The sequence below is a fragment of the Geopseudomonas aromaticivorans genome (assembly GCF_019097855.1).
In the GTDB taxonomy this organism is placed as follows: Bacteria; Pseudomonadota; Gammaproteobacteria; order Pseudomonadales; family Pseudomonadaceae; genus Geopseudomonas; species Geopseudomonas aromaticivorans.
The window spans coordinates 1-55,889 of the sequence record NZ_JAHRGL010000010.1 but is presented as its reverse complement, the minus strand read 5'-3'; the positions used below and the strand labels follow the sequence as shown (position 1 = coordinate 55,889).

Sequence of the window (55,889 nt, the reverse complement as noted above, 5' to 3'; positions counted from 1 at the left end):
GGTGTGCCGGCGCTGGGCTACGTGGTGGAGAACGCCTGGCTCGGCCACTGCCTGTGGCAGGCGCTGCACGCCGACGGCCTCGACTGGCGCTGCCCGGCGCGGGTCACCGCGGCGCAGGCCCGCGCCGGCGGCTATCGGCTGACCCTCGACGACGGCAGCCCGCTCGACTGCGAGCTGCTGGTGCTGGCCGACGGCGGGCGTTCCGACCTGCGCCAGCAGCTGGGCATCCATGTGCGCCGCACGCCCTATGAGCAGACCGCGCTGATCGCCAACGTCACCCCGGCCGAGCCGCATGGCGGCGAGGCCTTCGAGCGCTTCACCGCCGACGGGCCGATGGCCCTGCTGCCGCTGCCCGACAACCGCTGCGCACTGGTGTGGACCCGTCCCGATGCCGAGGCCACGCGCCTGCTGGCGCTGGACGAGCGCGCCTTTCTCGCCGAGCTGCAGCAGGCGTTCGGCTACCGTTTGGGCCGCTTCGTCAAGGTCGGCGCGCGGCACAGCTACCCGCTGGCGCTGCTCGAGGCCGAGGAGCAGGTGCGCAGCCACCTGGTGGTGCTCGGCAACGCTGCCCACGGCCTGCACCCGATCGCCGGCCAGGGCTACAACCTTTCCTTGCGCGACGTCATGGCGCTGAGCGAGAGCCTGCTGCAGGATGGCGCCCGGCTCGGCGACCTGGCCCAGCTGCAGGGCTACCTGGCGGGCCAGCGGCTCGATCAGGTGCTGACCGTGGGCTTTTCCGACAAGGTCACCCGGCTGTTCTCCACCGGCCAGCTGCCGCTGGCGCAGGTGCGCAACCTCGGCCTGCTGGCGCTCGAGCTGTGGCCCGCCGGCAAGCGCTGGTTCGCCCGCCAGGCCATGGGCCTCGGCACCCGGCCCTGAGCCGGTTTTCCTTTTCGATTGATCAGCCCTGCGGCAGGGCGCGAGGAGCAGCGAAGATGCAAGCAGACCTGATCATCGTCGGCGCCGGCATGGTCGGCAGCACGCTGGCGCTGGCCCTCAAGGACAGCGGCCTTCGCATCCTGCTGCTGGACGGCGGGCCGCTGGCGGTGACGCCGTTCGACCCGGCGGCGCCGTTCGAGCCGCGGGTCAGCGCGCTGTCCGAGGCCAGCCGGCGCATCCTCCAGCGCCTCGGCGCCTGGGACGGCATCGTCGCCCGCCGCGCCGCGCCCTACCGGGCGATGCAGGTGTGGGACGGCTCCGGCACCGGGCAGATCCACTTCTCCGCCGCCAGCGTGCACGCCGAGGTGCTCGGCCACATCGTCGAGAACCGCGTGGTGCAGGACGCCCTGCTCGACCGCCTGCAGGACAGCGGCATCGAGCTGCTGGCAGGCGCGCGCCTAGAACAACTGCGCCGCTCTGGCGCCGGCTGGCTGCTGCAGCTGGCCGACGGCCGCGAGCTGCGCGCGCCGCTAGTGGTCGCCGCCGACGGCGCCAACTCGGCGGTGCGCCGCCTGGCGGGCTGCGCCACCCGCGAGTGGGACTACCTGCACCACGCCATCGTCACCAGCGTGCGATGCGCGCAGGAGCACCAGGCCACCGCCTGGCAGCGCTTCACCGACGACGGCCCGCTGGCCTTCCTGCCGCTCGAGCGCGCGGGCGACCGCCACTGGTGCTCGATCGTCTGGTCGTGCACGCCGCGCGAGGCCGAACGGCTGATGGCGCTGGACGCTGCCGCCTTCGCCGCCGAGCTGGGCCGCGCCTTCGAGCAGCGCCTCGGGACGGTGCTGGAGGTCGATCCGCGCCTGTGCATCCCGCTGCGCCAGCGCCACGCCAAACGCTACGTCGAGGCGGGGCTGGCACTGATTGGCGATGCCGCCCACGTGATCCATCCGCTGGCCGGGCAGGGGGTCAACCTCGGTTTCCTCGATGCCGCCACCCTGGCCGAGGTGCTGCTGCACGCCCGCGCGCGCGGCGAGAATCCGGCCGACCTGCGCGTGCTGGGCCGCTTCGAGCGCCGGCGCATGCCGCCCAACCTGGCGATGATGGCGGCGATGGAAAGCTTCGAGCGGCTGTTCCAGGCCGACCCGCTGCCCCTGCGCTGGCTGCGCAACGCCGGCCTGCGCCTGATGGACGGCCATCACGAGGCCAAGGGCCTGTTCGTGCGCCAGGCGCTGGGGCTGTCCGGCGATCTGCCGGAGCTGGCCCGGGCGTGCGTCACTGATGTGGATCAAAAAAGACGCGCCTGAGCCTTGTTGGTGGTTGAGAAGCTAAATGGGATTAACTATCATTTGCCAACTCAACCCTTCCTACGAGGCGTGTTCCATGCAGGCAAACAAGAAGATCCTGGCGGCCCTGGCGCTGACCACCCTGGCCGGTACCGTGCAGGCCGCCGACGAGGTTGTGGTCTATTCGGCGCGCATCGACGAGCTGATCAAGCCGGTATTCGACCAGTACACCGCCAAGACCGGGGTCAAGGTCAAGTTCATCACCGACAAGGAAGCGCCGCTGCTGGCGCGCCTGAAGGCCGAAGGCGAGAACACCCCGGCCGACCTGCTGATCACCGTGGATGCCGGCAACCTCTGGCAGGCCGAGCAGCAGGGCGTACTCAAGCCGCTGAAGTCGCCGGTCATCGAGGCCAACATCCCCAGCCAGTACCGCTCCAGCACCGGCGCCTGGACTGGCCTGTCGCTGCGTGCGCGGACCATCGTCTACTCCACCGAGCGGGTCAAGCCGCAGGAGTTGAGCACCTACGAGGCGCTGGCCGACAAGAGCTGGGAAGGCCGCCTGTGCCTGCGCACCAGCAAGAAGGTCTACAACCAGTCGTTGACCGCCACCCTGATCGAGACCCACGGCGCGGCGAAGACCGAGCAGATCATCAAGGGCTGGGTGAACAACCTGGCCACCGACGTGTTCGCCGACGACACCGCGCTGCTGCAGGCCATCGATGCCGGCCAGTGCGATGTCGGCATGGTCAACACCTACTACTTCGGCCGCCTGCACAAGGAAAAGCCGGATCTGAAGGTCAAGCTGTTCTGGCCGAACCAGGCCGACCGCGGCGTGCACGTCAACCTCTCCGGCGCCGGCGTGACCCAGCATGCGCCGCACGCCGCCGCCGCCCAGCAGCTGCTGGAGTGGATGACCACCCCGGAAGCCCAGGGCGTGTTTGCTGGCGTCAACCAGGAGTTCCCGGCCAATCCGCAGGTCGCGCCGTCCAAGGAAGTGGCCGCCTGGGGCAGCTTCAAGGCCGACAGCATTCCGGTGGAAGTGGCCGGCAAGCGCCAGGCCGAGGCGATCAAGCTGATGGATCGTGCCGGCTGGAACTGATTACCGTCCGCCGTTGGTTATACTCGACGCCCCGGCCAAAACCGGGGCGTTTTCGTTTGGCCGCCGTTGTCTGAACATGCCGTTTGCAGCGCAGTTGGCCTCTCCCGTGTCCCGCCTGCCAAGGAGTCCGCGTGGCCCATTCCGCCCAACGCCGCTGGTATCCGCCCGCCGCGGCCATTGCCGCTCTGGTCCTGCTGCCGCTCAGCGTCCTGCTGCTGAGCTGGGGCGAGGTGGACGGCGAGATCTGGCGCCACCTGTGGGATACGCAGATGCCGCGCCTGCTCGGCAACACCCTGAGCCTGGTGCTGGGCGTCGGCGTCGGCGTGACCCTGCTCGGCGTCAGCCTGGCGTGGCTGACCGCACTGTGCGAATTCCCCGGCCGCAAGTGGCTGGACTGGGCGCTGATGCTGCCCTTCGCCATCCCCGCCTACGTGCTGGCGTTCGTCTTCGTCGGCCTGCTGGATTTCTCCGGGCCGGTGCAGAGCCTGCTGCGCGAGTGGTTCGGCAGCGGCCTGCGCCTGCCGCGGGTGCGCTCCACCGAGGGGGTGACCCTGGTGCTGGTGCTGGTGTTCTATCCCTACGTCTACCTGCTGGCGCGCAGCGCCTTCCTCGCCCAGGGCAAGGGCCTGATGGAGGCGGCGCGGGTGCTCGGCCTGTCGCCCTGGCAGGCGTTCTGGCGGGTGGCCCTGCCGGTGGCGCGTCCGGCCATCGGCGCCGGCCTGGCGCTGGCGCTGATGGAGACCCTGGCCGACTTCGGCGCGGTGTCGGTGTTCAACTTCGATACCTTCACCACCGCCATCTACAAGACCTGGTATGGCTTCTACAGCCTGTCCAGCGCCACCCAGCTGGCCAGCCTACTGCTGCTGGCGGTGATGCTGCTGCTCTACGCCGAGCGCCGCGCCCGCGGCGCCAGCCGTACCGGCAACGAGCGGGCGCGCAGCGCACCGCTGTACTCCCTGCGTGGCGGCAAGGCACTGGCGGCAAGTGCTTGGTGCACGCTGGTATTTCTCTGCGCCTTCGTCATTCCCGTGCTGCAGCTGCTGGTGTGGTTCTGGCAGCGCGGGCGCTTCGACCTCGACGAGCGCTACGTCGGCCTGATCCTGCACACCCTCTATCTGGGCGGTCTGGCGGCGCTGCTCACCGTGGCGCTGGCCATGCTGCTGGCCTTCGCCCGCCGTCTGGCGGCGACCCGGCGCATGCAGGCGCTGGTCGGCCTGGCCAACCTCGGCTATGCGCTGCCCGGCTCGGTGCTGGCGGTGTCGATCATGCTGGCCTTCAGCTGGCTGGACAGTCATCTGGTCATCCCGCTGTCCGCCGCCCTGGGGGGCGAAGGCAAGCCCTGGCTGCTGGGCAGCCTCAGCGCGCTGCTGCTGGCCTACCTGATCCGCTTCATGGCGGTAGCTTTCGGGCCGCTGGAAGGCAGCCTGGCGCGTATCCGCCCGTCGCTGCCGGAAGCCGCCCGCAGCCTTGGTGTCGGCGGGCCGCAACTGTTCCTGCGCGTCTACCTGCCGCTGCTGCTGCCGGGCACCCTGAGCGCTGCGCTGCTGGTGTTCGTCGACGTGCTCAAGGAGATGCCGGCGACCCTGCTGATGCGCCCGTTCGGCTGGGATACCCTGGCGGTGCGGGTGTTCGAGATGACCAGCGAGGGCGAGTGGGCACGCGCGGCGCTGCCAGCGCTGACCCTGGTGCTGGTCGGCCTGCTGCCGGTGATCGGCCTGATCCGCCGCTCGGCACGGCGCTATGGCTGAAGGTCGGGGGGCCATGTCCGGCTGGTCATTTGCAGCTACAATGCCCGCCATTCGAGGCCCGGAAGGAGTTCCCATGGGACAGCGTACGCCCCTCTATGATCTGCACGTGGCGCTGGGCGCCAAGATGGTCGATTTCGGCGGCTGGGACATGCCGCTGCACTACGGTTCGCAAGTCGAGGAGCATCACCAGGTGCGCCAGGACTGCGGGGTCTTCGATGTCTCGCACATGACCGTGGTCGATGTCACCGGCGTGCAGGCCGGGGAGTATCTGCGCCGGCTGCTGGCCAGCGACGTGGCGCGCCTGGATCAGCTCGGCAAGGCGTTGTACGGCGTCATGCTCAACGCCGAGGGGGGCGTGATCGACGACCTGATCGTCTATCGCACCGCCGACGGCTACCGCCTGGTGGTCAACGCCGCCACCCGGGCCAAGGATCTGGCCTGGCTGCAGGCGCAGGCCGAGGGCTTCGCCGTGGCCCTGGCCGAGCGCAGCGACCTGGCCATGCTCGCCGTGCAGGGGCCGAATGCCCGCGACAAGTGCGCCGAACTGGTGACCCCGCCGCGCGCCGCGCTGATCCGCGAGCTGCAACCGTTCCACGGCCTGGCCGAGGGCGACTGGTTCATCGCCCGCACCGGCTACACTGGCGAGGACGGCCTGGAGATCATGCTGCCGGCCGCCGAGGCGCCGGGCTTCCTCAACGATCTGGTCGGCGCGGGCATCGCTCCGGCGGGCCTCGGCGCGCGTGACACCCTGCGCCTGGAAGCCGGGCTCAACCTTTACGGCCAGGACATGAACGAGACGGTGACGCCGATGGCGGCCAACCTCGCCTGGACCATCGCCTGGCAGCCGAGCGAGCGCGAGTTCATCGGTCGCGGCGCGCTCGAGGCCCAGCGTGCCGGCGGCGGCGCGGAGACCAAGCTGGTCGGTCTGGTGCTCGAGGAACGCGGCGTGCTGCGCGCCCACCAGGTGGTGCGCATCGCCGGCCTCGGCGAGGGCGAGATCACCAGTGGCAGCTTCTCGCCGACCCTGGGCAAGTCCATCGCCCTGGCCCGCGTGCCGGCGGGCACTGGCGAGCGCGCCGAGGTGGAGATCCGCGGCAAGTGGTACCCGGTGCGGGTGGTCAAGCCGAGTTTCGTGCGTCACGGCAAGGCCCTGATCTGAGGCGGCGGGGCGTAGCCGGCGCGGCTGCGTCCATGTACTGTTGACCGCACTTTTCCGCTGGCGTCGTTGCGGGCGCCGAACCGAACAAGGAATCCAACAATGAGCAAGACCCCTGCCGAACTGCGTTACGCCGCCAGCCACGAATGGGCCCGTCTGGAAGAGGACGGCAGCGTCACCGTGGGCATCACCGACCACGCCCAGGAAGCCCTGGGCGACGTGGTCTATGTCGAACTGCCGGAAGTCGGCAAGCAGCTGGCGGCCGGCGAGCAGGCCGGCGTGGTCGAGTCGGTGAAGGCCGCTTCGGACATCTACGCGCCGGTCGCCGGCGAGGTGCTGGCGATCAACGAGGCGCTGGCCGACGCGCCGGAAGGCGTCAACGACGACCCCTACGGCGCCTGGTTCTTCAAGCTCAAGCCGGCCGCCGTGGCCGAGCTGCAGCAACTGCTCGACGCCGCCGCCTATCAGGCCAGCTGCGACGCCTGATCCTTCTGCCGCTGGTGGCTCGTGCCGCTGCCAGCGGACGGGCTGCCGGCAGCGCGTTCACGCCCTGTCCGGCTGCTGCCGCGGCCGGATATCCGTTCCGGAGTCCGTGCCATGTCCGCCCGCCCCAGTGACCTGCTGCAGCCCGAAGCCTTCCGCCATCGCCACCTCGGCCCCGATGCTGCCGAGCAGCGCGCCATGCTCGCTGCCCTCGGCGTCGCCAGCCGCGCCGAACTGATCACGCAGACCGTGCCGCCGGCCATTCGCCTTGACGGCCCGCTGGCCTTGCCGCCGGCGCTGGACGAGCAGGCCGCGCTGGCGCGCTTGCGTGGCTACGCGGAACAGAACGAATGCTGGACCAGCCTGATCGGCATGGGCTACTACGCCACCCACACGCCGCCGGTGATCCTGCGCAACGTGCTGGAGAACCCCGGCTGGTACACCGCCTACACGCCCTACCAGCCGGAAATCGCCCAGGGCCGCCTGGAGGCGCTGCTCAACTTCCAGCAGCTGACCTGCGACCTCACCGGCCTCGACCTGGCCGGCGCCTCGCTGCTCGACGAGGCCACCGCCGCCGCCGAGGCGATGGCCATGGCCCGTCGGGTGGCGAAGAGCGCCAGCAACCGCTTCTTCGTCGACGCCAACTGCCATCCGCAGACCCTCTCCGTGCTGCAGACCCGCGCGAGCGGCTTCGGCTTCGAGCTGGTGATCGACAGCCCCGAAAACCTCGGCCAGCACCAGGTGTTCGGCGCCCTGCTGCAGTACCCCGACACTCACGGCGAGATCCGCGACCTGCGCCCGCTGATCGCCCAGCTGCACGCCCAGCAGGCGCTGGCCTGCGTCGCCTGCGACCTGCTGGCGCTGGTGCTGCTGACCCCGCCCGGCGAGCTGGGTGCCGACATCGCCCTCGGCAGCGCCCAGCGCTTCGGCGTGCCGCTGGGCTACGGCGGCCCGCATGCGGCTTTCTTCGCCACCTGCGACGAGTTCAAGCGCGCCATGCCCGGGCGCATCATCGGCGTGTCCAGGGACGCGCGCGGCAACGTCGCCCTGCGCATGGCGCTGCAGACCCGCGAGCAGCACATCCGCCGCGAGAAGGCCAACTCCAACATCTGCACGTCGCAGGCGCTGCTGGCCAACATGGCCGGCTTCTACGCGGTCTATCATGGTCCGGCGGGCCTGCGGCGCATTGCCGGGCGGGTGCAGCGGCTGACCGCGATCCTCGCCCAGGTCCTCGAGCGGGGCGGCATCCGTCGGCTCAACCGGCAGTTCTTCGACACCCTGACCCTCGACGTCGGCGGTGCGCAGCAGGCGATTCTCGACAGCGCCCGGGCGGCGCGGATCAACCTGCGCATCCTCGGCCATGGCCGGGTCGGCCTCAGCCTCGACGAGACCTGCAGCCTGGATACCGTGGCGCAGCTGGTGCAGATCCTGCTCGGTGCCGACCACGGCTTCGACCTCGCCGAACTGGCCGACGACCATGCCCTGGCCGGCGGCATTCCCGCCGAGCTGGCACGCACCTCGGCGTTCCTCTCCCATCCGGTGTTCAACAGCCACCACAGCGAGACCGAGATGCTGCGCTACCTGCGCCAGCTGGAGGGGCGCGACTTGGCGCTCAACCAGGCGATGATCCCGCTCGGCTCCTGCACCATGAAGCTCAACGCCACCAGCGAGATGCAGCCGGTCAGCTGGCCGCAGTTCGCCAGCCTGCATCCCTTCGTGCCGCGCGAGCAGGCGCGCGGCTACGGCCTGATGATCGCCGAGCTGGAGGCCTGGCTGTGCGCCATCACCGGCTTCGCCGCCATCAGCCTGCAGCCCAACTCGGGCGCCCAGGGCGAGTACGCCGGACTGCTGGCGATCCACCACTATCACCAGAGCCGCGGCGAGACGCAGCGCGACATCTGCCTGATTCCGGCCTCGGCGCACGGCACCAACCCGGCCTCGGCGCAGATGGCCGGCCTGCGCGTGGTGGTGGTGGCCTGCGACAGCCAGGGCAACGTCGATCTCGCCGACCTCGAGGCCAAGGCTGCGGCGGCCGGCGCGCGGCTGGCCTGCCTGATGATCACCTATCCGTCGACCCATGGCGTGTACGAGGAGGGTATCCGCAAGATCTGCGCGGCGGTGCATGCCCACGGCGGCCAGGTGTACATGGACGGCGCGAACATGAACGCGCAGGTCGGCCTGACGCGCCCGGCCGACATCGGCGCCGACGTGGCGCACCTCAACCTGCACAAGACCTTCTGCATTCCTCACGGCGGCGGTGGGCCGGGCATGGGGCCGATCGGGGTGAAGGCGCATCTGGCGCCGTTCCTCGCCAACCACCCGGTGGTCGAGCTGGACGGGCCGCTGGCGCAGAACACCGCGGTCAGCGCTGCACCCTGGGGCAGCGCGAGCATCCTGCCGATCAGCTGGATGTACATCGCCCTGATGGGGCCGCAGCTGGCCGAGGCCAGCGAGGTGGCGATCCTCAACGCCAACTACCTGGCCGCGCGCCTGGGCGAGGCCTATCCGGTGCTCTACAGCGGGCGCAACGGCCGGGTGGCCCACGAGTGCATCCTCGACCTGCGTCCGCTCAAGGCCGCCAGCGGGATCAGTGAGGAGGACGTCGCCAAGCGCCTGATGGACTACGGTTTCCACGCGCCGACAATGTCCTTCCCGGTACCCGGCACGCTGATGATCGAGCCGACCGAGAGCGAGTCGAAGGCCGAGCTGGACCGCTTCGTCGAGGCCATGCTGGGCATCCGCGCCGAGATCGCCAAGGTCGAGTCCGGCGAGTGGCCGGCGGACGACAATCCGCTGAAGAACGCGCCGCACACCCTGGCGGACATCACCGGCGCGTGGGACCGCCCCTACTCCATTGCCGAGGCGGTGACGCCCAGCGCGCATACCCGGGCGTTCAAGTACTGGCCGGCGGTCAACCGGGTGGACAACGTCTATGGCGACCGCCACCTGTTCTGTGCCTGCGTGCCGGTGGCGGCGTATCGCGAGTGAGCTGCGGGGCATCAACGACAAAGCCGTCGCTTGCGACGGCTTTTGGGTGGGCGGCGACAGTCCGCAACTCAGCGTGGCGCGCCGTCCTGGGCGTTGGCGAGCATGGCGCTGGCCAGTTCCTCGTCGCTGGCCTTGAGGCCGGGATGATCGCGGCGGATCTGCTGCAGCGCGGCCTCCAGGTAGGCGCCGCGGATGGCACCGCCGCTGGCGACGAAGCTGGAGGCGTCGTCCTCGGCGGCGAGCACCAACTTCTCGTCCTTGAAGGTGGAATACAGCGAGGCGGAAACCCCTGCGGAGGTGGCAACCTCTCCCCAGCCGATATCCGCGTCGTGCCCGCGAGGGTCGGCCAGGGCGCTGGCGGCGGGCAGGAGGGCAAGGGATGTGACAAGCAGGGTACGGCGCATGATGGACTCCTCTGAAACACCGGGACGGCGTGACTCGTCAGAGGAAAAGGGCGGCGCCGAGTTCCCGGCAGCAGGTACCGCTCATCGGCTGTGGCACGGGCGCGGCAGGGGCGCGGAAAGCGCCGCCCCAGAAACGCCAAAGGGTTAGGCAGAAATTGCCTAACCCTTTGATTTGTATGGTGGGCCCAGCAGGACTTGAACCTGCGACCAAGCGATTATGAGTCGCCTGCTCTGACCAACTGAGCTATAGGCCCGCTATCGAACCCCAGGCTGTATGCCGGCGGGGTGGTTCCATTCGGCGAGGCCGGCGGGCGTCCTCTCCAGGCTTGCCGCGCACCATAGGGGGCGGCAAGGCGCGGCGATTATAGCGGCGCCTGCGCGTTGGAGCCAAGGGTTTGCCGGGATACGAGAAAGCGCGCCGCGAAGTCCTCGGCCGACAGCGGCCGGCTCAGCACGTAGCCCTGGATCTGCTGGCAGCCTTCGAAGGCGAGAAAGCGCTCCTGCGACTTGGTCTCCACCCCCTCGGCGATCACCGTCAGCTGCATGCTGTGGCCGAGGGCGATGATGGCGCGGGTGATGGCTGCATCGTTGGGATCGTCCGGCAGGCCGGCAACGAACGACTGGTCGATCTTCAGGGTGTCGATGGGCAGGCGCTTGAGGTAGCTCAGCGACGAGTAGCCGGTGCCGAAGTCGTCGATCGCCAGCTGCAGGCCGAGTTCCTTGAGCGCCTGGAGGATCGGCAGGGCCTCCTCCTTCTGGCTCATGACGAAGGTTTCGGTGATTTCCAGTTGCAGGCTGGCGGGCTCCAGGCCGGCAGCGGCCAGCAGTTCGCTGATCCGCTCGACCAGCCGCGGCTGGCGCAGTTGCGGGCCGGCCAGGTTGACCGCCAGCGGGCCGAATGCCGGGTATTGCGCCTGCCACTCGCTCATCTGCCGGCAGGCTTCCTGCAACACCCAGTCGCCCAGCTCGATGATGCTGCCGTTTTCCTCGGCGAGGGCAATGAAGCGCTCCGGCGGCACGTCGCCGTGCAGCGGATGCTGCCAGCGCAGCAACGCCTCGGCACCGACCAGCCGGCCGCTGTGCAGGCACTGCTTGGGCTGGTAGTGCAGGTGCAGTTCGCCGCGCTCGGCCGCGCGGCGCAGGTCGTTTTCCAGGGTCATGCGCTCGGTGGCCAGGAAACTCAGGTCGGCGGTATAGAACTCGATGCGGTTGCGTCCGCGGGCCTTGGCCAGGTACATCGCGCTGTCGGCGTTCTTCACCAGGGTGGCGACATCCTCGCCATGTTCGGGAAACAGGCTGATGCCCATGCTCGAGCTCATGAAGAACTCGTGACCGTCGGCGTTGAACGGGGTGCTGAAGGCGCCCATCAGCTTGCTGGCGACCCGCTCGACGTCGCTGGTCTGCGAGACGCTGGGCATCAGCACGATGAACTCGTCGCCGCCGAGACGGGCCACGGTGTCGACTTCGCGCAGCTGTTCGCGCAGACGCTTGGCAATACCCTGCAGCAGCAGGTCGCCGACCGGATGGCCGAGGCTGTCGTTGATGTGCTTGAAGCGGTCGAGGTCGAGGAACAGCACGGCCCCGCGGCGTTGTTCGGTCTTCGCCTCGTCGAGGGCCAGCTGCAGGCGGTTCTCGAACAGCAGGCGGTTGGGCAGACCGGTCAGCGGGTCGTGGTGGGCCTGGTAGTCGAGGCGCGCCTGGGCGTGCTTGAGGCTGGTGATGTCGGCGAACACCGCGACATGGTGCGAAATCCGGTTGCCGCCGTTGCGCACGGCGCTGATGGTCATCCAGGCCGGATAGGACTCGCCGTTCTTGCGCCGGCTCCAGATCTCGCCCTGCCAGTGGCCGTCGCGCTCGAGGCTGCTGCCGATCTCCTCCTGGAACTCCTGGCCGTGCTGTCCGGAGGCCAGCAGCTGCGGGGTCTGGCCGAGGGCCTCGCTTTCGCTGTAGCCGGTGATGGCGCTGAAGGCGCGGTTGATGGCGACGATGCGCTGGTCGAGGTCGGTGATCATCACCCCTTCGGCGGTGCTTTCGAACACCGTGGCGGCCTGTTGCAGGCGCTCCTGCATCTGCGCGCGCTCGCTGATGTCGCGGGCGATGATCAGTGCGCAGTCCTCGCCGTCGATCTGCAGGGGCTGGGCGTTGAACTCGCACAGGCGCTCCTGGCCGTCGCGGGTGCGTACCCGGGCGGACAGGTGCTGCGCGCTGCCGTCCTGCTCGAGCTGGCGCATCAGGCGCTGGCGATCGGCCGGGTCGACCCACAGGCCCAGTTCGAGGGTGCTGTGGTTGATGGCCTCGCTCGGGCTGTAGCCGGTGATCTGGGTGAAGCCGGGGTTGGCCTCGAGCAGCCGGCCATCGCGCAGGCGGGTGATGCTCAGCGCATCCGGCGAGGCGTAGAACGCCTTGGCGAACTTCTCCTCGCTGGCGTGCAGCAGCTGGCGGGTGTGGTGCAGGGCGGAAAGGTCGCGCAGCACCACGATGGCGGCCGGCTGGCCATCCAGCTCGACGCGCCTGGCCGAGAGCAGGCCGGTGAAGTCCTCGTTGCCGCGGCGGATCAGGGTGACCTCGACATTCTGCAGGTCGTGGCTCTGTAGCTGGCTGAGCACCAGGCGGCCCTGGTCGTGGTGGCGCCAGAGGCCCAGTTCGCTGGAGGTGTGTCCGCAAGCGCTGTCCGCCGGCAGGCCGGTGGCTTCCTCGAAGGCCCGGTTGGCGGCGAGGATGCGTCCGCTGTGGCGTTCGATCAGCAGCATGATCTCGGGGCAGTCGTGAAACGCCGAGCGGTATTGCTGCTCGGACTGGCGCAGCGCCTGTTCGCTCAGCGGATTCTCGCCGATGTCGATGAACAGCCCCTGCAGCGTGGCGTCGTCACCCGCGCCGAGACGCTGGACGATAGCCAGCAGGCGGATCAGGCGACCGTCGGCGGCGATCCACCGGCATTCGTGCCGCGCTAGCGAGGGTTCGCCTGCGCCGCGCAGAAAGGCGAGGGCGGCCGGGGCGTCCGGCGGATACAGGGTGCGGCTGCAGAAGTCCGCCGCCAGCCAGGCATTGACGGGGTAGCCGAGCAGCGCCCCGTCCGGCGCCGAGACGTGGGTGAAGCGCAGGTCGTGCCGGCGCATTTCCCACATCACCAGCGGGGCGCGGTCCAGCAGTCCACGCTCGTGCTCGGCGCGTGCCTGCAGGGCCTGCTGCAGACGCACGAGCTGCCGTCGCTGGCGGCGCAGTCGGGCACCCAGCAGCAGGCCAAGGACCAGCAGGGTCGGCAGCAGGGCCGCCGCATAGGGAGCAAGGAACAGCCACGGATCCCGGGTCCATCCCGGCAGGGCGGCGTGGCTGTAGGCGGGGAGCAATGCCAGACAGAGTACTGGCAGAGCCGGCAGGCGCGGCATGGCGATCCCTCGTGTGCGCGTTCATCGTCAAAGTGTAGAGACTGTGCCGCGCCTGCGCGCAATAAAAAACCCCGGAGCCTTGCGGTGCCGGGGTTTTTCGTCTGGCGGTGAGCTTACTCGTCGAGGAACGAGCGCAGGTGTTCGCTGCGGGTCGGGTGGCGCAGCTTGCGCAGGGCCTTGGCCTCGATCTGGCGGATGCGCTCGCGGGTGACATCGAACTGCTTGCCGACTTCCTCGAGGGTGTGGTCGGTGTTCATGTCGATGCCGAAGCGCATACGCAGCACCTTGGCTTCGCGGGCGGTGAGGCCGGCGAGGACCTCGCGGGTGGCTTCCTTGAGGCTTTCCACGGTCGCCACGTCGATCGGCGACTGCATGCTGGAGTCCTCGATGAAGTCGCCCAGGTGCGAGTCTTCGTCGTCACCGATCGGCGTTTCCATGGAGATCGGTTCCTTGGCGATCTTCAATACCTTGCGGATCTTGTCCTCGGGCATCTCCATGCGCTCGCCCAGCTCTTCCGGAGTCGGCTCGCGGCCCATCTCCTGCAGCATCTGCCGGGAGATGCGGTTGAGCTTGTTGATCGTCTCGATCATGTGCACCGGGATGCGGATGGTGCGCGCCTGGTCGGCGATCGAGCGGGTGATCGCCTGGCGGATCCACCAGGTGGCGTAGGTCGAGAACTTGTAGCCGCGGCGGTATTCGAACTTGTCCACCGCCTTCATCAGGCCGATGTTGCCTTCCTGGATCAGGTCGAGGAACTGCAGGCCGCGGTTGGTGTACTTCTTGGCGATGGAGATGACCAGGCGCAGGTTGGCCTCGACCATTTCCTTCTTCGCCCGCCGCGCCTTGGCCTCGCCGACCGACATGCAGCGGTTGATGTCCTTGATCTCGGCGATGGTCAGGCCGACCTCGTTTTCGAGGTCGACGAGGATCTGCTGGTTGCGCTGGATGTCGGCCTGCACCCGACCGATGGCCTCGGCGTACTTGGCCTTGCCACCGCTCAGACCTTCGCTCCAGCTCAGGTTGATCTCGTTGCTGGGGAACAGCTTGAGGAAGTCGGCACGCGGCATGCGGGCGTCGCGCACGCACAGCTGCATGATGGCGCGTTCCTGCTGACGCACGCGGTCGAGGGCGTCGCGGACCATGGCGACGAGGACGTCGAACTGCTTGGGCACCAGCTTGATCGGCATGAACAGCTCGGCCAGCGCGGTCAGCTCGGCGGTAGCCTGGGCGCTGCCGCGGCCAAACTTCTTCAGCGCCTTGCGGGCCTTCTCCAGCTGCTCGGCCACGGCGCCGAAGCGGCGGGCGGCTTCTTCCGGATCCGGGCCGCCATCGCCTTCTTCTTCGCTGGTGTCGGCCTTGGCTTCCTCGTCGTCCTCTTCCGTCTCTGCAGCCGGCGCGACTTCCTTGGCGACCGGAGTTGGCACGGCCTCGCTTTCCGCCGGCAGGGTGCCGTCGTCGGGGTCGATGTAGCCGCTGAGGATGTCGGACAGGCGGCCACCTTCGCTGGTGACCCGCTGGTATTCGGCGAGGATGCCTTCCACCGAGCCGGGGAACTGGGCGATGGCGCTCATCACCTCACGGATCCCTTCCTCGATGCGCTTGGCGATCTCGATCTCGCCTTCGCGGGTCAGCAGCTCCACGGTGCCCATTTCGCGCATGTACATGCGCACCGGGTCGGTGGTGCGGCCGATGTCGCTGTCTACCGCGGCGAGGGCGGCGGCGGCTTCCTCGGCGGCAGCCTCGTCGGTATCTCCCCCTTCGGCGAGCAGCAGGGCATCCGCATCCGGAGCTGTCTCGAATACGTTGATCCCCATGTCGTTGATCATGCGGATGATGTCTTCCACCTGCTCCGGATCGGAAATATCTTCCGGCAGGTGGTCGTTGACCTCGGCGTAAGTCAGGTAACCCTGCTCGCGGCCACGGGCGATCAACTCTTTGAGACGGGACTGCTGTTGCGCTTTAACGGACATGTTCACCCTATCCACTGAAGGTCTTGGCGGGCTGAAAAGAAGCCGAGCATTATACTCGATCCGGGGGCTTACGCACCAGATGGGCCCGGGGATGCGGGGGCTTCGCTACGGCTCAGAAGCTCGCGCAGGCGGAGTTTTTCCTCCGCGCTGAGTTCGCTGTGCCGCGCTTTGCGCAACAGGCCTTCGAGGCTGCGCTCGCGCTGACGGGTTGCCAAGGTAGTTATAGTGTCGAAAAACTGTTGTTCAAGGTTGTCCTGCTGAATCAGCCATTCCTTTTCCGCTAGACCACGCAACAGGCGTCCTTGTTCCGTGCCGTGCCAGCGGGCGATCAGCTGCAGCGAGTTCTGCTGCGGGTGTTTCTGCAGCGATTCGAGCAGGGCCACCAGCAGCTGGGTGTAGGTGTCGTCTTCGGCGGCGAAGTGTCCGGCATCCTCGACCTTCTGCGCCAGTTGCGGGTGGTGCAGCAGGGTGCGCAGGGCGCTCAGGGTCGGCGGTTCGACGCCGGCACCACCGCGCGGCGGCATCACCGCCGGCGGCTCGCGCTTCGTTTCGCCCTTGCGGCCTTTCCAGTCGCCCTTCTGCCAGGGCTTGCGCTCCTGGCTGGCGGGGCGCTCGGCGTAGCCTGCCGGTGGGGCGTAGTCGAGGCTGTCCGGGTAAGACGGCGCGAAGTCCGCTGGCGGCACGTCATTGGTCGGTGAGCTGGCCAGTGCGCCGAGGCTCTCGCCGCTGAGCCCGGTGATTTCGCCGAGGCGCTGGCGCATCAGGGCGCGCAGGTTGGCGCCGGGCAGCTTGTCGAGCAGCGGTGCGGCGAGGGTGGCGAGGTGCGCCTTGCCCTCGAGGATGCCCGGGTCGGCCTCTTCCATCAGGTGGCGGAAGAAGTACTCGGCCAGCGGCTGGGCCTGCTGGTGGATGCGCGCACGGAAGGCCTCGGCGCCTTCCTGGCGCACCAGGCTGTCCGGGTCCTCGCCCTCGGGGAGGAACAGGAAGCGCACCCGGCGGCCGTCCTGCAGGCTCGGCAGGCAGGCCTCCAGCGCCCGCCAGGCGGCGTTGCGTCCGGCCTGGTCGCCGTCGAAGCAGAACAGGATGTTCGGCACCAGACGGAACAGGCGCTTGATGTGCTCCTCGCTGGTGGCGGTGCCGAGGGTGGCGACGGCGTTGCGCAGGCCCTGCTGTGCGAGGGCGATGACGTCCATGTAGCCCTCGACCACCATGACCTCGTCGAGATCGCGGTTGTTCTTGCGCGCCTCGTACAGGCCGTAGAGCTCCTGGCCCTTGTGGAACACCGGGGTTTCCGGCGAGTTCAGGTACTTGGGCTTGTCGTCGCCGAGCACCCGGCCGCCGAAGGCGATCACCCGGCCGCGGCTGTCGCGGATGGGGAACATCACCCGGTCGCGAAAGCGGTCGTAGCGCTTGCCGCTCTCCGGGTTGTCGATCAGCAGGCCGGCGTCGATCATGGCCTTCTGTTGCAGGCTGTCGCCACCCAGATGCTTCATCAGGTTGTCCCAGCCGGGCGGGGCGAAGCCGAGGCCGAAGTCGCGGGCGATCACTCCGGACAGGCCGCGGCCCTTGAGGTAGTTCACCGCCGCCTGGCGTGCCGGATGGCCCTTCAGGGCCTGGCGGTAGAACTCGGCAGCGGCGTCGAGCAGCGGGTAGAGGGGCGAGTCGAGCGCTTGGCGCGGCTTCTGTCCGGGGCGACCGTCCTCGTGCGGCACCTCGAGGCCGGCGCGCTTGGCCAGCTCCTCGACCGCCTCGGGAAACTCCAGGTGGTCGTGGTCCATGATGAAGCCGAGGGCGTTGCCGCCGGCGCCACAGCCGAAGCAGTAGTAGAACTGCTTGTCCGGGCTGACGCTGAACGAGGGGGTCTTTTCGTTGTGGAACGGGCAGCGGGCGCTGTAGTTCTTGCCGGTCTTCTTCAGCTGGATGCGCGAACCCACCACCTCGACGATGTCGGTGCGGTTGAGCAGGTCGTCGATGAAGCGTTGCGGGATCAGGCCGGCCATGGGCTGCTCGTGTGCATGCTGTTCAGCATGGCTGCCCGCTGCGGCAAAGGCCAGGCAGGGGCGAATGCAAAAAACTCCGCTCCTTGCGGGGCAAGGCGGAGTGAAAAGATGACGCTAACGCAAACACCCGGCCGGAGCCGGGTGTTGGGCGAAACGCAACTGTCCGAGGGTTAACTCAGTACAGGCGCTCGCGACGACGCTGCTCGCGCTGCACTTTCTTGGCGTGGCGCTTTACGGCAGCCGCGGCCTTGCGCTTGCGCTCGGCGGTGGGCTTCTCGTAGAACTCGCGGCTACGCACATCAGCCAGAACACCGGCTTTTTCGCAGGAGCGCTTGAAACGACGCAGGGCTACGTCGAAGGGTTCGTTCTCTTTAACTTTGACGGCGGGCATCCAGGTCGTACCTTCACTTAATACCGAGTATGAATGGTGCAATCCTGCAAAAGGCTGGGGAGGCACCGGTTTTCAAGGGCTGCGGATATTAACCCTTTGCCGGGGGAAATGCCAAGCCCCTGGCGGCAAAACCCGCCTGCCGGTAGTCCGCTGGCGGTGCCAAGGCTTGGTGTCAGGCCCCCAGGCCGCTTATCATGCGCGGTTTCCCGAACGATCACGGCAATACGAGGCGATTTGCCAATGCGAGTGCTGGGCCTGGAAACTTCCTGCGACGAAACCGGTGTGGCGCTGTTCGACAGCGAGCACGGTCTGCTGGCCGATGCGCTGTTCAGCCAGATCGACCTGCATCGCGCCTACGGCGGCGTGGTGCCCGAACTGGCCTCGCGCGACCACGTCAAGCGCATGCTGCCGCTGATCCGCGAGGTGCTGGCCGAGTCCGGCTGCAGTTTCGCCGATATCGATGCGATCGCCTATACCGCCGGGCCGGGCCTGGTCGGTGCGCTGCTGGTCGGGGCCTCCTGCGCCCAGGCGCTGGCCTTGGCCTGGGGTGTGCCGGCGGTCGGCGTGCACCATATGGAGGGTCATCTGCTGGCGCCGATGCTGGAGGAGGCGCCGCCGCAGTTCCCGTTCGTCGCCCTGCTGGTTTCCGGCGGCCACACCCAACTGGTGCGGGTCGACGGCATTGGCCAGTACCAGCTGCTGGGCGAGTCGCTGGACGATGCCGCCGGCGAAGCCTTCGACAAGACCGCCAAGCTGATCGGTCTCGCTTATCCGGGCGGTCCGGAAATTGCGCGTCTGGCCGAGCGCGGCACGCCGGGGCGCTTCGTCTTCCCGCGGCCGATGACCGACCGGCCGGGACTGGACTTCAGTTTCAGCGGCCTGAAGACCTTCGCCCTCAATACCTGGCGGCAGTGCGAGGCGGAGGGCGGCGACCTCGAGCAGGCGCGCTGCGACGTCGCCCTGGCCTTCCAGCAGGCGGTGGTGGAGACGCTGACCATCAAGTGCCGGCGGGCGCTCAAGCAGACCGGCTTGCAGCGCCTGGTGATCGCCGGCGGGGTGAGCGCCAACCAGGCTTTGCGTGCGGCGCTGCAGACGATGCTCGGCGAGCTCAAGGGCCAAGTGTTCTACGCCCGGCCGCGCTTCTGCACCGACAATGGTGCGATGATCGCCTACGCGGGCTGTCAGCGCCTGCTGGCCGGCCAGCACGACGGGCCGGCGATCGGCGTGCAGCCGCGCTGGTCGATGGAAACGCTGCCGGCGCTGCAGGCGGCGCAGGGGTAAGGCAGGATTAGAAATGCCGTTCGCGGCCGCCGCAGAGGTCGCGCAGGTTGCTGCGGTGGCGCCAGACGATCAGCGCGGCGAGCAGGGTGACCGGCAGCAGCGCGGTCGGCTGTTGCCAGGCCAGCAGCGGCAGGGTCAGCGGAGTGGCGACTAGCGCGGCGAGCGAGCTGATGCGGGTCAGGGCGAAGGTCAGCAGCCAGGCGGCGGCAGCCAGCAGCGCGGCCGGCCAGTACAGCGCCAGCAGCATGCCGGCGGCGGTGGCCACGCCCTTGCCACCGCGAAAGCGGAAGTACAGCGGGTAGAGGTGGCCGAGCACGGCCGCCAGGCCGATCCAGGCCTGTTGCTGCAGCGGCAGCTCCGCCAGGCGGGCCAGCAGCACTGGCAGCAGGCCCTTGAGCAGGTCGCCGAGCAGGGTCAGGGTCGCGGCCTTGCGTCCGGCCAGGCGCAGCATGTTGGTGGCACCGGGATTGCCCGAGCCGGCCAGACGCGGGTCGCCGGTGCCGAGCCAGCGGCTGAGCAGGACGGCGAACGACAGCGAGCCGAGCAGATAGGCAACCAGCGCCAGCAGCCAGGGCATGATCGATTCCGGGGCCAGAAAGCCCCGATTCTAACGAGGCGCCACGACCTTGTCGTGACGCGAAAGAGGATAGCGTGGACATAGTCTTCATCGACGGGCTGGAAGTCGACACCGTGATTGGCGTGTACGACTGGGAGCGTGGCATCCGCCAGTGCCTGACCCTGGATTTGCAGCTGGGCTGGGACATCCGCCCGGCGGCGGCCGGCGACGATCTGGCCGCGGCGCTCGACTACGCCGCGGTCAGCGAGCGGGTACAGGCCTTTGCCGCCGCCAGCCAGTTCCAGCTGGTGGAAACCTTCGCCGAGCGTCTGGCGCAGCTGCTGATGGCCGAGTTCGGCATTCGCTGGTTGCGCCTGCGTCTGACCAAGCCCGGCGCGGTGCCGGCGGCGCGGGGTGGTGTTGGTGTGGAGATCGAGCGCGGATGCCGCTGAGTACGGTATTTCTCGGCCTGGGCAGCAACACCCAGCGCCACGAGCATCTGCGCGCCGGGCTGGACGCGTTGGCGGAATTCCTGGTCGATCTGCGCTGTTCGCCGGTGTTCGAGAGCGAGCCGGTGGGGATCCGCAGCGGGCCGTTCTACAACCTGGCGGTGATGGCGCAGACCGACCTGCCGCTGGCCGAGCTGGATCGCCGGCTCAAGGCCATCGAGGCCGCCAATGGTCGCTATGCCCCGGGGCGCAAGGGCCTGCCGCTGGATATCGACGTGCTGCTCTACGACGACCTGATCGGCGACTTCGACGGCCTGCAGCTGCCGCGTGCAGAGATCCTGCGCAACGCCTTCGTGCTGTGGCCGCTGGCGCTGCTGGCGCCGCAGGTTCGCCACCCCGGCGAGGGCCGCAGCTTCGCCGCCCTCTGGCAGGCGGCCTGCATCGGGCAGCGGCTGTGGCCGGTGTCGTTCGCCTGGCGCGGCGAGGAACTGACGCCGGTGGGGCTGCGCGCGGCGTTTCCTCCGCCGGCACCGTAGGGTGCGCCCTGCGCAGCGCAGATCATCTCCCTCGAACGGCGGTACGCGCGGCGTACCCTACGGCGCGTCGGCGCGCTGCTCCTCGCGGAACGCCTTCAGCGCCCGCAGTCGCTCGCGCTTGAGTCCCTCGCCCAGTTCCGCGCCCTTGAAGCCCTGTTCCAGCAGCGGCTGCACGGCCACGCCACGCGCCACGGCGGCGGCCGCGCGCAGGTAGTCGGCCTGAGGGTAGGGCTGCTGCTCCAGGCCGAGGCGGCCGCGGGCATCCATCTCGCTGGCGGCGACGAACAGCTCGAAGCGCTCCGGCCGGCGGTAGAGGTCGAAGTGCTGGAACAGCTCCAGGAGGGTCTGTGCGCGCAACTCGCGGGCGCGGTGCGCGTGGGTGTGGTATTCGCCGACCAGCAGGGCCAGTTCGGCGCAGTCGCGCGGCGCCTTGCAGCGGGCGTTGACCGCCTCGATCAGGCGCAGGCCACGCTGCTCGTGGGCGATGTGCCGCGGCCAATGCTCTGGGTCGGTCAGGCCCTTGCCGAGGTCGTGCAGCAGGCAGGCCCAGCGCACCGCCAGTGGCTGGTCATGCTCTGCGCACTGGCGCAGGACCATCAGTACATGCTCGCCGGTGTCGATCTCCGGGTGGTGCAGCGCCGGCTGCGGCACGCCGAACAGCGCCTGCACCTCGGGCAGCAGCTGCTGCAGGGCACCGCAGTCGCGCAGCACCTGGAGGAACACCTCCGGGCGCGGCTCCATCAGGGCGCGGGCGATTTCCTTCCATACCCGCTCGGCAGTCAGGTCGGCCAGCTCGCCGGAGGCGGCGATCTCACCCATCAGCGCCTGGGTTTCCTCGGCCACGCGAAAGCCCAGCGGCGCATAACGCGCGGCGAAGCGGGCGACGCGCAGCACGCGCAGCGGGTCTTCGGCGAAGGCCGGCGAGACGTGGCGCAGCAGGTGCAGGGCGAGGTCGTGTTGGCCACCGTAGGGGTCGATGACCCGGCCGTCGTCGTCCTCGGCCATGGCATTGATGGTCAGGTCGCGGCGGATCAGGTCTTCCTCGAGGGTGACCTCGGGGTTGGCGTAGAAGGTGAAGCCGCCGTAGCCCCGTCCGCTCTTGCGCTCGGTGCGCGCCAGGGCGTATTCCTCGCCGCTCTGCGGGTGGAGGAACACCGGGAAGTCGGCGCCGACCGGGCGAAAGTCCTGGGTGAGTAGCTCCTCGGCGTGGGCGCCGACCACCACCCAGTCGGTTTCCGTGACGGGGCGGCCGAGCAGACGGTCGCGTACGGCGCCGCCCACCTTGTAGATCTGCATGGGATGTCCTGTGGGCAACTGAAGTTGCGCAGAGGATAGCGCGCCACCGCCCGCGGGGCGATGGCGGCGCGGAGGTCAGATCGGGCGGGCGATCAGGTCGAAGTGGCTGCCTTCCGCCTCGCGGTCGCGGCGCGGCGGCATGTGCTGCACGGCCGTGCGCTGATCGCCCTGCATGCTTTCCAGGTGCACATCGAAGCCCCACAGGCGATGCAGGTGCCTGAGTACATCCTCGGTGGAGCTGCCCAGCGGCTTGCGCTCGTGCTGGAAGTGGCGCAGGGTCAGCGAGCGGTCGCCGCGGCGGTCGACGTTCCAGATCTGGATGTTCGGCTCGCGGTTGCCGAGGTTGTACTGTGCGGCCAGATTTTCGCGAATGGTGCGGTAGCCGCTATCGTCATGGATGGCATCCACCAGCAGCTCCTCCTGCTGGTCGTCGTCGAGGATGCTGAACAGGCGGAATTCGCGCATCAGCTTGGGCGAGAGGAACTGCTGGATGAAGCTCTCGTCCTTGAAGTTCTGCATGGCGAACTTCAGCGTCGCCAGCCAGTCGCTGCCGGCAATGTCGGGGAACCAGCGGCGATCCTCCTCGGTCGGCTCCTCGCAGATGCGCCGGATGTCGCGGTACATGGCGAAGCCCAGTGCGTAGGGGTTGATGCCGCTGTAGTAGGGGCTGTCGAACGGCGGCTGGTAGACCACGCTGGTGTGGTACTGGAGGAACTCCATCATGAAGCCGTCGGTGACCAGGCCCTCGTCGTACAGGTCGTTGAGCAGGGTGTAGTGCCAGAAGGTGGCCCAGCCCTCGTTCATCACCTGGGTCTGCCGCTGCGGGTAGAAGTACTGGGCGACCTTGCGCACGATGCGCACCACCTCGCGCTGCCAGGGCTCGAGCAGCGGGGCGTGCTTCTCGATGAAGTAGAGGATGTTCTCCTGCGGCTCGGCCGGAAAGCGCTTGCCGTCGTCATCGCGACCCTTGCCGGCGCCCTTGGGGATGGTGCGCCAGAGGTCGTTGACCTGCTGCTGCAGTTGTTCCTCGCGCACCGATTGCCGCTGCCGCTCCTCCTCGGCGGAGATCGGGTAGGGCCGCTTGTAGCGGTCGACGCCATAGTTCATCAGGGCGTGGCAGGAGTCGAGCAGCTCCTCGACCGCGTCGATGCCGTGGCGCTCCTCGCACTTGTCGATGTACTGCTTGGCGAACACCAGGTAGTCGATGATCGAGCGGGCGTCGGTCCAGGTGCGGAACAGGTAGTTGCCCTTGAAGAAGCTGTTGTGGCCGTAGCAGGCATGGGCCACCACCAGGGCCTGCATGCACATGGTGTTCTCTTCCATGAGGTAGGCAATGCACGGGTCGGAGTTGATCACGATCTCGTAGGCCAGGCCCATCTGGCCGCGTTTGTAGCCCTTCTCGGTGCTGAGGAAGTGCTTGCCATAGGACCAGTGGTGGTAGCCGATCGGCATGCCCACCGAGGCGTAGGCATCCATCATCTGCTCGGCGGTGATCACCTCGATCTGGTTGGGATAGGTGTCCAGCGCATAGCGTTCGGCCAGCCGGGCGATCTCGCGGTCGTAGGTGCGGATCAGCTCGAAGGTCCATTCCGAGCCGGTGGACAGCGGCTGGCCTTTCTTGGCGCGAGGGTTCATGCGGCGACCCTCCTCTGGAACAGTTCGCGGAACACCGGGTAGATGTCGCCGGCGGAGACGATCTGCTGCTGGGCGAAGCTCTCCGGGAAGGCTTCGCTGACCTGCTCGTACTCGTGCCACAGCGCCTGGTGCTCGCGCGGGGTGATCTCGACATAGCTGAAGTACTGCACGAACGGCATGATCTGGCGCATCAGGATGTCGCGGCAGACCGGCGAGTCGTCGTTCCAGTTGTCGCCGTCCGAAGCCTGGGCGGCGTAGATGTTCCATTCGTTGACCGGATAGCGGGCGGCCATGACTTCCTGCATCAGCTTGAGCGCGCTGGAGACGATGGTGCCGCCGGTTTCCCGCGAGTAGAAGAACTCCTGCTCGTCGACTTCCTTGGCGCTGGTGTGGTGGCGGATGAACACCACCTCGATCTTGTCGTAGCTGCGCTTGAGGAACAAATACAAGAGGATGAAGAACCGCTTGGCGATGTCCTTGGTGGCCTGGGTCATCGAGCCGGACACGTCCATCAGGCAGAACATCACCGCCTTGGAGGTCGGGTTGGGCTGCTTGACCAGCAGGTTGTACTTGAGGTCGAAGGTGTCGAGGAACGGCAGGCGCTCGATGCGCGCCCGCAGGCCGCCGATTTCTTCCTCCAGGGCGCGGATATCCGTGAAGTTGTCCGGCTCCTCGATGCGCAGCCGTTCCAGCTCGGCCTTGAGCTCGCGCAGGCGCGCGCGGCTCGAGCCGCTGAGGGCGATGCGCCGGGCATGGGCCGAGCGCAGGGTGCGCACGATGTTCAGTCGCGCGGGGGTGCCCTCGCTGCTGATCCCGGCGCGCACGGTCTTGAAACTGTCCATGCCGGCCAGGTGCTTCTTCACCAGGTTCGGCAGCGCCAGGTCCTCGAACATGAAGTCGAGGAACTCCTCCTGGGTAATCTGGAACACGAACTCGTCCATGCCCTCGCCGGAGTTGCTGGCCTTGCCCTGGCCCGCGCCGCCGCCCCCGCCGCCCGAGGGGCGCGGGATGCGCTCGCCGCTGATGAATTCCTTGTTGCCCGGGTGGATGATGGTCTGCCGGCCGCCGCGGCCGTGGTGCCACACGGGCTCGTCGATGTCGCGCGAGGGGATGCTGATCTGCTCGCCGTGCTCCATGTCGGTAATGGAGCGGCGGCTGACGGCCTCTTCCACCGCCTTCTTGATGTGGTCGCGGTAACGCCGCAGGAAGCGCTGGCGGTTCACCGTGCTCTTGTTCTTGCCGTTCAGTCGCCGGTCGATGACGTAACTCATGGCGTACTCCCGTGCGGTCTTGGACCCGGAGCGTAAGGCGCGGAGCGGGATGGCTATCTCGCTCCGCGCCGGGCCTTCCCTAGATTACTACTGCGACTTGCGCACGCGCAGGTACCATTCGGCGAGCAGGCGCACCTGTTTCTCGGTGTAGCCGCGCTCGACCATGCGCCGCACGAAGTCGTTGTGCTTCTGCTGCTCGTCCTTGCTGCCCTTGGCGTTGAAGCTGATGACCGGCAGCAGCTCCTCGGTGTTGGAGAACATCTTTTTCTCGATCACCGCGCGCAGCTTTTCGTAGGACAGCCACGACGGGTTCTTGCCGTTGTTGTTGGCCCGGGCGCGCAGCACGAAGTTGACGATCTCGTTGCGGAAATCCTTCGGATTGCTGATGCCGGCCGGCTTCTCGATCTTCTCCAGCTCCTCGTTGAGCGAGCCGCGATTGAGGATCTCGCCGGTCTCCGGGTCGCGGTACTCCTGGTCCTGGATCCAGAAGTCGGCGTACAGCACGTAGCGGTCGAAGATGTTCTGCCCGTACTCGCTGTAGGACTCCAGGTAGGCGGTCTGGATTTCCTTGCCGATGAACTCGACGTAGCGCGGCGCCAGGTATTCCTTGAGGAAGCGCAGGTAGCGCTCGCGGGTTTCCGCCGGGAACTGCTCCTGCTCGATCTGCTGCTCGAGCACGTAGAGCAGGTGCACCGGGTTGGCCGCCACCTCGTGGGGGTCGAAGTTGAACACCTTGGAGAGGATCTTGAAGGCGAAACGGGTCGACAGGCCGTTCATGCCCTCGTCGACGCCGGCGGCGTCGCGGTATTCCTGGATCGACTTGGCCTTGGGATCGGTGTCCTTGAGGTTCTCGCCGTCGTAGACGCGCATCTTCGAGTAAATGTTGGAGTTTTCCGGCTCCTTCAGGCGGCTCAGCACGGTGAACTGGGCGAGCATCTTCAGGGTGTCCGGCGCGCAGTGGGCGTGGGCCAGCGAGCTGTTGACCAGCAGCTTGTCGTAGATCTTGATCTCGTCGGTGACGCGCAGGCAGTAGGGCACCTTGACGATGTAGATGCGGTCGATGAACGCCTCGTTGTTCTTGTTGTTGCGGAAGCTGTGCCACTCGGCTTCGTTGGAGTGGGCCAGCAGGATGCCGCTGTAGGGAATCGCGCCGAGGCCTTCGGTGCTGTTGTAGTTGCCTTCCTGGGTGGCGGTCAGCAGCGGGTGCAGCACCTTGATCGGCGCCTTGAACATCTCGACGAATTCCATGATGCCCTGGTTGGCGCGGCACAGCGCGCCGGAGTAGCTGTAGGCATCCGGGTCGTTCTGCGGGAATTCCTCGAGCTTGCGGATATCGACCTTGCCGACCAGCGCGGAGATGTCCTGGTTGTTCTCGTCGCCCGGCTCGGTCTTGGCGATGGCGATCTGGTTGAGGATCGACGGGTACAGCTTGACCACGCGGAACTTGCTGATGTCGCCGCCGAACTCGTTGAGGCGCTTGGTCGCCCACGGCGACATGATCGAGCTCAGGTAGCGCTGCGGGATGCCATATTCCTCCTCGAGGATGGCGCCGTCCTCGTCCGGATTGAACAGGCCGAGCGGCGACTCGAACACCGGCGAGCCCTTGATGGCATAGAAGGGGATGTGCTCCATCAGGTGCTTGAGCTTCTCCGCCAGCGACGACTTGCCGCCGCCGACCGGGCCGAGCAGGTAGAGGATCTGCTTCTTCTCTTCCAGGCCCTGGGCGGCATGGCGGAAGTAGGAGACGATCTGGTCGATGCAGTCTTCCATGCCGTGGAAGTCGGCAAACGCTGGGTAGCGGCGAATCACCTTGTTGGAGAAGATTCGCGACAGCCGCGGGTCGCTGGCCGTATCCACCAGCTGCGCCTCACCGATGGCCTTGAGCATGCGCTCGGCGGCGCTGGCGTAGGTCAGCGGATCCTGCTTGCACAGGTCGAGATACTCCTGCAGGGAGTATTCCTCCTGGCGCGTGGTTTCGTAGCGTTGCTGGAAATGGCTGAAAATGCTCATGACGTCACCTCGCTCGATGCCTGAACCGGAAGCGGGCCTCGGGCGGGCACGGACAGGCTGGCGCGGTGCGCCAACCTGCTTATCCCCTCACTCGACCCCCAATGGTCGTACCGCCTCATGGAAGCCGGTGGGCCGGCTTTCCCTTTTGGAAGACTCTTGAGAAAAGCATAGACCTGCTTTGTCGAGCGCGCAGCAGGAAAAAACGACGGCGTGGTGACGGGCTGAAGGTGGCTTGGCGGTCAGTCGTGGGGGAGGCGGGCGACCTCGTCCGGGTACTGGGCGCGCCACAGTTCGAAGCCGCCGTCGATGCTGTAGACCTCGCTGAAGCCCTGGTGGGCCAGGAAGCCGGCCGCGTTCTGGCTGGAGTTGCCGTGGTAGCAGATCACCAGCAGCGGCTTGTCCATGTCGGCGCCGGCGATGAAGTCGGCCAGCGAGTGGTTGTCCAGGTGACGGGCGCCGGGGATGTGGCCGCTGGCAAAGCTGTGCGGATCACGGATGTCGACCACCACCGCGCCATTCTGGCGCAGGTCGTGGGCGGTGGCGGGGTCGATGCGCTTGAATTCGCTCATGGTTGTTCCTTGTGGCAACTGCAGGTAAGGCGCTCGCCGCTGTCGACGTTGAGCAGGGTCAGCTCCGCGCCCCACACGCAGCCGGAGTCCAGGGCCTCGACGCCGGGCTCGTCGCAGCGGCCTTGCAGAGCGGCCCAGTGGCCGAAGATGATCTTCTGTCCGCGGGTCTTGCGGCCGGGGTGGCTGAACCACGGCGCATAGCCGCTCGGTGCAGTGCCCAGCCCCTCCTTGCTCTTCAGATCAAGGCGGCCATCGGCGGTGCAGAAGCGCATGCGGGTGAAATAGTTGGTGATCGTGCGCAGCCGGGCAACGCCGCACAGTCGACTGTCCCACTTGTTCGGCTCGTTGCCGTACATGCCCTCGAGAAACAGCGGCAGGCGAGTGTCGTCGCGCAGGGCTTCCTCGACCTCGGCGGCGCGCTTGCGGGCCTTCTTCAGCGACCAGTGCGGCGGGATGCCGGCGTGCACCAGGGTGATCTGCCGCTCCTCGTCGTAGTGCAGCAGCGGCTGGCGACGCAGCCAGTCGAGCAGGTCGTCGCGATCCGGGGCGTCGAGGATCTCGCGCAGGGTGTCGGTCTTCTTCAGGCGCTCGACGTTATGTGCCACGGCGAGCAGGTGCAGGTCGTGGTTGCCCAGCACGGTGGTCACCGCCTCGCGCATGGCAAACAGGAAGCGCAGGGTTTCCAGCGATTGCGGGCCGCGGTTGACCAGGTCGCCGACCAGCCACAGGCGATCCTGCTGCGGATCGAAAGCGACCCGCTGCAGCAGGCACTGCAGCGGTTGCAGGCAGCCCTGCACGTCGCCGACGGCATACAGCGCCATCAGTGCAGGACTCCGGGCACGGCCAGGCGGAACGGCTTGATCGGTGCGGCGAAGGCGTGCTCGTCGCCGGCCTGCATGCCGAAGCTGCCGTGCATGCTGCCCACCGGCGTGGCCAGCACACAGCCGCTGGTGTAGGTGTGGCTCTGCCCGGGCTGCAGCAGCGGCTGTTCGCCGACCACGCCGGGGCCGCGCACTTCCTGCACCTTGGCATTGCCGTCGGTGATGATCCAGTGGCGGGTCAGCAGCTTGGCGGCGAGCAGGCCATTGTTGCGGATGGTCACCGTATAGGCGAAGGCATAGCGCTCCTGCTCGGGCAGCGACTGCTCGGGCAGGTGGCGGGTGACGACGCTGACGTCGATCTGGTAGCGCGGGTCGTTTGAGGTCATTGCGGCGGCTTCGTACGGCGTAATGAACAGCGTAGTGATTTACTCGGCCGCTGTCTGCAGGGCCAGCTGATCGGCCAGGCGCACGAAGGCGGCCAGGTCCAGCTGTTCCGGGCGCAGGCTGCCATCCACGCCGGCGGCTTCGATGGCCTGGGCGTCGAGCAGCTGCTTGAGGGTGTTGCGCAGGGTCTTGCGCCGCTGGTTGAAGGCTTCGCGCACCACGCGCTCGAGCAGACGATGATCCTTGGCCGGGTGCGGCAGTACCGCGTGCGGCACCAGGCGGACGATGGCCGATTCGACCTTGGGCGGCGGGTTGAAGGCGCCCGGACCGACGTTGAACAGGTGCTCCACCCGGCAGTGGTACTGCACCATGATCGACAGCCGTCCCCAGTCACCGCCGCCGGGCGTGGCGGCCAGGCGCTCGACCACTTCCTTCTGCAGCATGAAGTGCATGTCGCCGATGATTGCGGCGTGTTCCAGCAAGTGGAAGATCAGCGGCGTGGAGATGTTGTACGGCAGGTTGCCGACCACGCGCAGCTTCTCGCCGTCCGCCACCAGGCTGTTGAAGTCGAACTTCAGGGCATCGCCGGCGTTGAGGGTGAAGTTCGGATCGAGGCCGAAGCGCATCTGCAGCAGGGGCAGCAGGTCCTTGTCCAGCTCGATCACATCCAGCTTGGCGCCGCTGCCGAGCAGGCCTTCGGTAAGGGCGCCCTGGCCAGGGCCGATTTCGACCATATGTTCGCCTGGGCGCGCATGGATGGCGCGCAGGATGCGGTGGATGACACCGGCATCGTGCAGGAAGTTCTGGCCGAAACGCTTGCGGGCGCGGTGTTGGTACAGCTCGGACATCGGGGGACTCCAGGCCTGGAGCGGCAAGCGTCACGCTTGAGCCCAGGGCGAAAAAGACGAAGGCGCGCAGTTTACCAGCGAACACGCGGGTCGGCGGGCTCTGTCGGCTGGGCTGCGGATGGCTGGGAGGGAATTCGCAGACCGATGGCCCGCCAGGCTGCGCAAGGTGGATAAGGCCCGAAGCCGCTCGCCACCCTGCGTCTGCCTGGGGTTTCAGCCGGCTTGCTGCGCGCCGGCGGTCATCTGGTAGGCGGTTTCCAGCGCCACCTGCAGGCTGCCGGTATCGACCCGGCCGCTGCCGGCGAGATCCAGGGCGGTGCCATGGTCGACCGAAGTGCGCACGATCGGCAGGCCGAGGGTGACGTTGACCGCGGCGCCGAAACCCTTGTACTTGAGCACCGGCAGGCCCTGGTCGTGGTACATGGCCAGCACCGCGTCGCAGTGCTCGAGATGCTTGGGGGTGAACAGGGTGTCGGCCGGCAGCGGGCCGATCAGGTCGAGGCCTTCGCCGCGCAGGCGCGCCAGGGTGGGCTCGATGATGTCGATTTCCTCACGGCCCAGGTGGCCGCCCTCGCCGGCGTGCGGGTTAAGGCCGCAGACCAGGATGCGCGGGCTGGCGATGCCGAACTTGTCGCGCAGATCGCCATGCAGGATGCGCGCGACCCGCGTCAGGCGCTCGGCGGTGATGGCGTCGGCCACCTCGCGCAGCGGCAGGTGGGTGGTCGCCAGCGCCACGCGCAGGCCGCGGGTGGCAAGCATCATCACCACCTGCTCGGTGTGGGTCAGCTCGGCGAGGAACTCGGTATGCCCGGAGAAGGGGATGCCGGCCTCATTGATCACGCCCTTGTGCACGGGGGCGGTGATCATCCCGGCGAAGTCGCCGTCGACGCAGCCGTTGCCGGCGCGCAGCAGGGTCTCCAGCACGTAGCCGGCGTTGCGCGGGTCGAGCTGGCCGGCCTGCACTGGTGCCGCCAGCGGGGTATCCCACACATACAGGCTGCCGGCCGGCGCCGGGGCCTGTGGCCAGGCGCCGGGAGCGACTTCGAGCAGGGCGATGTCCAGACCCAGCAGCGTGGCGCGTTCGGCCAGCAACTGACGGCTGGCGATCGCCACCAGGGCATGCGGCTGTGCCGCGCGGGCCAGCAGCAGGCACAGGTCGGGACCGATGCCGGCCGGCTCGCCGGGCGTCAGGGCAAAGCGCTGCGCCTCGCTCACAGGCGGATTTCCACGTAGGCTTCGTCGCGGATCTGGCGCAGCCAGTTCTGCAGCTCCTCGTCGTACTTGCGGTTGCGCAGCAGGTTCAGCGCCTGCTGTTCGCGGGCCTCGCCACTGGCGTCGCTGGTGCGGCGATCCAGCACTTCCAGCACGTGCCAGCCGAACGGGGTGCGGAACGGTTTCGACAGTCGGCCGACCGGGCTGCTGGCCATCACTTCGCGGAACTCGGGCACCAGCGAGTTGGGGTCGATCCAGTTCAGGTCGCCGCCGTGGAGTGCCGAGCCCGGGTCTTCGGAGAAGCTCTTCGCCAGCTCGGCGAAGTCCTCGCCGCCCTGCAGGCGCTCGTACAGGCGCTCGGCCAGGATGCGGGTTTCGTCGTCGCTGCGGATCTCGCTGGGCTTGAGCAGGATGTGGCGGACGTGGACTTCATCGCGCTGCACGCCGCGCTCACCGCCGCGCTTCTCGAGCAGCTTGAGCATGATGAAGCCGGCCGGCGTGCGCACCGGCTCGGTGACCTCGCCGACACCGAGGGCGCCGACCATGGCATCGAACGGCGGCGGCAGCTGGGCGGCTTTGCGCCAGCCGATCTCGCCGCCCTCGAGGGCGTTTTCGCTGGCCGAGCGGGCCATGGCCAGGCGCGCGAAGTCGGCGCCCTGCTGCAGCTGGGCATGGATGTCGCGCGCCTGGCGTTCGGCGGCCTGGATCGCCTGGGCCGAGGAGCCCTCGCTCAGCGGCACAAGGATGTTGGCCAGCCGGAACTCTTCCGACAGCTGCAGCTTGCCCAGGTCGGAGGCGAGGAAGTTCTGCACTTCCTGCGGGCTGACCTGGATGCGCTCGGCCACCCGGCGCTGGCGTACGCGACTGACGACCATCTCGCGGCGTACCTGCTCGCGGGCGTCGTCGTAGGACAGGCCGTCGCGGGCGAGGGCGGCCCTGAACTGCTCGAGGCTGAGGTTGTTGCGCTGGGCGATGGTGGCCATCGCCCGGTTCAGTTCCTCGTCGCCGATGCGGATGCCGGAGCGCTCGCCCATCTGCAGCTGCAGGTTCTCGACGATCAGGCGTTCCAGCACCTGCGGCGCCAGGGCGTCGCGCGGCGGCAGGTCGCCGCCACGCTTGGCCAGGTTCTGCCGCACTTCGTCGAGGCGCTGGTCGAGCTGGCTCTGCATGATCACGTCGTTGTCGACGATGGCTACCACGCGGTCGAGCGGCTGGACCTCGGCCTGGACCGTGCTGCAGCACAGCAGGGCGCCCAGGGCGAGGGGGAGCAGACTATTGATAAGCTTGGTCTTCACGTTCACGGTAACCTTGAATGCCTTGGTCGAGGAAGGACTCTACCTGGCTGCCAACCACGCCGCCGAGGCCCTTGAATACGATCTGCAGGAAGATGCCGCGGTCGGCCTCTTCGTTTGCATCCGGGTTGAGGTCGTATTCGTCGTAGTCCATCCAGTAGCGGTTGATCAGGCGCAGCTTCCAGCAGCAGCTGTCGTACTCGAAGCCGCCCATCGCCTCCAGTGTGCGGTTGCGGCTGTAGTCGTGCTGCCAGCGCGCGATCACGCTCCACTGCGGCATGATCGGCCAGATGGTGGAGATGTCGTGCTGCTCGATCTTGTAGTAATCCTTGATGTAGCCCGGCGTGCCGGGGGTGCCGAAGTCGCCGCCATAGGTCCAGGTGCCGCTGGCCTGATCGTAACGCATGGTGTCGTTGCGGTAGCGATAACCGAGGTTGACCACCTTGTTCGGGTTGGCTTCCGGCTGGTAGTGGAACATGGCACTGCCGGAGCGCGTCTGGCCCAGGGAACGTTCCTGGGCGAGATCGAGGTTGAAGCGCCAGTCGCGGTTGAAGCGGTACAGGTACTCCAGCGCATAGGGCGAGGTGGAGGTACGTGCATCGCCACGGGTGCGGTAGTCGATGCCCGGCATCTGCACCTGACGGTCTTCAAAGTAGAAGGTCTGGCCGAGGCTGAAGGTCTGCCGCTCGAAGCCGTTGGGCTCGATCCAGCGACTGGTGGCCCCCAGCGACAGCTGGTTGGCGTCGCCGATGCGGTCCTTGCCGGAGAAGCGGTTGTCGCGCCACAGCGAGGCATAGCTGAAGGTGCTCTCGCCGGTGTCGAATACCGGGATGTCGGTCTGGTCCTCTTCCGGCACGTACAGGTAGAAGGCGCGCGGTTCGAGGGTCTGGCGGGTGCCCTTGCCGAACAGGTCGGTGTTGCGGTCGAAATACAGGCCGCTGTCGACGCTGTAGATCGGGGTCTGGCGGTCCTGGCTGCTATCGAACTGCTGCTCGGCAAGCAGGCTGTTGCGCCCCTGCTGGTCGAGGTCCAGGTCGTAGCGGGTGTAAGCGTACTTGAGCGACGGCTTGAGGTAGCCCCACGACCAGTTCAGCGGCAGGCTGACGCCCGGCTCCAGATGCAGGCGGTCGCCTTCGGCGCGGCCCAGGCCCACGATGTTTTCGTCATACCAGCGCTGTGGCGTGCCATCCTCGTTGACGAAGTTGCCGTTGCGCAGGCTGCGCTGGAAGCTGACGAACTCGGTGCCATAGCTGAACTGCAGGCCGCCCGGCTGGAACGGCAGGGCACCGTCGAGGGTCAGCTGCGGCAGGCGGTCGTAGGGGGTGACGTCGACCACGCTGGTCGGCTCGTAGGCGTGCACATTGAGCCGTGCGGTGTAGCTGTCGCCGCGATAGCTCAGGCTGCCGCGCTGGTTGAGGAAGCTGGGCTGGTCGAAGCCCAGGTTGGTATCCAGATCTTGGAAGTAGTACGGGTCGCTGATGTCGGTGTAGTCGACCTCGGCCAGCCAGCGCGAATCCAGCCCGCCCTTGTGCTGCCAGTTGTACATCCAGCGCTGGTCTTCGTACTCCGACTGCAGCTTGCGCTCGTCTTCCGAGTCGTTCAGCCAGGCGCCGCCGACCTGGCCTTCGCTGGCCGGGGTCAGGTAGCGGAGTTCGCCCTCCATCAGCAGGCCGCGATTGGCCATGTAGGTCGGATAGAGGGTGGCGTCGTAGTTGGGCGCCAGGTTGAAGTAGTAGGGCGTCTTCAGCGAGAAGCCGGAGTCGCTCGACGTGCTCATGCTCGGCGTCAGGAAGCCGGACTGGCGGCGGTCGTCGATCGGGAAGTAGATGTACGGGGTGTAGAACACCGGCACATCCTTCACCCGCAGGGTCACGTTGGTCGCGGTGCCGAAGCCGGTGGCCGGGTCCAGCTTGATGTTGTTGCCCTTCAGGTGCCAGGTGTTTTCGCCCGGCTCGCAGCGGGTGTAGGTGCCGTCCTTCAGGCGCACCACGGCATCGTCCTGGCGCTTGGCGTATTTCGCGCTGCCGCGGGTCTTGGCGGCGTGGATCACGTACTCGGCGTTGTCGACCTCGGCCTCGCCGTTGTCCAGCTGCAGCTGGGCGCGGTCGCCGACCACCAGAATGCCGTTGTCGCGCAGACGCACGTTGCCCTTGAGTTCGCCGCGGTTTTCCAGCTGGTGCAGGTTGGCCTCGTCGGCCTCGGCCTGCATGCTGCCCTGGCGCAGGACCACGTCGCCAGCGAGGGTGGTGGTTTCGGTCTGCTGCTCGTAGCGCGAGGCGCGGGCGCCGACGAAGGTCGGTGCCTCGCCCTGCGGCGTGGTGTCGTCGATGCCGGGACGCTTGGGCTCGACGTAGGTGCCGGCGCAGTAGGGCGCGATCTCGGCACGCTGGGCCTCGCTGAGTTTATCGCGCGGCACCCAGTCCAGATGGCTGTAGTCGGCGCTGCGCGAAGCCAGTGCCCGGCCGCCATTGTCGCTGGCCAGCGGGGCTGCTTGCGGCTCACCGCTCGCCGGAGCGGCTACCGGCGCCTGTTCGGCGCTGCGGCTGACGGTGGCTTCGGCCGGCTGTGGGCGCGGCGGCAGGGCGGCGCTGGGTGTCTTCGGCGAACAGGCCCAGCTGCCGCCGGCGGAGGCTTGGCAGTCGAACTGCTCGGCGGCATGCAGGAGCGGAGCGGAACCCAAGGCCAGCAGACTGCCGGTGACGAGGAGGGGGAATTTTCTGCGGAACAAGGGGGGATTTAGAGCCATCTGAGTTATGTCCGGGCTTCCTGCGCGCCAACAGCCTGTGCGGCCGCACGCCTTTCGATGGGCTGGAGTAAGATCCGCGATAATAAATCAATGCGTCACGCAACGGCTAGCTTAGAAGGGGAGCCTGCGAATGTCTGTGGATAAACGATTCGAAAACCTGGTGCACTGGCTGGAACAGTGCCTGCCGCCGGTGTTTGCTGCGCGCGGCTGGGGTATGCCGGGAACGGCGAGCCTGACCCCGGCGAGCAGCGATGCCAGCTTCCGCCGCTATTTCCGCTGGGAAGACGGCACGCGCAGCCTGATCGTCATGGACGCGCCGCCGCCACAGGAAGACTGCCGGCCGTTCGTCAAGGTCGCCGGCCTGCTGGCCGAGGCCGGCGTGCACGTGCCGGAGATCCTCGCCAGCGATCTCGAGCAGGGCTTCCTGCTGCTGCCTGATCTGGGTCGGCAGACCTACCTGGAGGTGATCGATGCCGACAATGCCGACGCGCTGTTCGAGGATGCGCTGCAGGCGCTGGTGGCCTTCCAGCAGCTGCCGGTCGAGGGCCAGCTGCCGGCCTACGACGAGGCCTTGCTGCGCCGCGAGCTGCAGCTGTTTCCCGACTGGTACCTGCAGCGCCACCTCGGCGTGAGCCTCGACGGCGCCGCGCTGCAGGCCTGGAACGCCACCTGCGACCTGCTGGTGGCCAGCGCGCTGGGCCAGCCGCGGGTACTGGTGCACCGCGACTACATGCCGCGCAACCTGATGCTCAGTGCGCCCAACCCCGGCGTGCTGGACTTCCAGGACGCGGTGTTCGGCCCGGTCAGCTACGACGTCACCTGCCTGTTCAAGGACGCCTTCCTCAGCTGGCCGCAGGCCCGCGTCGATGCCTGGCTCGAGCGCTACTGGCAGCTGGCGCAGGCCGCCGGCATCCCGCTGCCGGCCAGCTTCGCCGAGTTCCAGCGCGCCAGCGACCTGATGGGCGCGCAGCGCCACCTCAAGGTGATCGGTATCTTCGCGCGCATCTGTCATCGCGACGGCAAGCCCAAGTATCTCGGCGACGTGCCGCGCTTCTTCGCCTACCTGCAGGAAGTCATCGCCCGCCGGCCGGAGCTGGCGCCGCTGGCCGAGCTGCTCGCCAGCCTGCCGCAGGAGTCGGCGGCATGAAGGCGATGATCCTCGCCGCCGGCAAGGGCGAGCGCCTGCGCCCGCTGACCCTGCACACGCCCAAGCCGCTGGTGCCGGTCGGCGGCGTGCCGCTGATCGAGTACCACATCCGCGCCCTGGTCACGGCGGGCTTCCGCGAGCTGGTGATCAACCATGCCTGGCTGGGGGCGCAGATCGAGGCGCATCTGGGCGATGGCTCGCGCTTTGGCGTGGAGATCGCCTATTCGGCCGAGGGCGAGCCGCTGGAAACCGGCGGCGGCATCCACCGGGCCCTGCCGCTGCTCGGCGAGGCGCCCTTCCTGCTGGTCAACGGCGACATCTGGACCGACTACGACTTCGCCGGGCTGCGCCGCAGTCCCGCCGGCCTGGCCCACCTGGTGCTGGTGGACAACCCGGCACACCATCCTGAGGGCGATTTTTGCCTGCAGGACGGCCGGGTCGACGCCCGCGGCGAACAGCTCGGGCTGACCTACAGCGGCATTGCCGTGCTCGATCCTGCCCTGTTCGCCGGCTGCCAGGCGGGCGCGTTCAAGCTGGCGCCGCTGCTGCAGGCGGCGATGGCCGCCGGCCAGGTCAGCGGCGAGCACTTCCGCGGCCGCTGGGTGGATGTCGGCACCCACGAGCGCCTCGCCGAGGTCGAGCGGCTGCTGGCGGAGCGCGGCTGATGCTATGGCCGGCCAGTGCCCTCGGCGGTGTGGCCGGCTTCGTGCTGGCCAGCATCCCCGGGGCCTTGCTCGGCGGTCTGCTCGGGCGCTGGCTGGACCGGCGCCTGCAGTTGCACGACTGGCATGATCTGCGCGAGCGTCTGGACGGATTGTCCGCCGCGCAGCGCGATGCGCGCCTGCTGCTGCAGTTGCTCGGCCGGGTGGCGGCTGCCGATCCGTTGGCGACGGCGGCCCAGCAGCGCCTGCTGCGCCAGGAAATCCAGCGTTTGGCGCTGGATCCGGCGCTGGCACGCGAGGCCTTCGCCCGTGGTCGCGAGGATCTGCAGCTGGCGCGTGTGCTGCGCCGCCTGCGCCAGCGCCCGGCGCGCATCGATACGGTACTGCGCGCCTGCTGGCGCATGGCCTGGGCGGGTGGGCACTGTACCCCGGCGGCGCGTGCCCTGCTCGGCGTGTGGGCCGAGCTGCTGGGACGCACGCCGGCGCAGCTGGCGGCGTTGGAGACGTCGGCGCGCGGTCTCGCGCTGGCGCCGCCGGCCGGCGACGCCTACCGCGAGGCCCTGCAGCTGCTCGGCGTCGCCGCCGATGCCCCACTCGCCGAGGTCCGCCAGGCCTACCGGCGCCAGCTTGGCCGGCACCACCCCGACCGCTTCGCCAGAGGCGATGCCGCCCAGCAGGCGGCGGCTACCGAGCGGACCCGCCGCCTGCATGAAGCCTGGGCGCTGCTGCGCGAGCGTCATCGCCAGCGCTGAGCAAGCCCGCGCCCGGCTCGGCGAGGCTTGCCCAGTCGCGCTACAATCGGCGCATTCCGCTTTTTGCCCCCTACCGAGGTAGCCATGCAGCCGTTCGCCATCGCCCCGTCGATCCTCTCCGCCGATTTCGCCCGCCTGGGCGAGGAGGTCGACAAGGTTCTCGCCGCCGGCGCCGACATCGTCCACTTCGACGTGATGGACAACCACTACGTGCCCAACCTGACCATCGGCCCGATGGTCTGCGCCGCCCTGCGCAAGTACGGCATCACCGCGCCGATCGATGCCCACCTGATGGTCAAGCCGGTCGACCGCATCATCGGCGACTTCATCGAGGCCGGCGCCAGCTACATCACCTTCCACCCGGAGGCCAGCGAGCACATCGACCGTTCGCTGCAGTTGATCAAGGACGGCGGCACCAAGGCCGGCCTGGTGTTCAACCCGGCTACCCCGCTGGACTGTCTGAAGCACGTGATGGACAAGGTCGACATGATCCTGCTGATGAGCGTCAACCCCGGTTTCGGCGGGCAGAAGTTCATCCCCGGCACCCTCGACAAGCTGCGCGAGGCGCGCGCGCTGATCGACGCCAGCGGCCGCGAGATCCGCCTGGAGATCGACGGCGGGGTCAACGTCGCCAACATCGCCGAGATCGCCGCCGCCGGCGCCGACACCTTCGTCGCCGGCTCGGCGATCTTCAACCAGCCCGACTACAAGGCGGTGATCGACGCCATGCGCGCCGAGCTGGCCCGGGTCCGCGGATGACGGCTGCGCGCGTGACCGCGCTGCAGCGCCTGTTCGCCGGGCGCCTGCCGCGTCTGGCGATGTTCGACCTGGACGGCACCCTGCTCGACTCGGTGCCGGACCTGGCTGTGGCAGTCGACCGTATGCTCGCCGAGCTGGGCCGGCCGCCGGCCGGCCGCGAGCGGGTGCGCCTGTGGGTCGGCAATGGCGCGCGGGTGCTGGTGCGCCGCGCGCTGGCCGGCGATCTGCGCCACGACGGGGTGGACGAGGCGCTGGCCGAGGAGGCCCTGGCGCTGTTTATGGAGGCCTACGCCGACAACCACGCATTGACCCGCGTCTATCCCGGGGTGATCGAGACCCTCGACTGGCTGCGCCAGCAGGACGTGGCGCTGGCGCTGATCACCAACAAGCCGGCGCGCTTCCTGCCCGAACTGCTGGCCGACAAGGGCCTGGCCGGCTACTTCCAGTGGCTGGTCGGCGGCGACACCCTGCCGCAGCAGAAGCCCGATCCGGCGGCGCTGTTCTGGGTGATGGAGCGGGCTGGCGTCAGCGCCGGGGAGGCGCTGTTCGTCGGCGACTCGCGCAACGACGTGCGCGCGGCCAAGGCGGCCGGGGTGACCTGCGTGGCGCTGTCCTACGGCTACAACCACGGCGAGCCGATTGCGGACGAGCAGCCGGCGCTGGTGCTCGACGATCTGCGCCAGTTGGTTGATTCGTGCGCAGTGCTGCGCTAGTGTGCCTGCACGTGTTCAAACCCCGCCGAAGAGATCAGATCGTGGTGGTCACCTGCAAATTGTGGATGAAGGTCATCAAGGCTCTGGCCCGCTGGCGCTGGCGCGCCTGACATCGTCCCTGGCCGGCTTGCCGGCGCGTTTGCATATCGACCGTTTTCCAGGCCCCGAGGCTGATCATGACCCGCGAAGAATTCCTGCGTTTGGCCGCTGCCGGCTATAACCGCATTCCGCTTGCCCGCGAAACCCTCGCCGACTTCGACACCCCGCTGTCCATCTACCTGAAGCTGGCCGACGCGCCCAACTCCTACCTGCTCGAGTCGGTGCAGGGCGGCGAGAAGTGGGGGCGTTACTCGATCATCGGCTTGCCCTGCCGCACCGTGCTGCGCGTGCACGGCCATCAGGCGCGGGTGACGGTCGACGGCGTCGAGACCGAGAGCCACGACTGTGCCGACCCGCTGGCCTTCGTCGAGCAGTTCAAGGCGCTCTACCACGTGCCGACCCTGCCGGGCCTGCCGCGCTTCAACGGCGGCCTGGTCGGCTACTTCGGCTACGACAGCGTGCGCTACGTTGAGCAGCGCCTCGGCGCCTGTCCCAGCCCCGATCCGCTGGGCACCCCGGACATCCTGCTGATGGTCTCCGACGCGGTGGTGGTGTTCGATAACCTGGCCGGCAAGCTGCACGCCATCGTCCTCGCCGACCCGGCCGAGGCGGATGCCTACGAGCGGGGCCTGGCCCAGCTGGACGCGCTGGTCGCCCGCCTGCGCCAGCCGATCACCCCGCGCCTGGGTGTCGACCTCAATGCCCCGCTGGGCAAGGAGCCGGCGTTCCGCTCCAGCTTCAGCCATGACGACTTCGAGAACGCGGTGCGTGCCATCAAGGAGTACATCCTCGCCGGCGACTGCATGCAGGTGGTGATCTCCCAGCGCATGTCGATCCCGTTCGCCGCCGCGCCCATCGACCTGTACCGCGCGCTGCGCACCATCAACCCGACGCCGTACATGTACTTCTTCAACTTCGGCGACTTCCACGTGGTCGGCAGCTCGCCCGAGGTGCTGGTGCGCGTCGAGGACGGCCTGGTCACCGTGCGGCCGATCGCCGGCACCCGCCCGCGCGGGGTGACCGAGGAGCAGGATCTGGCCCTGGAGAAGGACCTGCTGTCCGACAGCAAGGAGCTGGCCGAGCACCTGATGCTGATCGACCTCGGCCGCAACGACGTCGGCCGGGTGTCCGCTACCGGCTCGGTGAAGGTCACCGAGCAGATGGTGATCGAGCGCTACTCCAACGTGATGCACATCGTCTCCAACGTCACCGGCCACCTGAAGCCCGAATTGAGCGCGATGGACGCCCTGCGCGCCATCCTGCCCGCCGGCACCCTGTCCGGGGCGCCGAAGGTCCGCGCCATGGAGATCATCGACGAGCTGGAGCCGGTCAAGCGCGGCGTCTACGGCGGTGCAGTGGGCTACCTGGCGTGGAACGGCAACATGGACACCGCCATCGCCATCCGCACCGCGGTGATCAAGGACGGCGAGCTGCATGTGCAGGCCGGTGCCGGCATCGTCGCCGACTCGGTGCCGGCGCTGGAGTGGGAAGAAACCCTCAATAAGCGCCGTGCGATGTTCCGCGCGGTGGCCCTGGCCGAACAAAGTGCAGAGTGAAGGGGACCTGACATGCTGCTGATGATCGACAACTACGACTCCTTCACCTACAACCTGGTGCAGTACTTCGGCGAACTGGATGCCGAGGTCAAGGTGGTGCGCAACGATGAGCTGAGCGTTGAGCAGATCCGCGCCCTCAACCCAGAGCGCATCGTGGTCTCCCCCGGCCCCTGCACGCCCAATGAGGCCGGGGTGTCGCTGGCGGTGATTCGCGAGTTCGCCGGCAAGCTGCCGCTGCTCGGCGTCTGCCTCGGCCACCAGAGCATCGGCCAGGCCTTCGGCGGCGAGGTGGTGCGCGCCCGGGTGGCCATGCACGGCAAGACCAGTCCGGTGTTCCACTTGGACCAGGGCGTGTTCCAGGGCCTGGCCAATCCGCTGACCGTGACCCGCTACCACTCGCTGGTGGTACGTCGCGAGAGCCTGCCGGACTGCCTGGAAATCACGGCCTGGACCCAGCTCGAGGACGGCAGCGTCGACGAGATCATGGGCCTGCGCCACAAGACCCTCAACGTCGAGGGCGTGCAGTTCCATCCCGAATCCATCCTCACCGAACAGGGCCACGAGCTGCTGGCCAACTTCTTGAAGCAGAGCGGAGGCGTGCGCTGATGGATATCAAGGAAGCCCTCAACCGGGTGGCCGGCAACCTCGATCTAAGCACCGCGGAAATGCAGGACGTCATGCGCCTGATCATGACCGGCCAGTGCAGCGACGCGCAGATCGGTGCCTTCCTGATGGGCCTGCGCATGAAGAGCGAGACCATCGACGAGATCGTCGGTGCCGTGCAGGTGATGCGCGAGCTGGCCGCGCCGGTGCAGATCGACGCCGAGCGCCTGGTCGACACCTGCGGCACCGGCGGCGACGGCATGAACATCTTCAACGTCTCCAGCGCGGCGGCCTTCGTGGTCGCCGCCGCCGGCGGCAAGGTGGCCAAGCACGGCAACCGCGCGGTGTCCGGCAAGAGCGGCAGCGCCGATCTGCTGGAGGCGGCCGGTATCTACCTGGACCTGACTCCCGCGCAGGTGGCGCGCTGCATCGAGACCGTCGGCGTCGGCTTCATGTTCGCCCCGGCCCACCACGGCGCCATGCGCCACGCCGCGGCAGCGCGCCGCGAGCTGGGTCTGCGCACCATCTTCAACATGCTCGGCCCGCTGGCCAACCCGGCCGGCGTGCGCCACCAGGTGCTCGGCGTGTTCAGCCAGGCGCTGTGCCGGCCGCTGGCCGAGGTGCTGCAGCGCCTGGGCAGCCAGCACGTGCTGGTGGTGCATGCCCAGGACGGCCTCGACGAGGTCAGCCTGGCCGCGCCGACCCATGTCGCCGAACTCAAGGATGGCCTGATAAGCGAGTACCGCGTGCAGCCGGAGGACTTCGGCATCAAGAGCCAGAGCCTGATCGGCCTCGGCGTCGAGGGTGCGGAGGATTCGCTGGCGCTGATCCGCGACGCCCTCGGCCGCCGGCAGACCGAGGCGGGGCAGAAGGCGGCCGAGATGATCGTGCTCAACGCCGGCGCGGCGCTGTACGCCGCCGACCATGCCACCAGCCTCAAGGAAGGCGTGCAGCTGGCCCATGACGCCCTGCACACCGGCCTGGCCCGCGAGAAGATGGACGAGCTGGCCGCCTTCACCAACGTGTTCAAAGTGGAGAACCAGGCATGAGCGTGCCGACCGTGCTGGAAAAGATCGTCGCCCGCAAGGTCGAGGAAGTCGCCGCCGCCCGCGCCCAGGTCAGCCTGGCCGAGCAGGAGGCGCGTGCGCGTGTGGCCGATGCGCCGCGTGGCTTCGCCCGTGCCCTGCAGCAGCAGGCGGCCCTGCGCCGGCCGGCGGTGATCGCCGAGGTGAAGAAGGCCTCGCCGAGCAAGGGGGTGATCCGCGAAGCCTTCGATCCGGCGCAGATCGCCGCCAGCTACCAGGCCGGCGGCGCGACCTGCCTGTCGGTGCTCACCGACGTCGACTTCTTCCAGGGCGCCAACGCCTACCTGCAGCAGGCGCGCGCCGCCTGCAGTCTGCCGGTGATCCGCAAGGATTTCCTGATCGATCCCTATCAGGTGGTCGAGGCGCGTGCCATCGGCGCCGACTGCGTGCTGCTGATCGCCGCCTGCCTGGACGACGGCCAGCTGGTCGAGCTGGCCCAGGTGGCCAGGGAGCAGGGCCTCGACGTGCTGGTCGAGGTGCACGACGGCGAGGAGCTGGAGCGCGCGCTCAAGCATCTGGATACCCCGCTGCTCGGCATCAACAACCGCAACCTGCACAGCTTCGAGGTGTCGCTGCAGACCACGCTCGACCTGCTGCCGCGCATCCCGCAGGATCGCCTGGTGGTCACCGAGAGCGGCATCCTGTCACGCGCCGACGTCGAGCTGATGGAGCGCCATGACGTATGGAGTTTCCTGGTCGGCGAGGCGTTCATGCGCGCCGAGGAGCCAGGTGCGGAACTGCGGCGGCTGTTCTTCCCCGACTGATCCGCCGTGCAGAGCGCAAAAGGCCGTCCCGAGGGACGGCCTTTTTGTTTGCGGCGGGCGGCTCAGCGCGTGCCGAACACCACCATGGTCTTGCCCTTGACGTTGACCAGGCCCTGTTCCTCGAGGGCCTTGAGCACGCGACCGACCATCTCGCGCGAGCAGCCGACGATGCGGCCGATCTCCTGGCGGGTGATCTTGATCTGCATGCCGTCGGGGTGGGTCATGGCGTCCGGCTGCTTGCACAGCTCCAGCAGGGTGCGCGCCACCCGGCCGGTGACGTCGAGGAAAGCCAGGTCGCCGACCTTGCGGGTGGTCTTGCGCAGGCGGTCGGCCATCTGGCTGCCGAGGGTGTAGAGGATGTCCGGGTCCTGCTGGGTCAGCTCGCGGAATTTGGCATAGCTGATCTCGGCGACTTCGCACTCGGTCTTGGCACGCACCCAGGCGCTGCGCTCCTGCTCGCGGCCTTCCAGATCGAACAGCCCCATCTCGCCGAAGAAGTCGCCCGGATTCAGGTAGGCGATGATCATCTCGCGGCCGTCGTCGTCCTCGATGAGGATGGTCACCGAGCCCTTGATGATGAAGAACAGGGTCTCACAGCGATCACCGGCATAGATGATGGTGCTCTTGGCGGTGTAGCGACGGCGATGACAGTGCGCGAGCAGCTTGTCGAGGTTCTTGATCTTTGGTGTGAGGCTAATAGCAACCATGCCCGATCCCGGAAAGTAAAAAGGAAAAAGCCCTGTGCCGCAGGCGATGTTTTTATTGTTATTAAAAGGTGCTGCAGTGTGCCAGCAAAGTGGCGTCAGCTTAACAGTAGTGAGGCCTTCGGCAGGGCGAAATTGCGTTGCAGATCACAGAGGTTCGACTAAAGAGCCACCTTGGCCGGCTGTGTTAAGCTTTCGTTCCCCTTTATACACCAGCGCGGAGTCAGGTTGATGAAAGCACGCATCCAGTGGGCCGGCGAGGCCATGTTCCTTGGCGAGTCTGGCAGCGGGCATGTGGTGGTGATGGATGGGCCGCCGGAGAACGGCGGGCGCAATCTCGGCGTGCGGCCGATGGAAATGCTGCTGCTCGGCCTCGGCGGCTGCAGCAGCTTCGACGTGGTCAGCATCCTCAAGAAGTCGCGTCAGGCAGTGGAGAGCTGCGAGGCCTTCCTCGAGGCCGAGCGCGCTGGCGAGGATCCCAAGGTGTTCACCAAGATCCACCTGCGTTTCGTGGTCAAGGGCCGCGGCCTCAAGGAGGCGCAGGTCAAGCGCGCGGTGGAACTGTCGGCCGAGAAGTACTGCTCGGCGTCGATCATGCTGGCCCGCGGCGGGGTGGAAATCACCCACGGCTACGAGATTGTCGAGCTGGGCTGACGGGCAGCCGGGCGGGGTTGCTGCCGCTCACAAACTGCCGGCAGGCTCTAGGCGAGCGTGGCCGCCGTCGGCATAATGCCGGGCTTTATTTTCGGGCGCCGCGCGATCCATGTGATGGTGCGGCGCCTTCTTCTATGGCCAGTCGCCAGCGCGCAGAGGTGCAAGCCGTCCCACGCAGGTGCTGCAAGCATCTGACGGGCATGCCACAACCGCGGCCGCGCCGCACCACCTGGGGAGTGATCGACGGTGAAAAGCAAACTCAAGCTGCACGGTTTCAACAACCTGACCAAGACCTTGAGCTTCAACATTTACGACATCTGCTACGCCGAGACGCCGGAAGACCAGCAGGCCTACGTCCAGTACATCGACGAGGTCTACGACGCCGAGCGGCTGACGCAGATCCTCACCAATGTGGTCGAGATCATCGGCGCCAACATCCTCAACATCGCCCGCCAGGACTACGATCCCCAGGGCGCCAGTGTGACCATCCTGATCTCCGAGCAGCCGGTGGAGCCCACCGACAGCCAGATCGAGGAGTCGCCCGGTCCGCTGAAGGAAACCATCCTCGCGCATCTGGACAAGAGCCACATCACGGTGCATACCTACCCGGAAATCCATCCGGTGGAAGGTATCGCCACCTTCCGCGTCGACATCGATGTGTCGACCTGCGGGGTGATCTCGCCGCTGAAGGCGCTCAACTACCTGATCCACTCGTTCGATTCGGACATCGTCACCGTCGACTACCGCGTGCGCGGCTTCACCCGCGATGTGGAAGGCAAGAAGCACTTCATCGATCACGAGATCAACTCGATCCAGAAGTACCTCTCCGCGGATACCAAGGAGGCGTACCAGATGACCGACGTCAACGTGTACCAGGAGAACCTGTTCCACACCAAGATGCTGCTCAAGGACTTCGACCTGGACAACTACCTGTTCGGCGATGCGACCAACAACCTCTCCGCCGAGCAGCGCGAGCAGGTGAGCGAGCGGGTCAAGCACGAGATGCTGGAGATCTTCTACGGCCGCAACATGCCGGGTTGAGATTTTCGCAGGCAAACAAAAGGGCACCGCTGGGTGCCCTTTTGCGTTTCTGCGGCCGGAGTCAGATGCGGTAGGTGGCCCGGGTCATCACCTTGGACAGCAGGCTCATGCCGGCCTTGATCGGCGCGGGGAAGCGCAGGCCGCCGGCGTCGAGGGCGGTGGTGGCGTGCTGCAGCTCGTCCTCGCGCATCTGCTCGAGGATCGCCTGCGAGCGCTGGTCGCCGGGCGGCAGCTGGGCCAGGTGCTCGTCGAGGTGCTTGACCACCTGGTCCTCGGTGGCGGCGACGAAGCCCAGGCTGACCCGATCGCTGATCAGTCCGGCGCTGGCGCCGATGCCGAACGACAGGCCATAGAACAGCGGGTTGAGCAGGCTGGGACGACCGCCCAGCTCGCGGATGCGCTGCTCGCACCAGGCCAGGTGGTCGATTTCCTCGTCGGCGGCCTGTTCCATGGCCTGGCGCACCGCGGGCAGCTTGGCGGTCAGCGCCTGGCCCTGGTACAGCGCCTGGGCGCAGACCTCGCCGGTATGGTTGATGCGCATCAGGCCGCAGACATGCCGCGCCTCGGCCTCGTCGAGGGCGACCTCCTCGCGGGGCAGCGCGGGCGAGGGGCGCGTCGGCTGGCCGCTGAACGGCAGCAGGGTGCGCAGGGCGGCATCGGCCTGCAGCAGCAGGCGATCGACCGGGGAGTAGTGGCGTTCGCTGGTCATCGGCGATCTCCGGAAAGGCGGTGGCGGCAAGTCTGGCGCAAACGGCCGGCGCCGGACTTGAGCGGGATCAGCAGGCGGTCGCGATCAGCCCGGCGGCCAGTGCATCTGACGCTGGCCGAGCACGTGCATGTGGATGTGGTAGACGGTCTGTCCACCCTGCTCGTTGCAGTTCATCACCACGCGGAAGCCTTCCTCGCAGCCCTGCTCGCGGGCGAGGCGCTGGGCGGTATGGACGATGTGGCCGACCAGGGCCTTGTCCTCTTCGCCGATATCGTGAAGGGTGGCAATGTGTTTTTTCGGGATCACGAGAAAATGCACCGGCGCCTGCGGGCCGATGTCGTGGAAGGCGACCACCTGGTCGTCCTCGTACAGCTTGCGCGCCGGGATGGCGCCGTCGACGATCTTGCAGAACAGGCAGTCCACAAGCGTATCTCCAGAGTTGCTGATGCGGGTCGCCCGAGTGTAGCGGCGCCACCCGCTGTCGCCCACCCCCACAAGGAGTCTGTGTGAAGAACGATATTCATGATCTGGGCCTGGTGCTCGACTCGCGCGTGCGCCTGATCGTCGTCGAGTCGTGGGACGAGCAGCGGGTGCTGGAAACCCTCAGTGCGCTGGCGATCAAGCGTGGCCTCGGTCTGTACCTGTGGTCGGTGACCGAGGGTGTGCAGCGTCTGGGCTTTGGTGGCGAGCCGCTGGGCGAGGGCGACAGCCGCGAGCCGGAGGTGGCGCTGCGTTTGGTCAAGGCCGATCCGCAGGCCAATCTCTACGTGTTCTGCGACCTGCATCCGTTCCTCGCCGACAATCCGCGCCTGGTGCGCCTACTCAAGGAGGTGGCGATGGCCAGCGCTGCGCAGCGGGCGACCCTGGTGCTAGTTTCCCATGCGCTCAAGCTGCCAGCCGAACTGCAGCGGCTGGCCGCGCGCTTCAGTCTGGCGCTGCCCGGCGAGGACGAGCTGCTGGCCATCGTCCGCGAGGAGGCGGCGCGCTGGAGCGAGCGCAACCATGGCGTGCGGGTGCGCACCGACAATCGCACCCTGCAGCAACTGGTGAAGAACCTGCGCGGTCTGGCCCATGCCGAGGCGCGTCTGCTGGCGCGCAACGTGATCTGCAACGACGGCGCTATCACCCAGGACGACCTGCCGGAACTCAATCGCGCGCGCTTCCAGCTGCTCGACATGGATGGCGTGCTCAGCTTCGAGTACGAGACGGCGCGCTTTGCCGAGGTCGGTGGCCTGGCCAATCTCAAGCGCTGGCTCGACGAGCGCCGCGAGGCCTTCCTCGCCGCCGACGCCAGCGACCTGCCGCGCGGCGTGCTGCTGGTCGGCGTGCAGGGCGGCGGCAAGAGCCTGGCGGCCAAGGCGGTGGCCGGGCTGTGGGGCCTGCCGCTGCTGCGCCTGGATTTTGCCTGCCTGTACAACAAGTACTTCGGCGAGACCGAGCGCAACCTGCGCGAGGCGTTGAAGATGGCCGAGCAGATGGCGCCCTGCGTGCTGTGGCTGGACGAGATCGAGAAGGGCCTGGCCAGTGGCGATCATGATGGCGGGGTGAGCCAGCGCGTGCTCGGCACCCTGCTGACCTGGATGGCCGAGCGCCAGGCGCCGGTGTTCATGGTGGCGACGGCCAATGCCATCCACCGCCTGCCACCGGAGCTGGTGCGCAAGGGGCGTTTCGACGAGCTGTTCTTCGTCGACTTGCCGAGTGCGGGGGTGCGGGAAGAAATCTTTCGCATCCATCTGGTTCGACGCGAGCTGGCCCCGGCGCAGTTCGACCTGGCGCTGCTGGCGGCGGCCAGCGAGGGCTTTTCCGGGGCGGAGATCGAACAGGCGGTGGTCAGTGCGCTGTACGCGGCGCAGGCGCGGCAGTGCGCGGTGGATCAGCTCCTGCTGTTGCAGACCCTGCAGCAGACCGCGCCGCTGTCGGTGGTGATGTCCGAGGAGTTGGCGGCGCTGCGCGCCTGGGCGGCGGAGCGCACGGTGCGCGCCGACTGAGGAGGACTCAGCGTGGCAGCAGGTGGCGGTTGAGGCGTGCGGCCAGGCGACGGGCCAGTCGGCGCGGGCTCAGCTGGGCGGCGCGGGCCAGCAGACGGTTGCGCCAGCCGGGGATGATCACCGCCTGCTGGCGATCGAGGCCGAGCAGGGCCAGCTGGGCCAGTTGCTCGGCGCTCATCAGCCACTTGCTGCCGATCAGTGGGCGCATGTCGAGGCGCGCATTGCGCCAGAACGGCGTGCGCACGGGGCCAGGGCACAGCGCGGAAACCTGCACGCCCTGCTCCTGCAGCTCTTCGCGCAGGCCTTCGGAGAAGTGCAGGACGAAGGCCTTGCTGGCGTAGTAGCTGCTCAGCCACGGTCCGGGCTGGAAGGCGGCCAGCGAGGCGACATTGAGGATGCGCCCGCTGCCGCGGCGAGCCATGGCGTTGCCGAGGGCGTGGCACAGGCGCGACAGGGCGAACACGTTGAGTTCCAGCAGCTTGCGTTCGCGCTGCCAGTCGTTGTCGAGGAAGCTGCCGGCGCAGGCGGCGCCGGCATTGTTGATCAGCAGGTCGATCTGGTAGTCGCACTGCTCCACTTCATAGAGCAGGCCGGACAGTTGCAGTGGCTCGGTGAGGTCGCAGACGCGGAACATCACCTCGACGCCGAAACGCTGGCTCAGCTCGCAGGCGATGCTTTCCAGCGCCGGGCGTTCGCGGGCGACCAGGATCAGGGCGTGACCGCGTCGGGCCAGGGCTTCGGCCAGGGCCAGGCCGATGCCGCTGGAGGCGCCGGTGATCAGGGCATATTGAGGCATGCGGGTCTCCTAGACGTGCCGGGCGGGGCCGCGCAAAAAGCGCGCAGTGTACTCCGCTCGGCAGTCGCTGGCTGCCCGATTCAGCGCTTCAGAACGGCTTGACCACCACCAGGATGACGATGGCGACCAGGAACAGCACCGGTACCTCGTTGAACCAGCGATAGAACACGTGGCTGCGCTGGTTGTCGCCGCGGGCGAAGCGCTTGAGCAGGGCGCCACAGCCGTGGTGGTAGCCGATCAGCAGGGCGACCAGGGTCAGCTTGGCGTGCAGCCAGCCGCCGGAGCTGAGCAGGGCGGGGTTGGCGACCAGCATCCAGATGCCGAACACCAGGGTGGCGATCATCGAGGGGCCCATGATGCCACGGTACAGCTTGCGCTCCATGATGCAGAAGCGCTCGCGGCTGGCGGTGTCCTCGCTCATTGCGTGGTAGACGAACAGGCGCGGCAGGTAGAACAGGCCGGCGAACCAGCAGACGATGGCGATGATGTGCAGGGCCTTGAGCCACAGGTAGAGCATGCGGGACGTCCTTCTCGATTAGAGTCTGCGCAGATGGTAGTCGCAGGCCGGGCACGGCGTCATCCCGCGGCTGGCTCCGGCCGGGCCGCGGCCTTATCATGGCGCACTATTGTTTTTCACAGATGGCCCGCGGGGACACGAGATGATCAAGGTCGGCATTGTAGGGGGGACCGGGTATACCGGGGTGGAGTTGCTGCGTCTGCTGGCCCAGCATCCACAGGCACAGGTCGAGGTGATCACCTCGCGTTCGGAGGAGGGGGTGCGGGTTGTCGACATGTACCCCAATCTGCGCGGTCATTACGACCAGCTGCGCTTCAGCGTGCCGGACGTGGCGCGCCTGGGGGCCTGTGACGTGGTGTTCTTCGCCACACCGCACGGCGTGGCGCATGCCCTGGCCGGCGAGCTGCTGGCCACCGGCACCCGGGTGATCGACCTGTCCGCCGACTTCCGTCTGCAGGACGCCGAGGAGTGGGCCAAGTGGTACGGCCAGCCGCACGGCGCGCCGGATCTGCTGCCGGAGGCGGTGTACGGCCTGCCGGAGGTCAACCGCGAGGCGATCAGGTCTGCGCGCCTGATCGCCGTGCCGGGCTGCTACCCGACCGCCACCCAGCTCGGCCTGATTCCGCTGCTGGAGTCCGGCCTGGCCGATCCGGCGACCCTGATCGCCGACTGCAAGTCGGGCGTCAGCGGTGCCGGTCGCGGTGCCAGCGTCGGTTCGCTGCTGTGCGAGGCGGGCGAAAGCATGAAGGCCTACGCGGTCAAGGGCCATCGCCACCTGCCGGAAATCAGCCAGGGTCTGCGCCGCGCTGCCGGCGGCGCGGTCGGCCTGACCTTCGTGCCGCACCTGACGCCGATGATCCGCGGCATCCACGCCACCCTCTACGCCCGCGTGGCCGACCGCAACGTCGACCTGCAGGCGCTGTTCGAGCAGCGTTACGCCGGCGAGCCGTTCGTCGACGTGATGCCGGCCGGCAGCCATCCGGAAACCCGCAGCGTGCGCGGCGCCAACGTCTGCCGCATTGCCGTGCACCGGCCGCAGGGCGGCGACCTGGTGGTGGTGCTGTCGGTGATCGACAACCTGGTCAAGGGCGCCTCCGGGCAGGCCGTGCAGAACATGAACATCCTGTTCGGCCTGGATGAGCGGATGGGGCTGGCACACGCGGCGCTGCTGCCCTGATGCCGCGTCTGGCCGGCGAAATTGCCAGGGTTGCTCCGCATCGCCAGCACGGCCGCCAGTTGGTGCTGGCGGTGCTGCTGCTGGCGCTGCCGGCGGCCTTCTTCGCCGGCTACTGGCTGAGTGAGCGCAAGGCCGGCGAGCTGCTCGATCAGGCCCGCCTGCAGGATGAGCAACTGAAGCTGCGCACGGCCGAGCTGGGTCAGTTGCGGCGGCGGCTGGCACTGCTGGACAGCGGCGAGCGGTTGGCAGCGCAGGTCGGCGAGCAGAACCGGCAGACCATCAAGCTGCTGGAGGAGCAGATCTTCCAGTTGCAGCAGGAGTTGGCGACCTACAAGGGGGTGCTGGATCCCGCGGCCAGCCGCGAAGGTCTGCAGATCCGCTCGTTTGAGCTGCAGGCCACCGCCGACCCGCGGCGCTTCCGTTATCAGATACTACTCAGCCGGGTCGGCTCGGATGAGCAGGCACTGGCGGGCACACTGCAGATCGAGCTGCGTGGGCAGCGCGATGGCAAGGCGAGCAGTCTGCGTCTGGCGGAACTGGCTGAGGGCGTGCCTGACGACGGTCTGTCCTTCGCCTTCCGGCATTTCCAGGCGATTCCCGAAGGCGGGCGCTTTGCCGAGTTGGCGTTGCCTGCCGGTTTCGAGCCGGCTGAAGTGCGCCTGCGCGCCAGTGTGACGGGGCAGCGCCAGCCGCTGGAGCGCAGCTTTCGCTGGGCCGAGTTGCAATGAGTGCCCCCTTGGTGGGGAGACCACCGAAAAGCATCCGCAGCCTTGGCTGCGGCCATCATATTGCTACGCAGCAGTCGCGGCAGAGTAGTTGACTATTTCGCTTGGTCGGCGATTGAGCGATAATGCTGCGCTTCTATGCTGCAAGACGGCTGTGCGCCTGGAGTTCTGGACATGAGCATTGAAACCTTCACCCCCACCTCGCTGCAGTTCACTCAGGGAGCGGCCAACAAGGTGAAGAGTCTGATCGACGAGGAGGGCAATCCCCGCCTCAAGCTGCGCGTATTCGTTACTGGCGGCGGCTGCTCGGGCTTCCAGTACGGCTTCACCTTCGATGAAGAGCAGGCCGATGACGATACCGTTGTCGAGCGCGATGGTGTGCGCCTGGTGGTCGATCCGATGAGCTTCCAGTACCTGGTCGGCGCCGAGGTCGACTATCAGGAAGGTCTCGAAGGCTCGCGCTTCGTGATCAAGAATCCCAACGCCAGCACCACCTGTGGCTGCGGACAGTCGTTCTCGATCTGAGTCGCTGGCGATGGAAAAACGCCGCGCTGGTGCGCGGCGTTTTTGTTGGCGTGAGGCTCAGGCCGGGTAGATCGCGCCGAGGACGCGCGGCCCGCCAGCGCCAGTGACTTCGGGGCAGTTGGCCGGGATTCCCTCGAGGCAGCAGTGGGCCAGCCAGGCAAAGGCCATGGCCTCGATCCAGTCGGCCGGCAGGCCGCGCGTGTCGGTGCTCTCCACGGTACAGCTGGGCTGCAGTTCGGCGAGGCGCTGCATCAGGCGCTTGTTGTGCGCTCCGCCGCCGCAGACCAGCAGTTCTTCTGCCGCCGGCAGGGCGGCGTGGAGAGCCGTGGCGATGCTGCGGGCCGTCAGTTCCAGCAGGGTGGCTTGCACGTCTGCGGCGGCGATCGGCGCCCGTGTCTGCAGGTGCGCCAGCAGCCAGTCCAGATTGAAGTGCTCGCGGCCGGTGCTTTTCGGCCCCTGCAGGCGGAAGTAGTCGTCGGCCAGCAGGCCCTGCAGCAGCGGCACATCCGCTGTGCCGCTGGCTGCCCAGGCGCCGTCGCGATCGAAGGCTTCGCCGCGATGGCGGCGGATCCACGCATCCAGCAGCACGTTGCCCGGCCCGCAGTCGAAGCCGCGCACCGGCTGCTGCGGGGCCAGCAGGGTCAGGTTGCTGAAGCCGCCGACATTGAGGATGGCGCGCCGCCGTTCGCCGCCGAACAGGGCCTTGTGGAAGGCGGGTACCAGCGGGGCGCCCTGGCCGCCGGCGGCGACATCGCGGCGGCGGAAGTCGGCGACCACGCAGATACCGGTGAGCTCGGCGAGCATGGCCGGGTTGCCGATCTGTACGGTGAAGCCGCGCTGCGGCTCATGGCGCACGGTCTGGCCGTGGCTGCCGATGGCGCGGATCTGCCGTGGGTCAAGTCGCTCGCGCTGCAGCAGCTGCTGGATGGCCTGAGCCGCGAGTTCGGCCCATTGCTGCTCGGCCAGGGCGCTGCGAGCGATCTCGTCGTCCCCGCTGCTGCAGAGGGCCAGCAGCTGTCGGCCGAGTTCGTCCGGCATAGGCGTGTAATGGGAGGCCAGCAGGCGAGGGGCCTGCTCGTGCTCGATCAGGGCGACGTCCAGTCCGTCCAGGCTGGTGCCGGACATCACCCCGATATAGAGCGGCATGGCTTAGCGCTTGTTCAGGGCCAGCAGCGAGGAGCGCTCCTGATCCATACGCGCCAGCAGGGGCTGGCTCTGCTGGAGGAAGCGCTTGCGCTCGGCGCCGGCGATGGGGTCGGCCATCGGTAGCTTCTGGCTCAGCGGGTCTACATGCACGCCGTTGACCTGAAACTCGTAGTGCAGGTGTGGACCGGTGGAGAGGCCGCTCGTGCCGACGTAGCCGATGATCTGGCCCTGCTTGACTTGGCTGCCGTTGCGAATGCCCTTGGCGAAGCGGTGCATGTGCCCGTACAGGGTGCGATAGCGCTGGCCGTGCTGGATCACCACGGTATTGCCATAGCCGCCCTTGCGCCCGGCCAGCTGGACCCTGCCGTCGCCGGCGGCCTTGATCGGCGTACCGGTCGGCGCGGCATAGTCGACGCCCTTGTGCGCGCGGACCTTGTTCAGCACCGGATGGCGGCGGGCTTGGGTAAAGCGCGAGCTGATGCGGGCAAAATCGATCGGCGTGCGGATGAAGGCTTTGCGCATGCTGCTGCCGTCGGCCCTGTAGTAGGTGCTGTTGCCCTGGCGGTCGGTATAGCGCACGGCGCTGAAGGTCTTGCCGCGGTTGGTGAAGCGCGCGGCAAGAATGGAGCCGCCGCCGATTTTTTTGCCGTCGACCACTTGCTCTTCGTAGATCACTTCAAATTCGTCGCCGTCGCGCAGGTCGAGAGCAAAGTCGATGTCGTAGCCGAAGATGCTGGCCAGCTCCATGGCCTGGCTGTGCGGCAGGCCGGCGCGCTTGGTGGCGACGAACAGCGAGCTGTCGATGACACCGCGGGCATAGGCCTGGCGGGTGGCCGGCTTGATCAGGTCGCGCTTGACGCTGAAGCCTTGTGCGGTCCGGGTGACCTGCACGCTTTCCAGGGAGCTCAGGCGCGAGTTCAGGGACTCGAGGCCGCCTTGGTCGTTCCTCGTGATGTGGAAAATCTGTCCGGGCTTGACGTTGGTTAGCTGCCGGGCGTCGCGGTTGCTGGCCAGCAGATCGTGCAGGGTTTCGTCAGGCAGGCCGGCCTTGGCGAAAACGCTGGACAGGGTGTCGCCATTGGCAACGGTGATATGGGTTTCGCGTTGCGGTGCCGGTTTGGCGGCCTGCGTTGCGGTGCTTTGCGCTTCGAGTGGCTTTTCGACAGCGAGGCGCTCGGACGTGACCAGGCTGGGCTGGAGATCGTCTTTGTCTGCAAGCACGTCGCTGCTGCTGCTTTCGATTTCGAGTGGCAGCAGGGTCTTCTTGGCTTCTACCTGGCTGCTGGGGAATACCAGCAGAGTCAGGCTCAGCAGCGCCGCAATCCCGCTCGCAGCCAGCAAGTGGCTCTTCGGGTAGAGGGGTGTGTTCCTGGACTTATCCGTCATGGCGGGTAGGGTTCTTTGGGGTGCAATAACCGCCTAAATTATAACCAAAACCTCTTTGAGGCAACCCGCAGCGACCGCTTTGCGATGCGCGGCTGTGGACTGCTGCGCGGATTTTGCAGATCGTGCGCGATCTTGTATCGTGAGCCCATTTTTCGCTATGGGCAGCTTCATGAAGTCGGTCGAAGAGCAGCTGGCGCTTATCAAGCGCGGCGCAGAGGAAATTCTTGTCGAGTCGGAACTGGTGGCCAAGCTGCAGCGCGGCCAGCCATTGCGGATCAAGGCCGGTTTCGATCCGACCGCCCCTGACCTCCATCTCGGGCACACCGTGCTGATCAACAAGCTGCGCCAGTTCCAGGATCTGGGGCATCAGGTCATCTTCCTGATTGGCGACTTCACCGGGATGATCGGCGATCCGAGCGGCAAGAACGCCACGCGTCCGCCGCTGACTCGGGATCAGGTTCTGGAGAATGCCGAGACCTATAAGGCTCAGGTGTTCAAGATTCTTGATCCGACCAAAACCGAGGTGGCGTTCAATTCGACCTGGATGGATCAGCTGTCGCCGGCCGACTTCATCCGTCTAGCGTCGCAATACACTGTGGCGCGGATGCTCGAGCGCGACGACTTCCACAAGCGCTACACCGGCAACCAGTCGATCGCCATCCATGAGTTTCTTTATCCGCTGGTGCAGGGGTATGACTCGGTGGCCTTGAAAGCCGATGTGGAGCTGGGGGGCACCGACCAGAAGTTCAATCTGCTCATGGGGCGCGAGCTGCAGCGCGCTTATGGTCAGGAGTCGCAGGTCATCCTGACCATGCCGTTGCTCGAAGGGCTGGATGGCGTCAAGAAGATGTCCAAGTCGCTCGGCAACTATATTGGCATCCAGGAGGCGCCGGGTGTCATGTACGGCAAGCTGGTGTCCATTCCTGATGCGTTGATGTGGCGCTATTTCGAGTTGCTAAGCTTCCGGCCCATGGCGGAGATTGATGCGCTGCGCCGCGACGTCGAGCTTGGTGCCAATCCGCGCGACATCAAAATCCAGTTAGCCGAGGAGATTGTGGCGCGCTTCCATGGCGAAGAGGCTGCCGCTGCTGCGCATCGTTCAGCAGGCAATCGGCTGAAGGATGGTGAGCTGCCCGATGATCTGCCGGAGGTTGGGTTGGTGTCTGCCGAGGCCATGTCGATCGCAGCCGTGCTTAACAAGGCGGGGCTGGTCAAGAATGCCGCTACTGCCCGCGATATGCTGAACGCTGGCAGTGTGAAGGTGGATGGCGTAGTGGTGGATCGTGACTTCATCTTTGCGCTTGGCAAAACCCATGTATGCCAGGCGGGCAAAAAGGCTTTTGCGCGAGTCACCTTGTGCATGGAGTGATTTGCTTGGAAAGGCGTCGTTGATGGTGGTGCCGGTATCTGTCTGCGGGTGCGTAGGTGCGCCCGCCTCCAGCGACAAGCTGGGCAGAGGCTCTTGGTTGTCAACGGTTTGTGTTCGATGTCTGAGTAGTGAGCGCTGGCGTGATGATGGTCTCGCCAGTGTTTCCGGGGATTGGCGAAAAGTGTAGCGGGGGGGTGTTGACATCGGTGCTCAGGGCTGTATGATTCAACTCCTCGCTGCAGCAGCCTCCGGGTTGAAGCTAGCGCAAGTGGTTGAAACGAAAAGAAATTTTCACGAAACGCTTGACAGGTTGTAA

Annotated in this window: 50 protein-coding genes and 1 tRNA gene (1 of these 51 running past the window's edge); 26 read left to right on the top strand and 25 right to left on the bottom strand. The window is 67.5% G+C overall.

Translation table 11 applies throughout. The annotated features are described in order from the left end of the window. The 7 genes from ubiH to gcvP all read left to right on the top strand — a co-directional run. Window positions 1-879, top strand: the 3' portion of a protein-coding gene (gene ubiH, locus KRX52_RS03205; protein WP_217679717.1) for a 2-octaprenyl-6-methoxyphenyl hydroxylase. The gene continues 327 nt to the left of window position 1, outside the view; only the last 879 of its 1,206 coding nucleotides appear in the window; its start codon lies off the left edge, out of view; it ends in the stop codon at window positions 877-879. Between the two features lie 56 nt (window positions 880-935). Then, window positions 936-2,186 (top strand): 2-octaprenyl-3-methyl-6-methoxy-1,4-benzoquinol hydroxylase, encoded by a 1,251-nt coding sequence (locus KRX52_RS03200; protein WP_217679716.1) that lies wholly within the window; start codon window positions 936-938, stop codon window positions 2,184-2,186. A 76-nt stretch (window positions 2,187-2,262) separates the two neighbouring features. Further along, a complete protein-coding gene (locus KRX52_RS03195; RefSeq protein ID WP_217679715.1) occupies window positions 2,263-3,264 on the top strand; it encodes an extracellular solute-binding protein in 1,002 nt (333 codons plus the stop codon). A gap of 131 nt (window positions 3,265-3,395) precedes the next feature. Continuing rightward, window positions 3,396-5,012: an ABC transporter permease gene (locus KRX52_RS03190; protein WP_217679714.1), complete on the top strand. Its 1,617-nt coding sequence runs from the start codon at window positions 3,396-3,398 to the stop codon at window positions 5,010-5,012. A 73-nt stretch (window positions 5,013-5,085) separates the two neighbouring features. Next, window positions 5,086-6,171, top strand: a complete 1,086-nt coding sequence (gene gcvT / locus KRX52_RS03185) for a glycine cleavage system aminomethyltransferase GcvT (protein ID WP_217679713.1) — start codon at window positions 5,086-5,088, stop codon at window positions 6,169-6,171. A 99-nt stretch (window positions 6,172-6,270) separates the two neighbouring features. Beyond that, window positions 6,271-6,654: a glycine cleavage system protein GcvH gene (gcvH, locus tag KRX52_RS03180; protein ID WP_217679712.1), complete on the top strand. Its 384-nt coding sequence runs from the start codon at window positions 6,271-6,273 to the stop codon at window positions 6,652-6,654. Window positions 6,655-6,765: 111 nt separating this feature from the next. Further along, window positions 6,766-9,639, top strand: a complete 2,874-nt coding sequence (gene gcvP, locus KRX52_RS03175) for an aminomethyl-transferring glycine dehydrogenase (RefSeq protein ID WP_217679711.1) — start codon at window positions 6,766-6,768, stop codon at window positions 9,637-9,639. Window positions 9,640-9,707: 68 nt separating this feature from the next. Here the strand turns inward: gcvP and KRX52_RS03170 are convergent, their stop codons facing one another. The 6 genes from KRX52_RS03170 to rpsU form a co-directional block, all read right to left on the bottom strand. Beyond that, complete coding sequence (locus KRX52_RS03170) at window positions 9,708-10,043, bottom strand: DUF2388 domain-containing protein (protein WP_217679710.1); 336 nt, start codon at window positions 10,041-10,043, stop codon at window positions 9,708-9,710. A gap of 177 nt (window positions 10,044-10,220) precedes the next feature. Then, window positions 10,221-10,297 (bottom strand) — tRNA-Ile (locus KRX52_RS03165). Window positions 10,298-10,405: 108 nt separating this feature from the next. Beyond that, on the bottom strand, window positions 10,406-13,429 hold the full coding sequence (locus tag KRX52_RS03160) for a bifunctional diguanylate cyclase/phosphodiesterase (RefSeq protein ID WP_217679709.1): 3,024 nt from the start codon (window positions 13,427-13,429) through the stop codon (window positions 10,406-10,408). A gap of 113 nt (window positions 13,430-13,542) precedes the next feature. After that, window positions 13,543-15,399, bottom strand: coding sequence for an RNA polymerase sigma factor RpoD (gene rpoD / locus KRX52_RS03155; RefSeq protein ID WP_217679708.1), 1,857 nt, complete (start codon window positions 15,397-15,399; stop codon window positions 13,543-13,545). 68 nt (window positions 15,400-15,467) lie between these two features. Beyond that, entirely contained in the window at window positions 15,468-17,399 is a 1,932-nt protein-coding gene (gene dnaG / locus KRX52_RS03150; protein WP_217679707.1) for a DNA primase, read from the bottom strand. A gap of 175 nt (window positions 17,400-17,574) precedes the next feature. After that, the gene (gene rpsU, locus KRX52_RS03145) at window positions 17,575-17,790 is read right to left on the bottom strand and encodes a 30S ribosomal protein S21 (RefSeq protein WP_217679706.1); all 216 of its coding nucleotides are present in this window, start codon (window positions 17,788-17,790) and stop codon (window positions 17,575-17,577) included. A gap of 240 nt (window positions 17,791-18,030) precedes the next feature. Here rpsU and tsaD point away from each other — a divergent pair, with 240 nt between their 5' ends. After that, window positions 18,031-19,071 (top strand): tRNA (adenosine(37)-N6)-threonylcarbamoyltransferase complex transferase subunit TsaD, encoded by a 1,041-nt coding sequence (gene tsaD / locus KRX52_RS03140; RefSeq protein ID WP_217679705.1) that lies wholly within the window; start codon window positions 18,031-18,033, stop codon window positions 19,069-19,071. Between the two features lie 7 nt (window positions 19,072-19,078). Here tsaD and plsY read toward each other — a convergent pair whose 3' ends face one another. Further along, window positions 19,079-19,648, bottom strand: coding sequence for a glycerol-3-phosphate 1-O-acyltransferase PlsY (gene plsY / locus KRX52_RS03135; protein ID WP_217679704.1), 570 nt, complete (start codon window positions 19,646-19,648; stop codon window positions 19,079-19,081). A gap of 74 nt (window positions 19,649-19,722) precedes the next feature. Here plsY and folB point away from each other — a divergent pair, with 74 nt between their 5' ends. Both folB and folK read left to right on the top strand, forming a co-directional pair. Beyond that, the gene (gene folB, locus KRX52_RS03130; protein ID WP_217679703.1) at window positions 19,723-20,079 is read left to right on the top strand and encodes a dihydroneopterin aldolase; all 357 of its coding nucleotides are present in this window, start codon (window positions 19,723-19,725) and stop codon (window positions 20,077-20,079) included. After that, a complete protein-coding gene (gene folK / locus KRX52_RS03125; RefSeq protein WP_217679702.1) occupies window positions 20,070-20,612 on the top strand; it encodes a 2-amino-4-hydroxy-6-hydroxymethyldihydropteridine diphosphokinase in 543 nt (180 codons plus the stop codon). Before folB ends, folK begins: the two co-directional genes overlap by 10 nt. Before the next feature lie 57 nt (window positions 20,613-20,669). On the opposite strand, the gene KRX52_RS03120 is transcribed toward folK, so the two are convergent. The 11 genes from KRX52_RS03120 to KRX52_RS03070 form a co-directional block, all read right to left on the bottom strand. After that, window positions 20,670-21,908, bottom strand: coding sequence for a multifunctional CCA addition/repair protein (locus KRX52_RS03120; protein WP_217679701.1), 1,239 nt, complete (start codon window positions 21,906-21,908; stop codon window positions 20,670-20,672). A 75-nt stretch (window positions 21,909-21,983) separates the two neighbouring features. Continuing rightward, window positions 21,984-23,543, bottom strand: coding sequence for a SpoVR family protein (locus tag KRX52_RS03115; protein WP_217679700.1), 1,560 nt, complete (start codon window positions 23,541-23,543; stop codon window positions 21,984-21,986). Continuing rightward, entirely contained in the window at window positions 23,540-24,814 is a 1,275-nt protein-coding gene (locus KRX52_RS03110) for a YeaH/YhbH family protein (RefSeq protein WP_217679699.1), read from the bottom strand. The genes KRX52_RS03115 and KRX52_RS03110 overlap by 4 nt, the downstream gene beginning before the upstream one ends. A gap of 87 nt (window positions 24,815-24,901) precedes the next feature. Further along, complete coding sequence (locus KRX52_RS03105; protein WP_217679698.1) at window positions 24,902-26,824, bottom strand: PrkA family serine protein kinase; 1,923 nt, start codon at window positions 26,822-26,824, stop codon at window positions 24,902-24,904. 239 nt (window positions 26,825-27,063) lie between these two features. Next, complete coding sequence (gene glpE, locus KRX52_RS03100) at window positions 27,064-27,393, bottom strand: thiosulfate sulfurtransferase GlpE (RefSeq protein WP_217679697.1); 330 nt, start codon at window positions 27,391-27,393, stop codon at window positions 27,064-27,066. Next, window positions 27,390-28,214: a symmetrical bis(5'-nucleosyl)-tetraphosphatase gene (locus tag KRX52_RS03095; protein ID WP_217679696.1), complete on the bottom strand. Its 825-nt coding sequence runs from the start codon at window positions 28,212-28,214 to the stop codon at window positions 27,390-27,392. Before KRX52_RS03095 ends, glpE begins: the two co-directional genes overlap by 4 nt. Beyond that, window positions 28,214-28,600 (bottom strand): Co2+/Mg2+ efflux facilitator ApaG/CorD, encoded by a 387-nt coding sequence (gene apaG, locus KRX52_RS03090; RefSeq protein ID WP_217679695.1) that lies wholly within the window; start codon window positions 28,598-28,600, stop codon window positions 28,214-28,216. The genes KRX52_RS03095 and apaG overlap by 1 nt, the downstream gene beginning before the upstream one ends. 39 nt (window positions 28,601-28,639) lie before the next feature. Beyond that, on the bottom strand, window positions 28,640-29,446 hold the full coding sequence (gene rsmA, locus KRX52_RS03085; RefSeq protein ID WP_217679694.1) for a 16S rRNA (adenine(1518)-N(6)/adenine(1519)-N(6))-dimethyltransferase RsmA: 807 nt from the start codon (window positions 29,444-29,446) through the stop codon (window positions 28,640-28,642). A gap of 213 nt (window positions 29,447-29,659) precedes the next feature. Continuing rightward, the gene (gene pdxA, locus KRX52_RS03080) at window positions 29,660-30,661 is read right to left on the bottom strand and encodes a 4-hydroxythreonine-4-phosphate dehydrogenase PdxA (protein WP_217679693.1); all 1,002 of its coding nucleotides are present in this window, start codon (window positions 30,659-30,661) and stop codon (window positions 29,660-29,662) included. Then, window positions 30,658-31,953, bottom strand: a complete 1,296-nt coding sequence (locus KRX52_RS03075) for a peptidylprolyl isomerase (protein ID WP_217679692.1) — start codon at window positions 31,951-31,953, stop codon at window positions 30,658-30,660. Before KRX52_RS03075 ends, pdxA begins: the two co-directional genes overlap by 4 nt. After that, complete coding sequence (locus KRX52_RS03070; protein ID WP_217679691.1) at window positions 31,931-34,696, bottom strand: LPS-assembly protein LptD; 2,766 nt, start codon at window positions 34,694-34,696, stop codon at window positions 31,931-31,933. The genes KRX52_RS03075 and KRX52_RS03070 overlap by 23 nt, the downstream gene beginning before the upstream one ends. Before the next feature lie 130 nt (window positions 34,697-34,826). Here KRX52_RS03070 and KRX52_RS03065 point away from each other — a divergent pair, with 130 nt between their 5' ends. From KRX52_RS03065 to trpC, 9 genes are all read left to right on the top strand, one after another. Continuing rightward, window positions 34,827-35,843: an aminoglycoside phosphotransferase family protein gene (locus tag KRX52_RS03065; protein WP_217679690.1), complete on the top strand. Its 1,017-nt coding sequence runs from the start codon at window positions 34,827-34,829 to the stop codon at window positions 35,841-35,843. Beyond that, entirely contained in the window at window positions 35,840-36,508 is a 669-nt protein-coding gene (gene murU, locus KRX52_RS03060) for an N-acetylmuramate alpha-1-phosphate uridylyltransferase MurU (RefSeq protein WP_217679689.1), read from the top strand. Before KRX52_RS03065 ends, murU begins: the two co-directional genes overlap by 4 nt. Then, complete coding sequence (locus KRX52_RS03055) at window positions 36,508-37,257, top strand: DnaJ domain-containing protein (protein WP_217679688.1); 750 nt, start codon at window positions 36,508-36,510, stop codon at window positions 37,255-37,257. Before murU ends, KRX52_RS03055 begins: the two co-directional genes overlap by 1 nt. Before the next feature lie 84 nt (window positions 37,258-37,341). Next, window positions 37,342-38,016: a ribulose-phosphate 3-epimerase gene (rpe, locus tag KRX52_RS03050; protein WP_217679687.1), complete on the top strand. Its 675-nt coding sequence runs from the start codon at window positions 37,342-37,344 to the stop codon at window positions 38,014-38,016. After that, the gene (locus KRX52_RS03045; protein WP_254797362.1) at window positions 38,013-38,729 is read left to right on the top strand and encodes a phosphoglycolate phosphatase; all 717 of its coding nucleotides are present in this window, start codon (window positions 38,013-38,015) and stop codon (window positions 38,727-38,729) included. The genes rpe and KRX52_RS03045 overlap by 4 nt, the downstream gene beginning before the upstream one ends. Window positions 38,730-38,905: 176 nt before the next feature. After that, window positions 38,906-40,384 carry an anthranilate synthase component I gene (gene trpE / locus KRX52_RS03040; protein ID WP_217679686.1) on the top strand — a complete coding sequence of 493 codons (1,479 nt, stop codon included), beginning with the start codon at window positions 38,906-38,908 and terminating at the stop codon, window positions 40,382-40,384. A 12-nt stretch (window positions 40,385-40,396) separates the two neighbouring features. Beyond that, window positions 40,397-40,990 carry an aminodeoxychorismate/anthranilate synthase component II gene (locus KRX52_RS03035; RefSeq protein WP_217679685.1) on the top strand — a complete coding sequence of 198 codons (594 nt, stop codon included), beginning with the start codon at window positions 40,397-40,399 and terminating at the stop codon, window positions 40,988-40,990. Continuing rightward, complete coding sequence (gene trpD / locus KRX52_RS03030; RefSeq protein WP_217679684.1) at window positions 40,990-42,036, top strand: anthranilate phosphoribosyltransferase; 1,047 nt, start codon at window positions 40,990-40,992, stop codon at window positions 42,034-42,036. The genes KRX52_RS03035 and trpD overlap by 1 nt, the downstream gene beginning before the upstream one ends. Next, window positions 42,033-42,836: an indole-3-glycerol phosphate synthase TrpC gene (gene trpC / locus KRX52_RS03025; RefSeq protein WP_217679683.1), complete on the top strand. Its 804-nt coding sequence runs from the start codon at window positions 42,033-42,035 to the stop codon at window positions 42,834-42,836. The genes trpD and trpC overlap by 4 nt, the downstream gene beginning before the upstream one ends. Before the next feature lie 62 nt (window positions 42,837-42,898). On the opposite strand, the gene crp is transcribed toward trpC, so the two are convergent. Beyond that, window positions 42,899-43,543 carry a cAMP-activated global transcriptional regulator CRP gene (gene crp, locus KRX52_RS03020; protein WP_217679682.1) on the bottom strand — a complete coding sequence of 215 codons (645 nt, stop codon included), beginning with the start codon at window positions 43,541-43,543 and terminating at the stop codon, window positions 42,899-42,901. Between the two features lie 228 nt (window positions 43,544-43,771). On the opposite strand from crp, the gene KRX52_RS03015 reads away from it, so the two are divergent. Together KRX52_RS03015 and speD are read left to right on the top strand one after the other, a co-directional pair. Further along, window positions 43,772-44,194 carry an OsmC family protein gene (locus KRX52_RS03015; RefSeq protein WP_217679681.1) on the top strand — a complete coding sequence of 141 codons (423 nt, stop codon included), beginning with the start codon at window positions 43,772-43,774 and terminating at the stop codon, window positions 44,192-44,194. 246 nt (window positions 44,195-44,440) lie between these two features. After that, a complete protein-coding gene (gene speD, locus KRX52_RS03010) occupies window positions 44,441-45,235 on the top strand; it encodes an adenosylmethionine decarboxylase (RefSeq protein ID WP_217679680.1) in 795 nt (264 codons plus the stop codon). 61 nt (window positions 45,236-45,296) lie between these two features. Here speD and coq7 read toward each other — a convergent pair whose 3' ends face one another. Together coq7 and KRX52_RS03000 are read right to left on the bottom strand one after the other, a co-directional pair. Beyond that, on the bottom strand, window positions 45,297-45,944 hold the full coding sequence (gene coq7, locus KRX52_RS03005; RefSeq protein ID WP_217679679.1) for a 2-polyprenyl-3-methyl-6-methoxy-1,4-benzoquinone monooxygenase: 648 nt from the start codon (window positions 45,942-45,944) through the stop codon (window positions 45,297-45,299). A gap of 84 nt (window positions 45,945-46,028) precedes the next feature. Continuing rightward, window positions 46,029-46,367 (bottom strand): histidine triad nucleotide-binding protein, encoded by a 339-nt coding sequence (locus KRX52_RS03000; protein ID WP_217679678.1) that lies wholly within the window; start codon window positions 46,365-46,367, stop codon window positions 46,029-46,031. A gap of 83 nt (window positions 46,368-46,450) precedes the next feature. Between KRX52_RS03000 and KRX52_RS02995 the strand changes: the two genes are divergently transcribed. Next, window positions 46,451-47,932 (top strand): Ycf46 family AAA ATPase, encoded by a 1,482-nt coding sequence (locus KRX52_RS02995; protein WP_217679677.1) that lies wholly within the window; start codon window positions 46,451-46,453, stop codon window positions 47,930-47,932. Between the two features lie 7 nt (window positions 47,933-47,939). On the opposite strand, the gene KRX52_RS02990 is transcribed toward KRX52_RS02995, so the two are convergent. Both KRX52_RS02990 and hemJ read right to left on the bottom strand, forming a co-directional pair. Continuing rightward, entirely contained in the window at window positions 47,940-48,728 is a 789-nt protein-coding gene (locus KRX52_RS02990; RefSeq protein ID WP_217679676.1) for an SDR family NAD(P)-dependent oxidoreductase, read from the bottom strand. Window positions 48,729-48,816: 88 nt separating this feature from the next. Then, a complete protein-coding gene (gene hemJ / locus KRX52_RS02985; RefSeq protein ID WP_217679675.1) occupies window positions 48,817-49,245 on the bottom strand; it encodes a protoporphyrinogen oxidase HemJ in 429 nt (142 codons plus the stop codon). Between the two features lie 142 nt (window positions 49,246-49,387). On the opposite strand from hemJ, the gene argC reads away from it, so the two are divergent. The 3 genes from argC to erpA all read left to right on the top strand — a co-directional run bounded on the left by argC (window position 49,388) and on the right by erpA (window position 51,672). Continuing rightward, window positions 49,388-50,422: an N-acetyl-gamma-glutamyl-phosphate reductase gene (argC, locus tag KRX52_RS02980; protein ID WP_217679674.1), complete on the top strand. Its 1,035-nt coding sequence runs from the start codon at window positions 49,388-49,390 to the stop codon at window positions 50,420-50,422. After that, complete coding sequence (locus KRX52_RS02975; RefSeq protein WP_254797361.1) at window positions 50,422-51,150, top strand: DUF6776 family protein; 729 nt, start codon at window positions 50,422-50,424, stop codon at window positions 51,148-51,150. Before argC ends, KRX52_RS02975 begins: the two co-directional genes overlap by 1 nt. 171 nt (window positions 51,151-51,321) lie before the next feature. Next, on the top strand, window positions 51,322-51,672 hold the full coding sequence (erpA, locus tag KRX52_RS02970; protein WP_217679673.1) for an iron-sulfur cluster insertion protein ErpA: 351 nt from the start codon (window positions 51,322-51,324) through the stop codon (window positions 51,670-51,672). A gap of 57 nt (window positions 51,673-51,729) precedes the next feature. On the opposite strand, the gene KRX52_RS02965 is transcribed toward erpA, so the two are convergent. Both KRX52_RS02965 and KRX52_RS02960 read right to left on the bottom strand, forming a co-directional pair. Continuing rightward, window positions 51,730-52,818, bottom strand: coding sequence for an anhydro-N-acetylmuramic acid kinase (locus KRX52_RS02965; protein WP_217679672.1), 1,089 nt, complete (start codon window positions 52,816-52,818; stop codon window positions 51,730-51,732). A 3-nt stretch (window positions 52,819-52,821) separates the two neighbouring features. Then, a complete protein-coding gene (locus KRX52_RS02960) occupies window positions 52,822-54,204 on the bottom strand; it encodes a peptidoglycan DD-metalloendopeptidase family protein (protein ID WP_217679671.1) in 1,383 nt (460 codons plus the stop codon). A gap of 169 nt (window positions 54,205-54,373) precedes the next feature. Between KRX52_RS02960 and tyrS the strand changes: the two genes are divergently transcribed. Then, window positions 54,374-55,573, top strand: coding sequence for a tyrosine--tRNA ligase (tyrS, locus tag KRX52_RS02955; protein ID WP_217679670.1), 1,200 nt, complete (start codon window positions 54,374-54,376; stop codon window positions 55,571-55,573). Window positions 55,574-55,889: the final 316 nt, after the last annotated feature.

Coding starts and splice junctions, on each gene's coding strand:
- coq7 (WP_217679679.1), bottom strand. CDS start 45,944: ATGACCAGCGAACGCCACTACTCCCCGGTCGATCGCCTGCTGCTGCAG.
- rpe (WP_217679687.1), top strand. CDS start 37,342: ATGCAGCCGTTCGCCATCGCCCCGTCGATCCTCTCCGCCGATTTCGCC.
- KRX52_RS03055 (WP_217679688.1), top strand. CDS start 36,508: ATGCTATGGCCGGCCAGTGCCCTCGGCGGTGTGGCCGGCTTCGTGCTG.
- argC (WP_217679674.1), top strand. CDS start 49,388: ATGATCAAGGTCGGCATTGTAGGGGGGACCGGGTATACCGGGGTGGAG.
- gcvH (WP_217679712.1), top strand. CDS start 6,271: ATGAGCAAGACCCCTGCCGAACTGCGTTACGCCGCCAGCCACGAATGG.
- KRX52_RS03110 (WP_217679699.1), bottom strand. CDS start 24,814: ATGAGTTACGTCATCGACCGGCGACTGAACGGCAAGAACAAGAGCACG.
- crp (WP_217679682.1), bottom strand. CDS start 43,543: ATGGTTGCTATTAGCCTCACACCAAAGATCAAGAACCTCGACAAGCTG.
- gcvP (WP_217679711.1), top strand. CDS start 6,766: ATGTCCGCCCGCCCCAGTGACCTGCTGCAGCCCGAAGCCTTCCGCCAT.
- KRX52_RS02965 (WP_217679672.1), bottom strand. CDS start 52,818: ATGCCGCTCTATATCGGGGTGATGTCCGGCACCAGCCTGGACGGACTG.
- plsY (WP_217679704.1), bottom strand. CDS start 19,648: ATGCCCTGGCTGCTGGCGCTGGTTGCCTATCTGCTCGGCTCGCTGTCG.
- KRX52_RS03170 (WP_217679710.1), bottom strand. CDS start 10,043: ATGCGCCGTACCCTGCTTGTCACATCCCTTGCCCTCCTGCCCGCCGCC.
- erpA (WP_217679673.1), top strand. CDS start 51,322: ATGAGCATTGAAACCTTCACCCCCACCTCGCTGCAGTTCACTCAGGGA.
- KRX52_RS03115 (WP_217679700.1), bottom strand. CDS start 23,543: ATGAACCCTCGCGCCAAGAAAGGCCAGCCGCTGTCCACCGGCTCGGAA.
- KRX52_RS03045 (WP_254797362.1), top strand. CDS start 38,013: ATGACGGCTGCGCGCGTGACCGCGCTGCAGCGCCTGTTCGCCGGGCGC.
- KRX52_RS03120 (WP_217679701.1), bottom strand. CDS start 21,908: ATGCAGATCTACAAGGTGGGCGGCGCCGTACGCGACCGTCTGCTCGGC.
- KRX52_RS03095 (WP_217679696.1), bottom strand. CDS start 28,214: ATGGCGCTGTATGCCGTCGGCGACGTGCAGGGCTGCCTGCAACCGCTG.
- KRX52_RS03015 (WP_217679681.1), top strand. CDS start 43,772: ATGAAAGCACGCATCCAGTGGGCCGGCGAGGCCATGTTCCTTGGCGAG.
- dnaG (WP_217679707.1), bottom strand. CDS start 17,399: ATGGCCGGCCTGATCCCGCAACGCTTCATCGACGACCTGCTCAACCGC.
- murU (WP_217679689.1), top strand. CDS start 35,840: ATGAAGGCGATGATCCTCGCCGCCGGCAAGGGCGAGCGCCTGCGCCCG.
- apaG (WP_217679695.1), bottom strand. CDS start 28,600: ATGACCTCAAACGACCCGCGCTACCAGATCGACGTCAGCGTCGTCACC.
- rpsU (WP_217679706.1), bottom strand. CDS start 17,790: ATGCCCGCCGTCAAAGTTAAAGAGAACGAACCCTTCGACGTAGCCCTG.
- KRX52_RS03195 (WP_217679715.1), top strand. CDS start 2,263: ATGCAGGCAAACAAGAAGATCCTGGCGGCCCTGGCGCTGACCACCCTG.
- KRX52_RS03200 (WP_217679716.1), top strand. CDS start 936: ATGCAAGCAGACCTGATCATCGTCGGCGCCGGCATGGTCGGCAGCACG.
- trpE (WP_217679686.1), top strand. CDS start 38,906: ATGACCCGCGAAGAATTCCTGCGTTTGGCCGCTGCCGGCTATAACCGC.
- tyrS (WP_217679670.1), top strand. CDS start 54,374: ATGAAGTCGGTCGAAGAGCAGCTGGCGCTTATCAAGCGCGGCGCAGAG.
- KRX52_RS03160 (WP_217679709.1), bottom strand. CDS start 13,429: ATGCCGCGCCTGCCGGCTCTGCCAGTACTCTGTCTGGCATTGCTCCCC.
- trpC (WP_217679683.1), top strand. CDS start 42,033: ATGAGCGTGCCGACCGTGCTGGAAAAGATCGTCGCCCGCAAGGTCGAG.
- tsaD (WP_217679705.1), top strand. CDS start 18,031: ATGCGAGTGCTGGGCCTGGAAACTTCCTGCGACGAAACCGGTGTGGCG.
- folK (WP_217679702.1), top strand. CDS start 20,070: ATGCCGCTGAGTACGGTATTTCTCGGCCTGGGCAGCAACACCCAGCGC.
- gcvT (WP_217679713.1), top strand. CDS start 5,086: ATGGGACAGCGTACGCCCCTCTATGATCTGCACGTGGCGCTGGGCGCC.
- KRX52_RS02990 (WP_217679676.1), bottom strand. CDS start 48,728: ATGCCTCAATATGCCCTGATCACCGGCGCCTCCAGCGGCATCGGCCTG.
- glpE (WP_217679697.1), bottom strand. CDS start 27,393: ATGAGCGAATTCAAGCGCATCGACCCCGCCACCGCCCACGACCTGCGC.
- KRX52_RS03105 (WP_217679698.1), bottom strand. CDS start 26,824: ATGAGCATTTTCAGCCATTTCCAGCAACGCTACGAAACCACGCGCCAG.
- rpoD (WP_217679708.1), bottom strand. CDS start 15,399: ATGTCCGTTAAAGCGCAACAGCAGTCCCGTCTCAAAGAGTTGATCGCC.
- rsmA (WP_217679694.1), bottom strand. CDS start 29,446: ATGTCCGAGCTGTACCAACACCGCGCCCGCAAGCGTTTCGGCCAGAAC.
- KRX52_RS03070 (WP_217679691.1), bottom strand. CDS start 34,696: ATGGCTCTAAATCCCCCCTTGTTCCGCAGAAAATTCCCCCTCCTCGTC.
- KRX52_RS03065 (WP_217679690.1), top strand. CDS start 34,827: ATGTCTGTGGATAAACGATTCGAAAACCTGGTGCACTGGCTGGAACAG.
- trpD (WP_217679684.1), top strand. CDS start 40,990: ATGGATATCAAGGAAGCCCTCAACCGGGTGGCCGGCAACCTCGATCTA.
- KRX52_RS03035 (WP_217679685.1), top strand. CDS start 40,397: ATGCTGCTGATGATCGACAACTACGACTCCTTCACCTACAACCTGGTG.
- KRX52_RS02975 (WP_254797361.1), top strand. CDS start 50,422: ATGCCGCGTCTGGCCGGCGAAATTGCCAGGGTTGCTCCGCATCGCCAG.
- hemJ (WP_217679675.1), bottom strand. CDS start 49,245: ATGCTCTACCTGTGGCTCAAGGCCCTGCACATCATCGCCATCGTCTGC.
- KRX52_RS02960 (WP_217679671.1), bottom strand. CDS start 54,204: ATGACGGATAAGTCCAGGAACACACCCCTCTACCCGAAGAGCCACTTG.